Source organism: Sphingomonas sp. DC1600-2 (genome assembly GCF_049897605.1).
Lineage (GTDB): Bacteria > Pseudomonadota > Alphaproteobacteria > Sphingomonadales > Sphingomonadaceae > Sphingomonas.
In genome coordinates this window covers 398320-453438 of the sequence record NZ_JAFCWO010000003.1, presented here as the reverse complement: position 1 = coordinate 453438, position 55119 = coordinate 398320, and the positions used below count along the sequence as shown (strand labels likewise).

Below are 55119 nucleotides of genomic sequence, written 5' to 3'. Positions count from 1 at the left end.
ACGGATCGTTCAGCGTCACGATCACCGCTTCGGACAGCTCCACCGGCGACGGGCCGAGCCGGGTCAGCCAGACCTTCAGCTTGCAGATCGCGTTGCCCGCGCCGCCCGTCGTCCGCGACACCTCCGTCGCCGTTACGCAGACCGTCACCAACAATCAGCCAGCCACGATCGATCTCAGCACTTTGATCACGGGCACCGTCACCGACGTGACGGTCGCTACGCCCCCGCAGCACGGCACCGTGGTGATCCAGCGGACCGGTACAAGCTTCACCGGCGTGTCGATCGCCAACCCCCTGCAACCAGGCGCGGTGGGGCTCGAGCGGAGCGCTGCCGTTGCCACCCCGACCCTGCCCCTGGGCGCGACCGTCGCAGCCCCCCGCTTTGTCGCGGTCTACACCCCGACCCCCGGTTACCAGGGACCTGATCGCTTCACGTTCACCGCGGTCGGGCCCGGCGGCAGCTCGACGTTCGCGACGGTGGACATCACGGTGAAGGGGACCGCACCGGTCGCCGCGAATCTGGTAACGACGACCGACCAGAATCAGCCGGTCACGGTCGATATTTCGAGCGGTGCTGTCGGCGGGCCGTTCACGCAAGCCGCCATCGTCAGTGTGTCGCCAGCCGACTCCGCGACGGCGACCCTCATCGCCGACGGCACGGCCTCCGCGCGGACCTATCGCTTGCAGATCCAGCCCAGCCCCCGCTTCAGCGGAACGACGGTCGTGACCTATACGATCGGCAACACGTTCGGGATGTCGGCGGCGGCCACCGTCACCGTCACCGTGAAGGGTCGCCCCGACCCCTCGGCCGACCCGGTCGTGCGCGGGTTGATCGATGCGCAAGACACCGCGACCCGCGATTTCGCCCGGGCGCAAATCGAGAACTTCGGTCGCCGCAACGAACAGCTCCATGGCGGCGGTGGCAGCACCGGCAACAACCCGATCGGGATCACACTCGGCAGCAGTGATGGCGGCACCTTCCGGCGCCCCGGCCGGTTCGACGGGATCGCCCCCGAAACCGCGCTCAAGATGGAACATGCCAATGAAGTGATGGGAGCCGAAGGCCTGCGCGTTTCCTCAACCGGGACTCTGCAGCCGGGTGCCTCGCCAACGGGCGTGACGGGCGCGATGGGATTACGGACCCCAACCGGTTCCCGCAGTGGCATGGCGACCGGCTCTGCGACGTCCGCCAGCACCGCAGCCGCTGTCGGAGCGGTGGCCGACGAGAGTGGCGACACCGGACCGCGCAAGATCGGGTCGATCGCGATCTGGAGCGGCGGCGCGATCAGTGTCGGGACGCGCGACGCGACGACGCGCCGCACCAAGCTGTCGATCTCGAGCTCGGGCTTGAGCGCGGGTGCCGACCTGAAACTGTCGGACGATCTCACGGTCGGCGCGGGCGGCGGCGGCGGCGAAGAGCGCACGCGGGTCGGCACCGCCGATGCCGGCCATCTGACCGCCGACACCTGGGTCGGGGCCGCTTATGGCAGCTTCAGGCCCACGCCTGGTGCCTTTATCGACGGGGTTTTGGGATATGGCGATCTCTCGTTCAACACACGGCGCGCGGCGCTTGGCGGGTCGCTGGCCGTCGGTCACCGCAACGGGTCGATGCTGTTCGGATCGTTGAGCGCGGGAATCGACCAAAGCACCGGGCGGCTCAGCTATTCGCTCTACGGACGCGCCGAGTATCTCAACGCCAAGCTCAGGGCCTATGCCGAGACCGGAGCCGGGGTCTACAGCCTGACCTTCGATCCTCGCACGCTCGAATCGTTGACCAGCGTTGCCGGCGGCCGGGCGACCCTGCACCTTGGTGCCTTTGCGCCCCGTGCCCGGTTCGAATGGCGTCACGAGTTCAATCAAGCCAGTCCGCAGTTGCTGGACTATGCCGATCTCGGGGGCCCATCGCAGTACAGCATCACCAATAACGACTGGCTGCGGGACGAGGTCCAGTTCGAAATCGGGCTGGGAATCAACCCCGGCGACGGCTGGACCACCGGAATCGACTTGGGTGGAAGGGGCGGCCCCGGCTCGCGATCGATGACGGTGCGCGTATCGGCGACAAAGAAGTTCTAAGCCGCGATCGGCACCGATCCGACGCGCGCTAGATCTTCCCTCGCCATCAGCGGCGCGGCGCGGCATGAGGGGCGGATGATCACGCTCTATCTCGCGCGCGCCGACAATGGCGTCATCGGTGCCGAGGGTGCCTTGCCCTGGCACCTCCCGGCCGATCTCAAGCGTTTCAAGGCGCTGACGATGGGCACGCCGATGGTGATGGGGCGCAAGACCTTCGAGAGCTTCCCGGCCCCCCTGCCCGGTCGTCGCCATATCGTGCTGACGCGCGATCGCGACTGGTCCGCGCCGGGTGCCGAGGTGGCCTATTCGGTCGATGCCGCGTTGGCGTTGGCGGGCGACGGGGACGTCGCGGTAATCGGCGGGGCCGAAATCTTCGCGCTGTTTACCCCTTTGGCGGACCGGGTCGAACTGACCGAGGTTCACTTGATGCCCGCAGGCGACGCGATCGTTCCGGCGTTTGCGGGCTGGCACGAAACCGCGCGCGAAGACCATCCCGCCGAGGGCACGCGCCCGGCCTATAGCTTCGTGACGCTGGACCGGCCCTAATCGCCATCTGCGGGCTTGCCCCCGCCGCCAGCGCGCAGCATATCAAGCGCTGGATCGGACACGGCAAAGGCGTCGATACAAGTCCGGCATGACGGGGAGCGACTTCGATGCGCAGGATCTTGCTGGCCGTACTGGGCCTGGTGCTGGTTGCCGCGCTTGCCTTTTTCACGCTCGCCCCCGGCATCGTCGAACGGTCGATGAACCAGGTGGTCGCGATCCCGCTCAAAATCACGCCGCGCGCCCGCGCGCTGCACGCGACCCTGCAAATCGCCGACATGCACGCCGACACGTTGCTGTGGCAGCGTAGCCTGCTCGACCGGTCGGAGCGCGGGCAAATCGATCTGCCACGCCTGCTGGCTGGCAATTATACGCTGCAAGTGTTCTCCTCGGTGACCAAGACGCCCAAGGGCCAGAATTACGACGCGAACCCGTCCGATACCGACAATATCACCGCGCTCGCCATCGCCGATCTGCAGCCCCCGCGCACCTGGGGATCGCTGCTGCAACGCTCGCTGTGGCACGCACAAAAGCTGGATCGCTACGCGGCTGCGTCAAACGGTCAGTTGCGGGTGATCCGCTCACCTGCCGATCTCGACCGGCTGCTGGCGGATCGCGCGGGCGGGAAAAAGGTGGTCGGCGGGATGCTCTCGATCGAGGGCCTGCAAGATCTTGAGGGCAAGCTGGCCAATCTCGATGTCCTGTATCGCGCCGGTTTCCGTATGGCGGGGCTCGCGCACTTCTTCGACAATGAAGTGGCGGGGTCGATGCACGGCGAGGCCAAAGCCGGGCTTACCCCGCTCGGTCGGCAGGTGGTGCGACGGATGGAGGCGCTCGGCATGGTCGTCGACGTCGCGCATTCCAGCCACGCGACGATTGCCGAAGTGCTGGCGATGGCACAGCGCCCGGTCGTCGCCAGCCATGGCGGCGTGCAGGCGACCTGCAAGGTCAACCGCAACCTGACCGATGACGAGATTCGCGGCATCGCCCGCACCGGCGGCGTGATCGGGATCGGCTATTGGGATGCGGCGATCTGCTCGACACAGCCCGCCGCCGCCGCTGCTGCGATTGCGCATGTGCGCGATGTGGCGGGGATCGATCATGTCGGGCTGGGATCGGACTTCGACGGCGCGGTGACCACGGGCTTTGACGCCAGCCAGTTGGCCGCCGTGACGCAGGCACTGATCGATCACGGCTTCAGCGACGGCGACATCGCCAAGGTGATGGGCGGCAATGTCCTGCGCGTCCTCAAGGCCGGGATCGCCCCTAGCGCAGCCGCAAACCGGGCCGTATAGCGCGCTCATGCAGCGGCTCGACGGCGGCTCGGTGGTTCCCGCAGCCTTGCGCGCGGGGATCGTCGCGCTTGGCAATTTCGATGGATTTCACCTTGGCCACCAGGCGGTGGTCGGTCGCGCGGTGGAACGCGCGCGCGCGGAGGGTCGCCCGGCGCTGGTCGCCACTTTCGATCCGCATCCCGTACGCCATTTCCGTCCCGACACCGCCCCGTTCCGCCTGACCACGCTCGACCAGCGCGAGCGGCTGTTCGCCGAAGCCGGGGCCGATGCGATGATCGTCTTCCAGTTCGATACGGCACTCGCCGCGCTGAGTGCGGTGGAGTTCGTCGGCGACCGGCTGCTCGACACGATCGGCATCGGCGGAGTCGTAACGGGCGAGGACTTCACCTTCGGCAAGGCCAAGAGCGGCACGGTCGCGGTGCTGGCCGATCTCGGCCGCAAGAACGGCTTTTCGGTCGATACCGTCGGCCCGGTCATGCTCGACGGAGAACCCGTCTCCTCGAGCCGAATCCGCGCGCTGCTGGAGGCGGGGGACCCACGTGGCGCGGCACGGCTGCTGACGCGCCCGTTCGCGGTGGCGGGCACGGTGCAGCATGGCGACAAGCTCGGCCGTACGATCGGCTATCCCACCGCCAATCTCGATATGGGCAGCTATTTGCGCCCGGCTTATGGCATCTATGCCGTGCGCGGGCGCTTGCCCGACGGGCGCGTGCTCGATGGCGCAGCCAATCTCGGCATTCGCCCGAGTTTCGATCCCCCCAAGGAATTGCTCGAGCCGTTCTTCTTCGATTTTTCCGAAAATCTCTATGGCCAGACGATCGAGGTCGCCTTGATCGAGTATCTGCGGCCCGAAGCGAAATTCGACACGCTCGACGCGCTCACGGCGCAAATGGAACAGGATTGCGCGCGGGCGAAGGTCATCCTGGCCGAGGAGCCGCGATAAGCGCCGACACCGCAAAAGGGGCCGACATTGCTGCCGACCCCCTGTCGCCTCATCCGAATGCGCTGGACACTGCCCGGGAAGGAAGCGTCCGCGCCATTCAGTCTTGGCGGCTCGCCTCGACCGCGCCCAGAGGACATCGACCGACGCGTTTCGGCGATCTTCGGCCCATCGCCCTCTCCCCGTGAAAGAAGGGGCGCGCGGACCGTCCGTCACCTACATCCTGCCCCTTCGTCGCGGAACGACCGGGCCAGGATATATTTGGAAGGGCGTCTCGTAATCGCCGGTGAAGCGCCTTGCCTGCGCAAAGCGACGCCGCACGATCCTTGCCATCCTTCCGCTGCTGACCGATCGCAGGTTTCCGAGCGGCACCATACCATCTCTCGCAGCATAAGTAGCTGATGTTTCTTCGGTTTCCCGCTTCTTCATCCGCTGCTTACAATCCAGATGCTGTCATGGGCCGCGAGTCGCGCCAAGCCCTGAAATGACCAGGCCACCCTGTGAATACTGTGGATAACGGGGATAATATCGCGCGCGTAAAGCAGGCTGCCTTCGCCCTACATTTACCTGAACACACGGTTATTTCAGGTTCATGAAACTTAAGTACAATCGAGATCGTTACGTTAGCGAGATTGATTCAAAGCAAGTCGCACCTCATGGGAGAAAATCATATGCGTACCTTCATCCTCGCGCTCAGCGCTGCCGCCGTCGCGATTCCTGCCACCATGGTCGTCCCGACCACGCAGGCCGAGGCACGCCGCCACCATTATCAGCCGCGTGAATATCAGGGCCGCGACGGGCGTCGCTATTGCCGCCATTCCGATGGGACCACCGGTCTGATCGTCGGCGGCGTCGGCGGCGCGCTGCTGGGCAATTCGGTCGCTGGCCATGGCGACAAGACCTTGGGCACCGTGCTCGGCGGCGTCGCTGGTGCCTTCGGCGGACGGGCGATTGATCGTGCCAGCACGGCGGACCGTCGCTGCAACTAAGCAACGTCACACGATCACCCTATATCAGGCGCGGACCAGCAACGGTCCGCGCCTTTTTATTGGAGAATGAGCATGACGACACGCAGCGGATCGGCCAGCTATGACGGTTTTGGCAAGGACGGCAAAGGCCATGTCTCCACGCAATCGGGCGTCCTGTCGGACACGCAATATGGCTTCAGCAGCCGTTTCGAAGACGGCATCGGCACAAACCCCGAGGAATTGATCGCTGCGGCGCATGCGAGTTGCTTCACCATGGCACTCAGCTTCGCGCTGGCCGGTGCCGGTTTCAGCGCCGGCAAGCTGGAGACGACCGCGAAGGTGACGCTCGACAAGGATGGCGACGGTTTCTCCATCACCAAATCCGCGCTCGACCTGAAAGCGACCATCGCCGACATTTCGCCCGAGCAATTCGAGGCAATTGCCGCCGGTGCCAAGGCGAATTGCCCGGTGTCGAAAGTTCTCAATGCCGAAATCACGCTAACCCACTCTCTCAACGCGTAATTACGGCAAGAAATTCGACGACGGTCTTTCCTTGCGGGGGCGTGAACGCAGTGTAGTTTTGCGTTCACGCAACCTCGTGCGTGCCGGTGTGTTCTGTCCATGATCCAACACGGATTACCGCAAGGAGCATTTTGCATGCGCACGTTTTTTCTCGCCGCCGCCATGGCCGCGACCGCCCTGTCCGCGCTTCCCGCCACCGCGCAGGACTATCGCGGCGACCGCCAGGACCAGCGCGGCGATCGACCCGATCAACGCGCCGACCCGCGTAATGACGGTCGCGATCACCGCGATGAGGGGCGCGACCGTCGCGATGACGGCCGTGATCGCGGCGACCACCGTCGTGACGACCGTCGGGCCAACTGGCAGCAATATCGCAGCTATGATTACAATCGCTACGAGCCGGGCCAGCGCACCTATTATGCCGACCGTTATTATCGCGATGGCCGCTATTACCAGCCGCGCCGTCTCGGCCGGAACGACCGCATCTATCGCGGCAGCGACAACCGTTATTATTGCCGTCGCAGCGATGGCACCACCGGGCTGATCATCGGCGGCCTGACCGGCGGCCTGCTCGGCAATAGCCTGGCGGGTGGCGGTTCGCGCACGCTCGGCACCTTGCTCGGCGGCGGTGCGGGCGCGCTGCTCGGCCAGTCGATCGATCGCGGCAAGGTCATCTGCCGCTAAAGCCTCTTTGGCGACAAAACGAACGGCCCGGCGCGCCCGCGTCGGGCCGTTTGCCGTTACAGCAAGCCACCACCAAGGATCAGGCGAACCACCGCAACGACGATAACGAAAATATTGAAGTTACGGCCACTCTTATGCCCCGATAAAACACCGATGGCCGCGCCGACCACCGCGATCGGCAGCGCGAGATAATTGGCGATTCCGAAAAACGGCACCAGCCCGACCAACGCCACCGGCAGCGCCAACAGGCCCACCAGAATCGAGAAGAGATTGACGACAAAGCCCATGCGGGGATCATGACGCCCCCCGCTGCCGCGCGCAACCGACGATGGCACCGCGCCGCTATGCCCAACGATTTTTTAACCGAACCCGGTGCAAAAGCGGAGACCGATATTGGAGCTTTCGATCGATGGTCCGCATCCGCCTCCGCATCCTGAGCGCCGTGGCTTTGCCGCTCGCTCTGCTGGCGTGCGGCAAGCGCGATGACGACCGCAATCTCGATTCGCTCGATAACGAACTGGTCGAGGCGGGCTCGGGCAACGCCAATGTCAGCGACCCGGCGATGACCGCGGCGCTGCACGACCAGATCATGGTCGATCCCGCGCTCACCCAACATGCCAATGCGGACAGCGTCCGACCACCGGCACAGCCGTATTCGGGCGGCGTACCGCCAACCGGCATCGCACAGCCGCCGGGCAGAACCCCCGGATCCGCCGGAGCCTCCACCAGCGAAACGATCAAATCCGCCCCTGCGCCGAGCAAGGATTGCCCCGGCTGCACCGCCGCCCGCGAATCACTGACGTTGGGCGCGCTCGCCGCGCGCCAGACGAACCGCCGCACCAGCGCCTGCGCTGGCGCACTGCGCTATTCGGCGAGCTGGGCCGATCGCCTCCCCGCCGATGTCCCGCTGTACCCCGGCGCGCGCGTGACCGAGGCCGCCGGCGCGAACACCGGTGCGTGCGCGCTGCGCGCGGTCAGCTTCTCGACCAATGCGCGGCTGCAAACCGTGGTCGATTGGTATTATACCCGCGTCACCAACACCGGCTTCACCGCCGAACATCAGTCGGACGGGACCCAGCATACGCTGGGCGGCACGCGCGACCGGGATGGCGGGGCCTATGTGCTGTTCCTCACGCCGCGCCGCGATGGCGGCACCGATGTCGATCTGATCGCCAATAACGGCAATTAAGCTGGGTTTCGACGGCGCGATACCCACGCCGCTCGGCCACAAAACCACCCCCTGCGCGGCGGCGTTGGGGAAAAGGTTCATTTTTGTGTCAATCCGCGCTAACGCACCCTCATGTATCATCTTATCCTCGTCATGGCGGGCGGCGCGCTCGGTTCGGCCGCGCGCTTACTCGTCGGGCGCGCCACGCTCGCCGGGTTCGGCCCCAATTTCCCTTATGGCACGCTGACGGTCAATCTGGTCGGCGGGCTGGCGATGGGGGTGCTCGCCGGTATTCTTGCGCGCCACCCAAACAGCGAGGCGTGGCGCTTGCTGCTCGGCGTCGGCGTGCTCGGCGGTTTCACCACCTTCTCGTCCTTCTCGCTCGATACCATCGCGCTGATCGAGCGCGGTAGTATCGGAACGGCGCTCGGCTATGTGCTCGTCTCGGTAATCGGGTCGATTCTCGCCGTGTTCGTCGGCCTCACCGCCGTGCGGGTGGCGGCATGAGCGACGGCCCCACCAAAGCAACCTCCGATGTCCGCCAGTTCACTGTTGGCGTGGACGATGACGGCATCCGGCTCGACCGCTGGTTCAAGCGGCATTTGCCCGACACCAGCTACACCACGGTCGCGAAATGGGCGCGCACCGGCCAACTCCGCGTCGATGGCGCGCGCGCCAAGCCCGGCGATCACGTCGCCACCGGTCAAGCGATCCGGGTACCGCCCGCCGAACCGGTCCGGGTCGATGCCCCGGTCAAGCGCGAACGACCGCCGCTCAGCGATGACGAGATCACCTTTGCGCGAGAGATGGTCATTCATCGCGATGCCCAGGCGATCGTGCTCAACAAGCCGCCCGGCCTCGCCACGCAAGGCGGCACCAAGACGATCGAGCATGTCGATGGCTTGCTCGATGCCTTGCAGGACGATCTGGAGGGCCGCCCCAAGCTGGTCCACCGGCTCGACAAGGACACGAGCGGAGCCCTGCTGATCGCGCGCACCGCGCGTGCCGCCGCCTATTTCTCCAAATCCTTCTCCTCGCGCACTGCACGCAAAACCTATTGGGCGCTGGTCGTCGGCGTGCCCTCGATCGAGGACGGGATGATCGAACTGCCGATCGCCAAGCAGCCCGGTTCTGGCGGCGAGAAGATGCATGTCGATGAAAAGGAAGGCAGCCCGGCGCGGACGCGCTACCGCGTGATCGAAATGGCGGGCACCACCACCGCCTGGCTCGAGCTGATCCCCTATACCGGCCGCACGCACCAGTTGCGCGTACATCTGGCAGCGATCGGCCATCCCATTGTCGGCGACGGCAAATATGGCGGGCAGGCGGCGTTTCTCACCGGCAATATCTCGCGCAAAATGCACCTGCATTCCAGGCGGATTCGCATCGATCACCCCGATGGCGGCGCGATCGACGTCCAGGCCGAATTGCCGACGCACTTCGCCGAAAGCCTCAAGCAATTGGGCTTTGACGAGATGCTGGGCAACACCATGCCGCTCGAATCGCCACCCCCGCCAAGCCGCGCGGTCAAGAAGCAGCAGGCGCGCCAGCACGCCAAGACCGTCCGCAAGGACCGCAAGGGCGAACGGCGGCGTCGGGGCGCGTCGGACTAGTCCACGATGCATCCGAACCGCGCCTTCCGCTTTGCCGATGATGTCTCGATGCTCGATTTCGCGGCCAAGCGAGCCTTTGCGCACATCTTCGTGAGCACGCCCGAGGGGCCTATGGTAGCGCATGCCCCGGTTACGCCCTTCGACGGAGCCTTCCGCTTCCATGTCGCGCGCGGCAATCGGATCGCGCGGCACCTGGATGGCGCGACGCTGCTGCTCAGCATCAGCGCGACCGACGGCTATATCAGCCCGAGCTGGTACGCCGACCCGCAGGGACCACAGCATGTGCCGACATGGAATTATGTCGCGGTCGAGATCGTCGGGACGGCGCGCTTGCTTGATGAGAGGGAACTGACCGCACAGCTCGATACCCTCGCCGCGCTCAACGAGCCGCGTGTTTCGCCCGAGCTGCCATGGACGCGTGGAAAAACCGACCCGGAATATTTCGAGACATTGCTCAAGAGCATCATCGGCGTTGAAGTCGCGGTGGAAACGGTACGTGGCACGACCAAGCTCAGCCAGCACAAATCGAACGAAGACAATGTCGGTGTCATCGCGGGCCTGCGGCGAAGCGGCAATCCGGCGCTCGCAGAAGCGATGACTCGATGAACCGCCTCGCGCTCTTCGATTGTGACGGCACGCTGGTCGACAGTCAGGACAACATCTGCCGTTCGGTCGAGCACGCCTTCGCAGGGGCGAGCCTCACCCCACCGGACCGGTCGGCGATTCGGCGGATCGTCGGGCTGAGCCTGGTCGAGGCGATGCAGCAGTTGCTGCCCGAGGGCGAGGATGCGCTGCACCAGAGCCTCGCCGCCGACTATAAGGCCGCCTTCTTCAAGATGCGCACAGCCGGAGCGATGGCCGAGGAGCCGCTTTACGCCGGGATCGTCGACGTGCTCGATCTGTTGCGTGCAGATGGCTGGCACCTGGGCGTCGCCACCGGCAAATCCGATCGCGGGCTTGCCCATATCCTGGCGCATCACGGCATTGCCGACCGCTTCATCACGCTCCAGACCGCCGACCGCCACCCCTCCAAGCCGCACCCGTCCATGATTGAGACAGCCATGGCCGATTCGGGCGCAACCCCCGAAACAACGGTGATGATCGGCGATACCAGCTATGACATGCTGATGGCACGCGCGGCGGGGGCACGCGCGCTTGGCGTCGCCTGGGGCTATCACCCCGTGGACGAGCTGACGGCTGCGGGCGCGCATGCCATCGCATCGACGGTGGCGGCGCTGCCCCAGCTAGTCACGTTTCAGGAGACACCGCGGTGACCGATCCCGATGCGACCATTCGCAATCGCTATCTTGCGATCACCGCGACGCGGCTCGCCGGGTCGGCCGGAGCCTTGCTCGGTCTAGTGCTGATCGCCCGCGCCGATGCCCCGATTCCCAAGGTTATCGGCACCGCGCTGGTGCTCTCCGCCCTGCTGATGATTGCGATCGTCCCACGCGCGCTGGCGCAACGCTGGCGCACGCCCCCGGCGGAATAGCCTACGCCGGTTCGACATAGCGCACCGCCGCGCTATGGAGACCTCCATGAAACGCTTCTGGACCCACGTCACCCTCGACGACAGCCGCTCCGTCCAGCTCGACGGCAAGCCCGTGCGCACCCCCGGCCGCGTGCCGCTGGCACTGCCGACCGCTGCCCTGGCGGAGGCGGTGGCCGAGGAATGGCGCGCGGTCGAAGGCGAGATCAACCCGCTCGCCATGCCGCTGACCGGCCTCGCCAACGCCGCGATCGACCGGGTCTCGCCCGATCCGGCATTGTTCGCGCGCGGGCTCGCCACTTATGCCGACAGCGACTTGCTCTGTTACCGCGCCGATGCGCCCGAGGATCTGGTCGCGCGCCAGGCGGCGGCATGGGACCCGCTGCTCGATTGGGCGCGCGCGCGCTATGACGTGCAGATCGAGGTCGCCACCGGCATCCTCCACCGCGCGCAGCCCGCCGCGACGCTCCAGCGACTCGGGTCCGCTATCGCCGCACGCGATGCGTTCGCGCTCGCGGCGCTCTCGCCGATCGTCACCATCGGTGGATCGCTGATCGCGGCGCTGGCCCTGGCCGAGGGCGCGGCGAGCGCCGAACAGGTCTGGGACGCGATCACGCTCGACGAAGACTATCAGGCCGAACGTTGGGGCCGCGATCCGCTCGCGGCCGCCGGAATCGAAGCGCGGCGTCGCGATTTCGACGCTGGCGTGCGCTTCTTATTTCTCGGGCAGGCGGCGGATGAAGCCGATCATGCCACGCTGGCGTGAGCGCTTGAGCCGCTCGGCGGTCAGGATGGTCTGCACGCAGTCATAGCAATCGTCGAGATCGTCATTGACCAGCACATAATCATAGCCGTCCCAATGGCTCACTTCGGCCAGCGCACGGTCCATGCGCCGGTCGATCACCTCCTGCGTGTCGGTCGCGCGCTTTTCGAGGCGCTCGCGCAGCGTCTTGAGGCCCGGCGGCAGGATGAACACGCGCACGACGTCACCGCCGGCGAGCTGGAACAATTGCTGCGCGCCCTGCCAATCGATGTCGAACAGAATGTCCTGGCCGTGTTCGAGATCCTTGAACACGGTGTCGCGCGGCGTGCCGTAGCGTTCGTCGAACACGCGCGCCCATTCGAGGAACTGGTCGTCCTCCGCCATGGCGCGGAAGGTTTCCTTGTCGACGAAGTGATAGTCCTTGCCCTCGACCTCGCCCTTGCGCATCGGCCGGGTGGTGTAAGACACTGACATTTTGAGCTTGTTGCGCTCTTCCTTCAGCAGCCGGTTGGCGATCGTCGACTTGCCCGCCCCGGACGGAGAGGACAAGACGAACATCAGTCCGCGGCGTTTGAAGTTCTTGGGTTGAGAAGCGCGATGGTCGACCATGCGCGCCTTTGGCGCGGGCATGGCCGTCCCGTCAAGGCATGGCGTGGCCGATCAACGCTCGGCGGTGCTGGTTCCGAACACCTGATCCTTCACTTTACCGATCCCGCGCAGCACCAGCCAGCCAGTCGCGAAGGTCAAGGCCAGCGGAATCACCGCCTTCACGACATTGGCGGCAATCGCGCCTTCGATCGCACCATCGATGCTGCTGTCATCACCGCTCGCGCCATCGATCGCACTGCCAATCGCCGCACCAATCAGGGTCGTGAAACTCATGTCTAGTCTCCCATTCGCCGCTTGAGCGCGCGACCGGCGATATGGTTCCTGCCCAAACCCCGCGAAGCGGAACACTTCTCCTCCACAAATCGCGCACCCGCGCTACATCCCACCCACTCTCTGCGCCTCTGCGTCCTCCGCGCCTCTGCGCGAACAAAAAAGAAGAATGATTCGCGCAGAGGCGCAGAGGACGCGGAGCAGAAGGAGAGAGAGAATGCCTGCGGCGCTTCAGACCATCGTTTCGGGGCGGACTAAGCGATCGAACGTCTCGGCGTCGACCAGTCCGAGCGCCAGCCCCGCTTCCTTGAGCGTCAGGCCTTCATGGTGCGCGTGCTTGGCGATCTTCGCGGCATTGTCATAGCCGATTTCGGGCGCAAGCGCGGTGACCAACATCAGCGAACGCTCGACCAGTTCGGCGATCCGGTCGCGATTCGGTTCGATCCCCTCGACGCAGCGCTCAGCGAAACTCGCCATGCCGACGCTCAGCAGATCGATCGAGCGCAGCAGCGCCGCGCCGATCATCGGCTTGAACACATTCAGTTCGAGATGCCCCTGTAGCCCCCCGATCGTGATCGCCTGATGATTGCCGATCACTTGCGCCGCCACCATCGTCAGCATTTCGCACTGCGTCGGGTTGACCTTGCCCGGCATGATCGAGCTGCCGGGCTCATTCTCCGGCAAATGCAGTTCGCCCAGCCCCGAACGCGGGCCCGAACCCAGCAAGCGAATATCGTTGGCGATCTTGGTCAGCGCCACCGCCAGCGTATTGAGTGTGCCCGACACGTGCACGATCGGATCGTTCGAGGCGAGCGCCTCGAACTTGTTGGGCATGGTTTCAAAGGCAAGGCCGGTGATCGCCGCCACCTCGGCCGCAAACGCCTCGGCGAAACCGGCGGGCGCATTGAGGCCGGTGCCGACCGCCGTGCCGCCTTGCGCGAGCAACAGCATATTGTGGGTGATCGCCGGTTCGATGCGGTGATAGCAACGGTACAATTGCACCGCGTACCCCGAGAATTCCTGCCCCAGCGTCAGCGGCGTCGCGTCCTGCAAATGCGTGCGACCGATCTTCACAATATCACGCCACGCCTCCGACTTGGCCTTCACCGCGCGGTTGAGCCGGTCGAGCGCGGGCAACAGCCGCTGCGTCGCGGCAAGCGCCGCCGCGATGTGCAGTGCGGTCGGGAAACTGTCATTCGAGGACTGGCTTTTGTTGACGTGATCGTTGGGGTGGACCGGCACCTTGCCGCCGCGCGTGCCGGTCAGCAGCTCATTGGCGCGCCCGGCAATCACTTCGTTGACGTTCATGTTGGACTGGGTGCCGCTGCCCGTCTGCCAGATGACCAACGGGAACTGATCGTCGAATTTGCCCGCCACCACTTCCGCCGCCGCCGTCTCGATCGCGTCGGCAATCTCGGCGGGCAGGCCATGCTGGCGGTTCACCCGTGCCGCCGCCTGTTTGACGATGGCGAGCGCGTGGATGATCGCGATCGGCATGCGCTCGGTCGCAGGAAACGGGAAATTCTCGATCGAACGCTGTGTCTGCGCGCCCCAATAAGCGCTGGCCGGGACTTCGATGGGCCCAAGCGAATCGGTTTCGGTGCGGGTATTCTGAACCATGCCAACTCCGTCATGCCGGGCTTGTCCCGGCATCCACCGGGCTGCAAAGCCGATCGGTTGCGATGTGCGGCACGGTGGACCCCGGGACAAGCCCGGGGTGACGAAAAGGGTCGTATAAAGAGTCGTTTATACGGCCAGCTTACTTCTTCCGCTTGAAATCCACCGCGACGACGTTGGATCCATCCTCGACCGGCTTGATCGTCGGGCCGTCATTCTCCGCTTCGTCATGCGGCTCGGGGCCTTCGGGGCCTTCCGCCGCCTGGAAGCGCAATTCGAAACTGACCGCCGGATCATGAAAGAGGGTAATCGCCGAATAGGGAATCACCAGCTTGGACGGCACCTGGTTGAAGCTAAGGCCGATCGAAAACTTGGTGTCGTCTACCAGCAGATCCCAATAGCGGTTCTGCATCACGATCGTCATTTCATCGGGAAAGCGCTCGATCAGGCGTTGCGGAATGTCCACGCCCGGTGCCTGCGTCTTGAAGGTGATGTAGAAGTGATGCTCGCCCGGCAGGCCGCCATTGCTGGCGACCGACCCCAGCACCCTCCCGACCACGGCACGCAACGCCTCCTGGACGATTTCGTCATAGGGAATCAGACTATCGGGAAGGCCATCGCTCATGCGCCCTTGGGTAGCGGGCTTTGCGTCGTCGTCAAGATTGGGGAGTCAACATAGGCAGCAAGATTGCATGCGGTCGCAAGCGCGTTATGGGGAAAGCATGCGTACCGCCACGATCAGCCGCCACACCAGCGAGACGTCGATCGACGTCACCGTCAACCTCGATGGCACGGGAGCCTATACGGTCTCCACCGGCATCGGCTTCTTCGATCATATGCTCGAACAGCTCAGCCGCCATTCGCTGATCGACATGCATATCAAGACGGTGGGCGATCTGCACATCGACCAGCATCACACGGTCGAGGATACCGGCCTTGCGATTGGCGAAGCCGTGCTGAAGGCGCTGGGCGAAAAGCGCGGCATCCGCCGCTATGCCGATGCGCTGTCGCCGATGGACGAGACGCTCACGCGCGTCGCGATCGATATTTCGGGTCGGCCCTATCTGGTGTGGAAGACCGCCTTCTCGCAGAAGAAGCTGGGCGAGATGGACACCGAAATGTTCGAACATTTCTTCCATTCCTTCGCGCAGACCGCGGGCATCACGCTGCACATCGAGACGCTGTACGGCACCAACAACCACCATATCGCCGAAGCCGCGTTCAAGGGCGTCGCGCGGGCGTTGCGCGAAGCGGTCGAGCTCGACCCGCGCAAGGCAGGCGTGATCCCCAGCACCAAGGGGACGTTGTGACGCTCCCCTTCCGCTTGCGAGTTCTGGGTCAACAGCGCCCCGCGCTGTTGAGGATGTGCCGGGGGCACATCCGACCCGGAACTGGGCTGGGGGAGGGCCTGCCCTTCCGGCCCGCTATCTTGCCATCCCCTCCCCTAACCCCTCCCGCAAGCGGGAGGGGAATGTGACGCTGGCCCTGATCGATTATGGCGCAGGCAACCTGCATTCGGTCGCCAATGCGCTGAAGGCGGCGGGCGCCAGCGACGTGCTGATCACCGCCGATGCCGCCGCCGTCGCGACTGCCGACCGTATCGTCCTCCCCGGAGTCGGCGCGTTCGGCGCGTGCGCGGCGGCACTCCGCGCAGTGCCGGGCATGGTCGAGGCGCTCGAACAGCGCGTGCGAAGCGACGCGGTGCCCTTCCTCGGCATTTGCGTCGGTATGCAATTGATGGCGGATACCGGCGAGGAACTGGGCACGCATGCCGGGCTCGGCTGGATGCGCGGCACCGTCCGCCACCTTACCCCTGCCGACCCTACCGCCAAAGTGCCGCATATGGGCTGGAACGATGTCGTCCCCAGCGTCGCACATCCGCTGATCGTGCCGGGCGAAGCCTATTTCCTGCATTCCTACGCCTTCGAGGGCGACGATGTGATCGCGGGGACCGATCATGCCGGGCCGGTCACCGCCGCCATTGGCCGCGACAACATGCTGGGCGTGCAATTCCACCCCGAAAAGAGCCAGCGTTACGGGCTCGATCTTCTCACGCGATTCTTGAGCTGGAAACCATGAGCCTTATCGTTTTCCCCGCGATCGATCTGAAGGGCGGCCAGGTCGTCCGCCTGGCCGAGGGCGATATGGACCGCGCGACCGTCTATGGCGACGATCCCGCCGCGCAAGCGATGCTGTTTGCGCAAGCTGGCGCGCAGCATCTCCACGTCGTCGATCTCGACGGGGCGTTCGCGGGCGAATCGGTCAATGGCGAGGCGGTGCGCGCGATCGTCGAGCGCTTCCCCGGCCATGTGCAATTGGGCGGCGGCATCCGCGATCGCGCCGGGATCGAGCGCTGGTTCGATCTGGGCGTGTCGCGCGTGGTGATCGGCACCGCGGCGCTCGAAAACCCCGAGCTGGTCCGCGCGGCGGCGCGCGATTTCCCCGGCGGCATCGTCGTCGCGGTCGATGCGCGCGATGGCTTCGTCGCGACCAAGGGCTGGGCGGATGTCTCCACCGTCGAAGTGATCGACATGGCGCGGCGGTTCGAGGATGCGGGCGTTGCCGCGCTGCTCTTCACCGACGTCGGGCGCGACGGCTTGCTGAAAGGCTGCAATGTCGAGGCAACCGTCGATCTGGCGCGCGCGGTGCGTATCCCGGTCATCGCCAGCGGCGGGGTAAAGGGCATCGCCGAGATCCACGTGCTCGCGCTGCACAACCGCGATGGTGTAGAAGGCGTAATTACGGGGCGCGCGCTGTATGACGGGCGGCTCGATCTGGCGGCGGCGCTGGCTGTGGCGGCGGCGGCGTGAGCTTTTACCTCGCAACCGCGCTGGCGCTCGCAGTATGTTTGATTGGTGCCACCCTTACATGGCGCGATTTCAGTCGTGGCACGTCGGTGCATTGGATGGGTGGACAACGGATCGATGTGACCCGCGCAGCTAGTCCGACGCTCTTTTGGGTAGCTATTCTGGGTAGGGTGGCCTTAATCGTTGGACTTATCACTTGGTCAATTTTTCTGCTCCCTCCCCTATGACCGTCCGCGCGCGCGTCATTCCCTGTCTCGACGTCGCCAATGGCCGCGTCGTCAAGGGCGTCAACTTCGTCGAGCTGCGCGATGCGGGTGATCCGGTCGAGCAGGCCCGCGCTTATGATGCGGCGGGGGCGGACGAACTGTGCTTCCTCGACATCACCGCCAGCCATGAGGCGCGCGGCACGATCCTCGACGTGGTGCGGCGCACCGCCGAGGTCTGCTTCATGCCGCTGACGGTCGGCGGCGGGGTGCGCTCGGTCGAGGATGCGCGCGCGCTGCTGCTGGCGGGGGCGGACAAGGTCGCGATCAACAGCGCGGCGGTGGCGCGGCCCGAACTGGTCGCCGATCTCGCCGACCGCTTCGGCAGCCAATGCGTCGTCGCCTCGGTCGATGCGCGGCGCGTCGAGGGCGGCTGGGAAGTGTTCACCCATGGCGGCAGGCGGGCGACCGGCATCGATGCCGTCGCGCACGCACTGCGGCTGGCCGAGCTTGGCGCGGGCGAATTGCTCGTCACTTCGATGGACCGCGACGGCACGCGGCAAGGCTTCGACCTCGCGCTCACGCGCACCATCGCCGATCAGGTGCGCGTGCCGGTGGTCGCCTCGGGCGGGGTCGGCGGCTTGTCCGATCTCGTCGCGGGGATCAGCGAGGGCCATGCCAGCGCAGTGCTCGCCGCCTCGATCTTCCATTTCGGCGAAGCGAGCATTGCCGACGCCCACGCCGCGCTGGCAGCAGCGGGCATCCCGGTACGGCGGCCGGTCGCGTGAAGTTCTCGATTCGCCACCACCCCGGCGAACGCCGGGGCCCAGATGCGCCAGCGTCGGCAAGCTGGGACCGCACCATGATTTCCGAAGTGTCGCGACTGGGCCCCGGCGTACGCCGGGGTGGTGCTGGGGCGCAACTGGCCTGTTCAACAGCGATCCTCGGTCTTCAAGCCGTAACACCCGCCCTCGCCGCTCCGCACAGCGGTGTGCCGAAGGTCCGCACCGGGCCTGAACTCTCGGACATCGCCTTGTTCGTGGTGGCTGCAATCGGCGTGTTCGTGGTGCGCCGCGCTTTGCGCAAACGCTTCCTGAAGCGCCCGCCCAAGGATTGACGCGCGGCGGCACTTGCGCCAGCCGTGGCGCATGGCCCAAGACCCGATCGACCAGCTCGAAGCGACGATCCACGCCCGCAAGGGTGCCGATCCCGCAACCTCCTACACCGCCAAGCTGTTCGCACGCGGCCGCAAGAAGATTGCGCAGAAGGTCGGCGAGGAAGCGGTCGAAACCGTCATCGCCGCTTTGGTCGAGGATAAGGCCGCACTGGTCGGAGAGGCGACCGATCTCGTCTTCCACCTGCTCGTGCTGCTGGCCGAGTGCGACGTCACGCTCGACGACATCCGCGCCGAAATCGCGCGGCGCGAAGGCGTGTCGGGAATCGACGAAAGGGCCGCGCGAAAGGCCTAATGCTCCCCTCCCGCTTGCGGGGTGGCCGCTTCTTTCTCCCCTCGCTTGCGGGAGGGGCCTTCTTTCTCCCCTCCCGCTTGCGGGAGGGGTTGGGGGAGGGCATGAAGCCCACACCGCCGGGAGCCCCAGGAGGAAAGCCCCTCCCCTAACCCCTCCCGCCCGCGGGAGGGGAATTTATGCCCGTCGACGCAACACTGCCCTATGACGACCAGAACGTCTTCGCCAAGATCCTGCGCGGCGAGATTCCCGCGACGCGGCTGTACGAGGACGACTATGCCCTCGCCTTTCCCGACATCAACCCGCAATCCCCGACGCACATCCTGGTTATCCCCAAGGGTGCCTATGTCTCGTGGGATGATTTCAGCGCAAAGGCGTCCGATGCCGAAATCACCGGCTTCGTCCGCGCGGTCGGCAAGGTCGCGCGCGATGCCGGACTGGTCGCCCCCGGATACCGGCTGCTCGCAAATAGCGGCACCGATTCGCACCAGGAAGTGCCGCACCTTCACGTCCATATCTTCGCCGGGCGCGCGCTTGGGCCGTTGCTCGCGCGCTAAGGGGATTGCGCGCGCCCGTTTTGGCTTTAGGCTCGTATAGTAAGCGCGCGTATCGGTGGATCGCGCAGCACACACGTGGGGATCCAACTGCATGATTTTTGACAGGGTGAAATCTCTGGACGCGATTCTCGCGACCGCCGAAAAGAAGGGTCTGCATCGATCGCTGGGCGCGTTCCAGTTGACGATGCTCGGCATCGGCGCGGTGATCGGTACGGGTATCTTCGTGCTCACCTCCGAAGCCGCGCAAAAGGCCGGGCCGGGCATGTTGCTCAGCTTCGTCGTGGCGGGCTTCGTCTGTGCCGTCGCCGCGTTATGCTATTCCGAACTGGCTTCGATGGTGCCGGTCTCGGGCTCCGCTTATACCTACACCTATGCCGTTACCGGCGAATTGCTGGCGTGGATGGTCGGCTGGGCGCTGATCCTCGAATATGCCGTCGGCGCGAGCGCGGTCGCGGTCGGCTGGTCGAACCATTTCGTCGGCTTGCTTACGGGTCTCGGCGTGCACGTGCCCGCCGCGATCAGTAACGCCGACGCTTTGATGGCGCATGTCGCGGTCGCCTTCGGTGCGACGCCCAATGCCGATCTGACCACGGCAATGGCGACAGGCGGCTGGATCAACTTTCCGGCGGTCGTGATCGTCGGCCTGGTGACCTGGCTGCTAGTGATCGGCACCACCGAGAGCGCGCGCGCCAACGCCGTGCTCGTCGCGATCAAGATCACCGCGCTGACCGCGTTCATCATCCTGACCATTCCGGTCCTCAAATCGAGCAATTTCAACCCGCTGATCCCGACCGGCACCGCCGGTGTGTTCGGCGCGGCGGCGTCGATCTTCTTTGCCTATGTCGGCTTCGACGCGGTTTCGACGGCGGCCGAGGAAACCAAAAACCCGCAGCGCAACGTGCCGATCGGCCTGATCGCGTCGCTTGGCGTGTGCACCATCTTCTATCTGCTCGTCGCCACCGGTGCGATCGGTGCGATCGGCGCGCAGCCGGTGATGAGCGGTGGCATTCCGCTGTCGCCGGGCTCGCCGGAGCTTGCTGGCCGCTGCGCCAGCATCGTCGCCAGCGGGGCTCTCGAGCCGCTCGTCTGCTCCAAGGAAGCGCTGGTGCACGTGCTGACGTCGATCGGCTGGCCCGCCATCGGTCGCCTGGTTGGCCTCGCCGCCGTGCTGGCGCTGCCGTCGGTCGTGCTGATGATGATGTTCGGCCAGACCCGCGTATTCTTCACGATGGCGCGTGACGGTCTGCTCCCTGCCAAGCTCGCTTCGGTCCATCCGAAGTTCCGCACCCCGCATGTGGTGACCGTCGTCACCGGCATCGGCGCGGCGCTGGCGTCGGCGGTGCTGCCGGTCGGCAAGCTTGCCGATTATTCCAACTCGGGCACGCTGTTCGCCTTCTTCATGGTGGCGGTGTCGGTTATGGTATTGCGCAAGACCGATCCGTCGCGGCGTCGTCCGTTCCGCACGCCGGCGGTCTACATCATCGCACCGCTGGCGATCATCGGCTGCCTTGGCCTGTATTTCTCGCTGCCGCTCACCGCTATTCTGGTGCTGCCGGGCTGGGGCGCGATCGGGTTGATCGTGTATTTCCTCTACAGCCGTTCGCGCAGCCATGTCGGGCGCGGCATCACCGAGGTGGTGTCGGACGACGATCTGGCACCCTTGCCGCCGGGCTCGATCTGAGCCGGGTCGCACCGCACACGAAAAAGGCCGGGGAGCGATCCCCGGCCTTTTTTATATCTCGCGCACGTCTCCCCTCCCTGAAAGGGAGGGGAGGAAGGTTTCAGCCGAGCTTGCTGGCGATCAGCGCCTTCAGGTCGACCTGCGCACGCGCGCCATAATGCGAGATGATCTCGGCGGCGCAAATCGCGCCCATCTTGAGCGAGGCCTCGATGCTCTTGCCCTGCGCCTGACCGCGCAGGAAACCGGCGGCGAACAGGTCGCCCGCGCCGGTGGTGTCGACCACACGCTCGATCGGCTCGGCGGGGACGCTGACGATCTTGCCGCCCGACACCGCGATCGCGCCATGCTCGCTGCGCGTCACCACCAGCATCGGCACTTCGGCCGAGGCGGCAGCCACCGCCGCGTCGAAATCCTCGGTGCCCATCAAGGCGGTGATCTCCGCTGCATTGGCGAACATGATGTCGATCAGACCATCGGCCATCAGCTTGCGGAAGTCGCCGCCATGGCGCGAGATGCAGAACACGTCGCTCAGCGTGAAGGCGACCTTGCGCCCGGCCTTGCGCGCAACCTCGATCGCGGCGCGCATCGCCTGGCGCGGCTCTTCCGGGTCCCACAAATAGCCTTCGAGATACAGGATCGCGGCGCTGGCGATCAGGTCACGGTCGAGCGCCGCCTCGGGCAGGAATTGCGAGGCACCGAGGAAGGTGTTCATCGTGCGCTGACCATCGGGCGTGACGAAGATCAGGCAGCGTGCCGTCGTCGGTGCGCCTTCGCGCGCTGCGGTGGTGAAATCGATGCCGACCGCGCGAATGTCATGCGCGAAGATGTCGCCCAGTTCATCGTTGGCGACCTGGCCGATAAAGCCACACTTGCCGCCCATCGCGGCGATGCCCGCCACGGTGTTGGCGGCAGACCCGCCGCTCGCCTCGATGCCCGGGCCCATCTTGGCGTAGAGCGCGTCGGCTTCCTCCGGCGAGAACATCAATTGCATCGAGCCCTTGGTCATCGCCGCCTCGGCGAGGAAGGCGTCGTCGGACTGCGACAACACGTCGACGATGGCATTGCCGATCGCGACGACGTCGTAGGTGGGCTCGGTCACAGAGGGTCTCCGGTCAAAAAAGGTTGCTGCGCCGTACCGGGGCCTCGGCCACGACGCAACCGCCCGCCGGTCAGAGGTCGAGCGCCCAGCCGTCGCGGCCCTTGGGGTCGATCGGCCTGGTCGGCACATAACGCTCCGCCCCCGCCGTCAAGCGCAGGATCGACCAGTCGCCGCGCCGGTCGACCGCGTCCAGCGTGCAGCCGCATTCGCCAAACGCCGCGACCACATCGCCGCGCTGCGTCTCCAGCAGCCCCGCCAGCACGATGGTGGCACCCGGGGCCGCGATCGCGGCGATTTCGGGTGCCATCGACACCAACGGGCCTGCCAGAATATTGGCGATCAGCAGATCATACGGCGCACGCGCGGTAATGCTGTCGTCAAGCGCGCCATCGGCAACGATCAAGTCGATCGCCGGAATTGCGTTCAGCTCGGCATTCTCGCGCGTCACCACGATCGCGCGCGGGTCGATGTCGGTCGCGACGATCGTCGCCCCTGGCCACAAATGACGCGCAGCAAACGCCAAAAGCCCCGTCCCCGTCCCGACGTCGATGATGTTGTCGAAACCCCAGTCCGCCATCCCATCGAGCATCGCGAGACATCCCGAGGTGGTCGCATGATGCCCCGTCCCGAACGCCTGCCCTGCCTCGATCAGGAAAGCGCGCCCGCCCGGCGGCGGCGCGACCGGGTACGCGCTGGTGTGGACGACGAAGCGCCCTTCGGCGATCGGCTCCAGCCCCTGCTGGCTGAGCGTCACCCAATCCTCGTCCTCCAGCTTTTCGATCACGGGTGGCGCACCAGCGGCACTCGGCACCAACGCGCAGATCGCGGCGATCGTCTCAGGCGTGGGCTCCGCCTCGAGATAGGCGTCGAGCCGCCAATGTTCGCGGTCATCTTCCTCGATTTCGGTCGTCATCAGCACGACGCCCTCGGCGACATCCTCGGCGGCATCGATCGCCTCGGCTTCGGCGCGGGTGCAGGGCAGGCTCACTTTCCAACTGGTCATGCCAGCCTCCTGCCCATCCCCTTTACCCCGCGCAAGCGGGCATCATATTCTTCTCTGCGTCCTCCGCGCCTCTGCGCGAAAAAAAGAAGATTCTGTTCGCGCAGAGGCGCGGAGGACGCGGAGGAAGTAAGGGCGAGAGAAGTGCGCTGCGCGCCTATTCGTGGCGCAGCGCGTCGATCGGGTTGAGCGAGGCCGCGCGGCGCGCCGGGAAATAGCCGAACACCACACCGATCAACGCCGAAATGCCAAAGGCGATGATGTTGATTTGCGGCACGAACAGGTAATCGACCTTCATCACGCCCGATAGCCCCAGTACCGCCACTTGCGCCACGATCAGCCCGATCACCCCGCCCAGCATCGACAAGGCAATCGCCTCGACCAGAAACTGCATCAGCACCTCATTCGCCACTGCGCCGATCGCGAGGCGGATGCCGATCTCGCGCGTGCGTTCGGTTACCGACACCAGCATGATGTTCATGATGCCGATGCCCCCCACGATCAGGCTGATCGCCGCCACCGTGGTGACGATGCCGGTGAGCAAGGTCGTCGATTGCGTCAGCGTCGCGGAAATCTGCGCGGTGTCGAAGATGTTGAAATCATCGTCCTTGCCGCCGGTGATGTTGCGCCGTTCGCGCAGCAGATTCTCGATCGCGGCCTGCACTGCGGCACTCGAATACGCCTGGTCGACGCCGACCAGCATCAGCTTCAGATCGGTCGAACCGGTAAAACGGCGCTGCACGGTCTTGAGCGGCATGATCACGACATCGTCCTGGTCACCGCCAAAGCCGGCCTGGCCGCGCTTCGACAGCAACCCGATCACATCACACGAAATCCCGCCGATCCGCATCCGCGTACCGAGCGGAGAGCCACCGCGATAAAGATTGTCGTTAACGGTATTGCCGATGATACAAACCGATTTGCCCGCAGCCTCCTCGGTCGGCGAGAAATAGCGGCCCTCGGTCAACGGCCATGGTTGCACCAGGAAATATTCGTTGGTGGTGCCATTGACGGTCGTCGACCAGTTCGCGCCTTCGTAAATTGCGGTCGCGGACGTGCCTGCCTGCGCCGCCACAGCGGTGACCCCGGCGATTTGATCGCGGATCGCGGCCACGTCCTGCGGCTTGAAATCGGGCGGACGCGGCCCGCCGCCGCCACGGCCGAAGCCCTGTCCCGGACGCACTTGCAGGATGTTGGTGCCCAGCGACGAGATCGATTTCTGCACCGCCGCCGTGGTGGCGTTGCCGAGTGTCACCATCGTCACCACCGCCGCCACGCCGATAATGATGCCGAGCGTCGTCAGGAACGACCGCAATTTGTGCCGCGAGATCGAGCGCAGCGCGAGGATGAGCGTGGTGCCGAGCATCAGTCGAACGCCGGAACCTGGCCGGGCGCATGCTGCGTATCGACGCGCTCGACCAGGCCGTCCTTGAAATGCACGATCGTGCGCGCAAACGCCGCCATGTCGGGCTCGTGCGTCACCATAATCACCGTAATCCCGCTGTCGCGGTTGAGCCCGGCGAGCAATTGCATGATCTCGACCGAGCGTTCCGAATCGAGGTTGCCGGTCGGCTCGTCGGCCAGCAACACCGCCGGGCTGGTGACGATCGCACGCGCGATCGCAACGCGCTGCTGCTGCCCGCCCGACAGCTCAGCAGGCGTGTGATCCCACCAGTCGGCCAGCCCGACCTTGTCGAGCGCCGCCATCGCCGCCGCGCGCCGCGCCTTCTTCGCGTCACCGCGATAGAGCAGAGGCAGTTCGACATTCTCCAGCGCGCTGGTGCGTGCGAGCAGATTGAACCCCTGGAACACAAACCCAAGATATTTGCGCCGCAGCAAAGCGCGCTGGTCTCGATCCAGCGTTTCGACATGCACGCCCTTGAACTGGAAGGTCCCGCCGCTCGGCACGTCGAGACAGCCGAGGATGTTCATCGTCGTCGATTTGCCCGATCCGCTCGCCCCCATCACCGCCACGAAATCCCCTTCGGCGATGTCGAGGTCGATGCCCTTCAGCGCCAGGAACGCGGTCGCGCCCTCGCCATAGGTCTTGGTGACGCCGCGCAGGCTGATGATCGGCTGGCCCGCGGCGGGCCCGATCCGTGCGCCGCGCTCGATCGCGACGGGCGCGCTACTGGCCACCGCTCTGCCCGCCATTGCCCTTGCGCTTGCTCGATCCGGGAGCCGTAGCGCCGGTCGCCAATTGCCCGGTGATGACCTTGTCGCCGACCTTGAGGTCACCGCCGATAACTTCGGTCATCGTGCCGTTGCTCTCGCCCGTGGTGATTTGCACCGGCTGCGGCATGCCCGTCGCATCGGCGACATACACTGTCTGCGATCCCCCGCGCTTGACCGTCTCGCCCTTGGTCGAGCCAGCCCCGCCGCGCCGCGGCCCGCGCGGAATCAGGGCACCCGCAATACCGCTGTTCGCGCTGGCTCCCGTCGCCGCCGGCTTGAAGCGCAAGGCGGCATTGGGCACCAGCAACACATCGGTCTTGGCGCTGGTGATGATGTCGGCGGTCGCCGTCATCCCAGGGCGCAATTGCAGGTCGCCATTGGCGACACTGAGCGTTGCGCTGTACGACACCACCTGCCCGGTGGTGGTGGTTGTCGAGGTCGTGGTGGATGTCTGCGCGCTCAGGTTCGACCCGAGATCGACGCGCGTGATCGTGGCGGGAAAGGTCTTGCCGGGAAAGGCATCGACCGTGAAGGTCGCCTTCTGCCCCTGTTTGACCGATCCGACATCGGCCTCATCGATCGCGACCTGCAATTTCATCGCCGACAGATCCTGCGCGATGACGAACAAGGTCGGCGTGCTGAACGATGCGGCAACGGTCTGGCCCGGCTCGATCTGGCGCGCGAGCACCACGCCGTTGACGGGCGAGCGGATCACGGTCTTGAGCAACTGCGTGGCGTTGGACGACAGCGTCGCGCGCGCCGACACCACATTGGCCTCGGCCGCCTTCACATTGGCGATGGCGCGGTCACGATCGGCAAGCCCCTGTTCCAGCTCGGTCTTGGCCGGTACGCGCCCGCCCGACAGGCGGCTGACTTCCTGCAAGCGCGCCAATTGCGCGACCGACTGTGCCAGCGTCGCCTGGTTCTGCGCCACGGTTGCCTGCGCGGCGTTGAGCGCGGCCTGGCTCTGGTTGACGGCATCCTGAAAACGCGAGGGATCGACCAAAGCGAGCGGCTGACCCTGGGTGACCCGGTCATTGACGTCGACCACCACCTTGGTGACCAGGCCCGACAATTCCGAGCCGACCTGCACCTGGTTGGTGGGAGCAAGCTTGCCCGTTGCGGAAACGCTGACCGATAGCGCGCCGCGGGCGACGGTTTCGGTGGCATATTCGGGCTTGGCGCTTCCGGCGAGGCAGCTCTTTAGCGCCAAAAGCAGCAGGATCACGCCAAGCGCGACCGCCCCCCATTTGGCCCAGCGCCGCCACGCAGGAACCGGCTTGGCCCCCAGAAAGGCGTCCAGATCGGGACGAGTGTTGGAGGTGGCGGGATCGGCCATTTATCGTACCTGCGCGGGAGAAGAAGAAGTCGGGAGCGTCGTCGGATCGGCAGCACTGTCCCAGCCGCCGCCGAGCGCGAGATAGAGCTGGACCAGGGCATTGGCGCGATCGGACTGCGCCTGCGACAAGCCGTTGCGCGCCGACAACAGGCTGCTCTCGGCGGTGTTGAGCGTGGTAAAATCGGTCAAACCCGCGCGATACTGGCTGCGCGACAGGATCGCGGTGTTGTTGGCGGCATCGAGCGCGATGGTGAATTCCGCCACGCGACGCTTGGCACTGTCGAGCGCGACCACGGCATTTTCGACATCTTCCAGGCCGGTCAGCACGGTCGACTTATACGCCGCCAGCGCACCGTCTGCGGCGGCTTCGTTGGCGCGGACTTGCGAATGCAGCCGCCCGCCATTGAAGATCGCCTGGGTCAGCCCGGCAAAGGCCTGCCCCGCAATCGTCTGGAACAAATTGCCGATCTTGGACGCATCGGTCGAAAAGCTGCCGCTGATCGCCAGCGCCGGATACAGTTGCGCCTTGGCCACGCCGATCTGCGCGACAGCGGCGGCCAGCGAGCGTTCGGCCGCGCGCACGTCGGGGCGCTGGCGCAGCGTATCGACCGGAATGCCCGTCGCGACCGAATCCGGCCCGGCGGGGATCGGTTTGACCGCTTCCAGCTCGGCTTTCAGCGCGCCCGGTGCCTGCCCCGTCAGCACGCCGAGCCGCGACACCGCCGCGTTGTAATTCTGTTCGAGCGTCGGGATGGTCGCCGCCGTGCTGGCGCGCTGCGAGCGCGCCTGTTCGGCATCGAGCGACGACACCAGCCCCGCTTGCACGCGGAAGCCCGCAATTTCGAGATTGTCGTCCTGCAGCACCAGCGAGCCGCGCGCATTGGCAAGTTGCGCCTGATACAGCCGCGCCAGCATGTAATTGCGCGCGGTTTCCGCCTGGGTCGACAGCAGGACGGTGGCATAATTGAAGCCCGACGCCTGATATTGCGCGCGGCTGGCATCGATGGTCCCGCGGATCTCACCGAACAGCCCGGCCTGATACGACGCGCTTAGCCCGACCGACAGCGTGTCGCCGGAACCGCGCCCGGTGATGATCGTCGCCCCGCCCGGCAAAGTGGTGGTGCCGCCGACAATGCTTTGCGATCGGGTATAGCCCGCCGATCCACTCAGCGTCGGCAACAACTGCGCGCGCGACTGGATCAGCGCTTCGCGTGCCTGGCGCAACCGTGCGACAGCCTGCGCGATATCGAGGTTGTTGACGCGCGCGCGCTCGACGATGCTGGCCAGCAAGGGATCGTCGAAATTGGCCCACCATGTCGTGATGTTGGCCAAGGGCCGCGTGTCGGCGGCCACCGAATACCCATCGGGAACGCCCAGCGCAGCCGGGGTGGCGGGGTGGTAGGCGGGTCCGACCGAACACCCCGCAATCGGCAATGTCAGGGCGAGCAACAGGACGATCGGGGAGCGCATGATCCCTATTTGGCTAATACACCGCGCGCGGTCCACCGAAATTTCGTGACAATCTGTCGCGGAAACTACGTCTTGCGTTACTCCATTTCCAAAATGACCGCGTCGACGGCGAGACTGTCGCCGGTTTTGGCGTTGATCGTCTTGACCGTGCCCGCTTTTTCGGCGCGCAGGATGTTTTCCATCTTCATCGCCTCGACCACCGCAAGCGGCTGGCCCGCTTCGACCTTATCGCCCGCCGCGACATCCAGCCGCATTAACAGGCCCGGCATCGGGCACAGCAGGAATTTCGACAGATCGGGCGGGATCTTCTCGATCAGATGCTGCGCATAGGGCGCGACATGCGCAGGCAGCACGCGCGCGACATGGCTTGCGCCGCGCGTGGTGAGCGTAAAGCCGGTGCGCGTGCGCGCGATCTTCACGGTCAGCGGGGCGTCATCCAGCTCCGCCTCGACCACGCGGTCGCCCGGCGTATATTCGAGCGCGATGTCGAGATCGGCATCGTCGACCGTGATGCCGCTGGTCGAAATCGCCACCAGATGCTCGGTCTCGCCGATCTTGACCGACCAGTCCGACGGCGGCCGCAGCCGCTTGCCGAGTTGCCCGTCGATGCGACGTGCGCGGTCGGCCTCGGCGGTGGCAGCAAAGGCCGCGATCGCGGCGAGCGCTTCGGACAGTTCGGGCGAGGCGGGCGCGCCGTGGAAGCCGTCCGGATATTCCTCGGCGATGAAGCCGGTGGTGATGTTGCCCGAGCGGAAGCGCGGATGCTGCATCAGCGCCGACAGGAAATCGAGATTGTTGCCCGGCCCTTCGATCTCGAACGCGTCGAGCGCTGCGATCTGTTCGTCGATCGCTTCCTCGCGCGTCGGTGCCCAGGTAATCAGCTTGGCGATCATCGGGTCATAGAACATGCTGACCTCGCCCCCTTCGCGCACGCCATCGTCGACGCGGACATACGCTTCTCCCCTCCCCTTCAGGGGAGGGGTCGGGGGAGGGGAAGTCTCGAGCGCCGCCCCTGCGGACAGCCCCTCCCCTAGCCCCTCCCCTGAAGGGGAGGGGGATGTGTACGGCGTGCCCTTGCTCTCAGGCGGATTATACCGCACCAGCCGCCCGATGCTCGGCAGGAACCCGCGATACGGGTCCTCGGCATAGACGCGATTTTCCACCGCCCAGCCGTTCAACTGCACATCGTCCTGCCCGAACCCCAGCGGCTCGCCGGCCGCGACGCGGATCATCAGTTCGACCAGATCGAGCCCGGTCACTGCCTCGGTCACGGGATGCTCGACTTGCAGCCGGGTGTTCATTTCGAGGAAGTAGAAGCCCTCGCCCGTCGTATCCGCGCCCGACACGATCAATTCGACCGTCCCTGCCGAATAATAGCCGACCGCGCGTGCCAGCGCGACCGCCTGCTCGCCCATCGCCTTGCGCATTTTCGGCGTCACGAACGGTGATGGCGCTTCCTCGACCACCTTCTGATGCCGCCGCTGGATCGAGCATTCGCGCTCGCCCAGATAGACGATGTTGCCGTGCTGGTCGCCCATCACCTGGATTTCGATGTGGCGCGGGCTTTCGATGAACTTCTCGATGAACACGCGGTCGTCGCCGAACGACGCCAGCCCCTCGCGCTTGGTCGCCTCGAAGCCTTCGCGCACGTCCTGTTCGCTATAAGCCAGCCGCATCCCCTTGCCGCCGCCGCCCGCGCTCGCCTTCATCATCACCGGATAACCGATATCGCTCGCGATCCGCACCGCGTCCTCGGTATCGGCGATTTCGCCGAGGAAACCGGGGACGACATTGACCCCGGCCTGCTTGGCCAGCTTCTTCGATTCGATCTTGTCGCCCATCGCGGCGATCGCGGCGGGCGGCGGCCCGACAAAGGTGATCCCCGCCTCGGCGCAGGCCTTGGCGAAGCTCTCGCGCTCGGACAGGAAGCCATAGCCCGGATGGATGCAGTCCGCGCCGGTTTCCTTGGCCGCAAGCAGGATCAGGTCGGCGAGCAAATAGCTCTCCCCCGCCGGCGGCGGCCCGAGCCGCACGCTCTCATCCGCCATCAGCACATGCGGGCTGCGCGCATCGGCGTCGGAATAGACCGCGACCGTCGCGATCCCCATCTTCTTGGCGGTGCGCATCACCCGGCAGGCGATTTCACCGCGATTGGCGACCAGGATTTTCTTGAACATTCTACTCTCCCCTCCCGCTTGCGGGAGGGGCCGGGGGAGGGCCGTCCGCAAGGGGTTGATGTCTGGGGGGAGGAAAGTCCCTCCCCTAGCCCCTCCCGCAAGCGGGAGGGGAATTAGGCGGCCGCCACCCGCATCGGCTCTTCACCCGTCATCGGGACGAGCCCGAGCTTCGCCAGCAGCGCGGCGTCCTTGTCGTCCCCGGCATTGCCCGTGGTGAGCAATTTGTCGCCGGTGAAGATCGAATTCGCGCCGCCCAAGAAGCACAAGGCCTGCGTTGCTTCGGACATGCTCTCGCGCCCGGCCGACAGCCGCACCATGCTCATCGGCATGGTGATGCGCGCCACCGCGACGGTGCGGACGAACTCGATATCGTCGATCTTGGCGAGCGGGGTATCGGCCAGCATGTTGCCAAGCACGGTGCCCTTGACCGGCACCAACGCATTGACCGGCACGCTCTCCGGGTGGCGCGGCAAGGTGGCCAGCGCATGGATGAAGCCGACGCGGTCGCCGCGCGTCTCGCCCATGCCGACGATCCCGCCGCAGCACACGTTGATGCCGGCTTCGCGCACATGATCGAGCGTGTCGAGCCGGTCCTGGAAGGTGCGCGTGGTGATGACCTCCGCGTATTTTTCCGGCGAAGTGTCGATATTGTGGTTGTAATAATCGAGCCCCGCCTCGGCGAGCTGCTGCGCCTGGGCGGGCGTCAGCATGCCCAGCGTCATGCAGGTTTCCATGCCCATGCTCGCCACGCCCTGCACCATCTCGATGATCGCGGGCATGTCCTTGTCCTTGGGGTTGCGCCAGGCCGCGCCCATGCAGAAGCGCTGGCTTCCCGCATCACGCGCCTGCGCCGCCGATTGCAGCACCGCGCGCACGTCCATCAGCTTGCTGGCCTTCAGCTCGGTGTCGGCGCTGGCCGACTGGTTGCAATAGCCGCAATCCTCGGGGCAACCGCCGGTCTTGATCGACAGCAGCGTGCAAAGCTGCACCTGCCCCGCCGCATGATGCGTGCGGTGGACGGTCTGCGCGCGGAACATCAGTTCATCGAACGGCAGATCATAGAGCGCAGCGATTTCCGCGCGGGTCCAGTCGTTCCTGACCTCACTCCCCTCCCTGGAAGGGAGGGGTTGGGGGTGGGTCGGCCCGTTGGGCGCGGTCGGCTCTTCATTGAGAGCAACCCACCCCCGGCCCCTCCCTTCCAGGGAGGGGAGATTCAAAGACTCGTTCATTCCACACTTTCCTCAACCGGGGGCATATTATGCCCCAGCAATCTGAGCACTTCGCCCGCCGCCTCGACCAGATTGGTGCCGGGCCCGAAAATCCCCTGCACGCCCGCATCGCGCAGGAACTGGTAATCCTGCGCCGGGATCACCCCGCCCGCGATGACCTTGATGTCGCCGCGCCCCGCGTCGCGCAAATGGCCGATCAGTTCGGGGATCAGCGTCTTGTGCCCCGCCGCGAGTGACGACGCACCCACCACATCGACATCACGCTCGATCGCGAGCTTGGCGGCTTCGGCCGGCGTCTGGAACAGCGGACCCGGCACCACTTCGAAACCGAGATCGCCGAACGCCGACGACACCAGATTGGCACCCCGATCATGCCCATCCTGCCCCATCTTGGCGACCAGCATGCGGGGGCGGCGGCCATTGCGCGTCTCCAGCGAGACGACGCCGTCCTTCAAGCCCTGCCACGCCGCATCAAATGCGTGCGCGCCACCGTAAATGCCCGATACCGGCGTCGGCACGGTGTCATAGCGCCCGAACACATCTTCCATCGCCGAGGAAATCTCGCCCAAAGTCGCCCGCTGGCGGGCGCATTCAACGGCAAGTGCGAGAAGGTTCGATCCTCCCCGGAATGGGGAGGTGGCAGCCGCAGGCTGACGGAGGGGGCTCTCCCCAAGCGACCCGCCCGCCTGTGGCACGCCCCCTCCACCCTTCGCTATATGCTCACGGTCCCCCTCCCCGTGCCGGGGAGGATTTCGCGCACCTTCCCTCAAAGCCTCCAGCGCCGCCTGACACTTCGCCTCATCCCGCCCCGCCTTGGACTTGGCAATCCGCGCGATCTGCGCCTCGCGCACCGCGACGTTGTCGACGTCGAGAATGTCGATCGGGTCCTGCTCGGCCAGCTTATATTTGTTGACGCCGACGATGACGTCCTCGCCCTTGTCGACCCGCGCGGCGCGCGCAGCCGACGCTTCCTCGATCATCGCCTTGGGCCAGCCCGCCGCCACCGCTTGCGCCATGCCGCCCTCGGCCTCGACGCGCTCGATGATCTCCCACGCTTTGTCGACCAGTTCCTCGGTCAGGCTCTCGATATAATAGCTGCCGCCCAGGGGATCGACGACCTTGGTCATCCCCGTCTCTTCCTGCAGCACGATCTGCGTGTTGCGCGCGATCCGTGCCGAGAAATCGGTCGGCAGTGCGATCGCTTCGTCCAGCGCATTGGTGTGGAGGCTCTGCGTCCCCCCCAGCATCGCCGCCATCGCCTCGATCGTGGTGCGGATCACATTGTTATACGGGTCCTGCTCGGTCAGCGACACGCCGCTCGTCTGGCAGTGCGTGCGCAGCATCTTGGAGCGCTCGTCCTTGGCTCCAAGATCGGTCATCACGCGGTGCCACAATTTGCGCGCCGCGCGCAATTTGGCGACCTCCATGAAGAAGTTCATGCCGATCGCGAAGAAGAAGCTCAGCCGCCCGGCGAACGCATCGAGGTCGAGCCCGCTCGCCATCGCCGCCTTGGCATATTCGCGCCCGTCGGCGATCGTGAAGGCCAGTTCCTGCAGCTGCGTCGCCCCCGCTTCCTGCATGTGATAGCCGGAAATCGAGATCGAATTGAACTTCGGCATATATGCCGAGGTGTAGGCGATGATGTCCGAGATGATCCGCATGCTCGGTTCGGGGGGATAGATATAGGTGTTGCGGACCATGAACTCCTTGAGGATGTCGTTCTGGATCGTGCCGTCGAGCTGATCCTGAGAGACCCCCTGCTCCTCACCCGCGACGATGAAGAAAGCGAGGATCGGGATCACCGCGCCGTTCATCGTCATCGAGACCGACATCTTGTCGAGCGGAATGCCGTCGAACAGGATCTTCATGTCGTCGATCGTGTCGATCGCCACGCCCGCTTTGCCGACATCGCCGGTCACGCGCGGATGGTCGCTATCATAGCCGCGATGCGTCGCCAGATCGAACGCGACCGACAGCCCCTTCTGCCCCGCCGCCAGGTTACGCCGGTAGAAAGCGTTGGAGGCTTCCGCAGTCGAGAAACCCGCATATTGCCGGATCGTCCACGGCCGCCCCGCATACATTGACGCGCGCACCCCGCGCGTGAACGGCGCAAAACCCGGCAGACCGGGATCGATCCCGGCCACATCGGCTGCAGTGTAGAGCGGCTTGACGGCGATCCCTTCCGGCGTGTGCCAGGTCAGATCACGCCCCTTCACCTCTTTCGCGGCGAGGGCCTGCCAGTCTTCAAGGGTGGGTTTGTCTGTCATCGGTCCATTCCTCCTCTCCCATCGGGAGAGGATACGAAGGCTTAGCCGCGCAGCGGCTTAGCCGAAGTTGGTGAGGGTGACCCTCACCCTTCCGCCGCCTTACGGCGGCTCCCTCCCTCTCCCAAAGGGAGAGGGAATGCAACTCACGCCCCTTTGAACACCGGCTTGCGCTTTTGCAGGAAGGCGATGCCGCCTTCCATCGAATCCGCACTGCCGCGCACGGTGCGCTGATTCTCGGCTTCCTGCAGCATCGCGGCGGCATAATCGACTTCATAGGCATGGCGGATCTGCCGCCGCATCAGCCCCAAGGCGAGCGTCGGCCCCGCCGCCAGCCGCTCGGCCAAAGCGAACGCCTCGGCATCGAGCACATCGTCGGCGACGACCTTGTGGATCATCCCCCAGTCGAGCGCCTTGGCCGCCGCGATGCGCTCGCCCAGCAGCATCATTTCGGTCGCGCGCGCCCGGCCGATCAGGCGCGGCAGCATCCAGCTTGCGCCGCCATCGGGCACCAGCCCGATATTGACGAACGCCTGCAGGAAATAGGCCGTCTCGGAGCCCACACAGAAATCGGCGGCCAGCGCCAGGCTGCAGCCGATCCCCGCCGCGGGCCCGCGCACCGCGCTGACCACCGGAACGCCCAGATCGGCGATCGCGGCGATCGTCGGGTTATAGGCCTCGGTGAGGGCGGCGAAGGTGGCATTGCCGGGATCGTCGCTGCCCAGCGCCCCGCCCGCGACATCCGCACCCGAGCAAAACCCCCGCCCCGCCGCCGCGATCAGCACCGCGCGCGCACCGTCGAGCGCACCGAGCGCGCTCCGCAATTCCACGAACATTGCAGGCGGCGCGGCATTCAGCCGCTCGGGCCGGTTGAGCGTCAGCACCAGCACATCGCCGCGCCGGTCGGCCTCGATCATCGTATAGCTCATGGCATTCCTCTCCTGTCCCCGGCACAACGCGGTGCCAAGGTATCAATGGGCGTCGGTCGGCGTCTCCATCAGTTCGACCAGCACGCCGCCCATATCCTTGGGGTGGACGAAGACGATCGGCGTGCCATGCGCGCCGATACGCGGCTCGCCCAGAATGGTCGCCCCCTTCGCCTTCAACGCGGCGACGGCGGCATGGATTTCGGGCACTTCGAAACAGACATGATGCTGCCCGCCCGCCGGGTTCTTGCGCAGAAAGCCCGCAATTGGCGAACTTTCATCATAGGGCTCGATCAGTTCGATCTGCGTGTTGGGCGTGTCGATGAAACAGACCTTCACGCCCTGCGCCGGCAAATCGAAGGGTTCGCCAATCCGGGTCGCACCCAGCACGTCGCGATACAGCGCGATCGAACGTTCGATCGACGGCGTCGCCACGCCGACATGGTTGAGCCGTCCGAGCGTGAAGGCCGTCATCGGCAAATGCCTTTTGCGGGCGCAGGCAGGGTCATTGATCGTCCCCCGGCTCAGGGTTGGCTGGCGGAGTAGCGGCGGTTGCCGCCACGCGCGGCGGGGCCTTGCCGAATTCATAGCCGCAGGCCGACAGCACTTGTCGGATCGGCGCTTCGCCCGGACCGACGAACTGCGCCTCGACCACCTTTTCCTCAGGGTCGATCACGCGAACGCGGATCGATTTGCCGTGCGCGATCATGACGGACAGGTTGCTGACGACCGCATCGTTGCTGATGAAGGCACCGCTGCCGGGGAATTGCCAGTTGGTGCCAAGCCAGCCGCCATCATCGACATTGATCGATACCGGGCGCGGCAAAGCTGCCGAAAAGCCGGGCTTGGGGATGAACTGGATCGAAACGATCTTTTCGTTGGTCACGTCACAGCGCACGACCAGCCGCGCCTTGGCGTCGGTCGACCAGGCCGAACTCGAGGTCGATGTATTTGCGCCGTTGACGTGCGTTTGAATCGCCCACGGCGCTGCGGTGGGTGCGGGCGCTGCCGCCTGGAGCAGGAGCAGCGCGAGCATCACTGCGCCACCACGCTTTCGGGCAGATCCTTGCCGAACACCCGCTGATAATATTCCGCCACCAGACTGCGCTCCGTTTCGTCGCATTTGTTGAGGAAGGACAGGCGGAAGGCGAAACCGACATCGCCGAAGATCAGCGTGTTCTGCGCCCAGGTGATGACGGTACGCGGGCTCATCACCGTCGAAATGTCGCCATTGATGAAGCCGCGGCGCGTCAGGTCCGCCACGCGCACCATATTCTCGACTTGGCGTTTGCCCTCGGGGTGATCATATTCGCCCGATTTGGCGAGCACGATCCGCGCCTCGACGGCGGCAGGCAGATAGTTGAGCGTGACGACGATGTTCCAGCGGTCCATCTGGCCCTGGTTGATCTGCTGCGTGCCGTGATACAGGCCCGACGTATCGCCCAGCCCCACCGTATTGGCGGTGGCGAACAGGCGGAAATAGGGGTTGGGGCGGATCACGCGGTTCTGGTCGAGCAGCGTCAACTTGCCCTCGGTTTCCAGCACGCGCTGGATCACGAACATCACGTCGGGGCGGCCCGCATCATATTCGTCGAACACCAAGGCGGTCGGCGTCTGCAACGCCCAGGGCAACAGCCCCTCGCGGAACTCGGTGACTTGCTGGCCGTCCTTCAGCACGATCGCATCGCGCCCGATCAAGTCGATGCGGCTGATATGCGCGTCGAGGTTGATGCGGATGCACGGCCAGTTCAGCCGCGCCGCGACCTGTTCGATATGCGTCGATTTGCCGGTGCCGTGATAGCCCTGCACCATCACGCGGCGGTTGTGCGCAAAGCCTGCGCAAATCGCGAGCGTGGTGTCCTTGTCGAACACATAGGTCGGGTCGAGATCGGGCACGCGCTCATCGGCTTCGCTGAACGCGGGGACCTGCATATCCGAATCGATCCCGAACAGATCGCGGACCTTCTTCATCTGGTCGGGCGCGTCGAGGATCGTAGTCTCGCGGCTGTCGGGCTGAGTGTTCGGAATCGTGGTCATTGCTGAATGCTCTGCAAGGTGGTTGCCCCCTCCCTAGCCCTTCGTATCGCGCGAAGTCGAGACGTGAGTTTCATGCAATTTTGGGCGGCAGTTCGAACACAGTGCAGAAGCGTGCGGCGAGCGCGGCATCGCCGCTGACCGCCAGCCGCCCCCACGACACCACCTCCGCCAACGGCGTCGTGCCGAACAGCGCGGGCAGAAAGGCGTTGGGCTCGCCTTCAAACACCGCATCGGGATCGGCGACGTCGCCGCGGCTGACCGTCAGCGCGCCATCGGCGATGCGGGCACCATAACGCTCCTTGCCGAGCACGAAACCGAACGCCCCGGCAAAGCCGCCCGCCCGCTCGGGATGAAACATCATGCGCAGCGCCAGCATCAGCGCCACGCGCGAAAAGGGCAGCGACGGGTCATGCGCGGGCGACCGCAACGCCCAGCGCCCCAGCGCCATCACGATCGGCTCGGCTTCATACCCCCACGGCGTCAGCGCATAGACCTGGACATTGGCGGGCGACGGCAGCGTCGCGCGCGCGAGAATCCCTGCCGCCTCCAGCCCCTGCAACCGCTGCGTCAGCACGTTGGCGCTCAGGCCCGGCAAACCGCCGCGAATTTCGCTGAAACGTCGCGGCCCCAGCAGCAATTCGCGGATGACCAGCAGCGACCAGCGCTCCCCCACGAACTCCAGCGCCAGCGCGGTTCCACACGCATCGTCATACCAGCGCTTCGTCGCAACCGGAGGGGTTTTGGTCACTTTTTCTAACTTCATGGTTGTTTTAAGTAACCTGAAGATGCATCAAATACAAACAGCGAGTCGCAAAAGGAGAGGTGCGCCGTGGCCAACGCCGTCTTTATCAATTTGCCCGTTGCCAACGTCGCTGCGTCCATCGCCTTTTACGAAGCGATCGGCTGCACCAGGAACGAGCAGTTCTCCAACGCCTCCGGTGCCGCGATGACGTGGTCGGATTCGGTCAACTTCATGCTGCTCGCCCACGATCTGTACAGCAGCTTCACCCCCAAACGGATCATCGATGCGCACGCGACCAGCGGCGCGCTGTTCGCGCTGGCGCTCGATTCGCGCGAGGCGGTGGATGCGTTTGCGGCGCGCGCGCTGGCGGCGGGCGGGCGCGAGGCGCACGGCGCGGAGGACGAAGGCTTTATGTATTCACGCGGGATCGAGGATCCCGACGGCCACGGCCTCGGCCCGTTCTGGATGGATGCCAACGCCGCGCCCGCTGCGCAGCCGCAGGCGGAAACGGCCGGCTGACCCGATCAATCCCGCCACCCACCCTCGAACGATCAGGAGAGGACGCATGTATATCGACGGCTTCGTGATCCCCGTGCCGACCGAGCGCAAGGCCGAGTTCCTCGACCATGCGCGCCTGGTCGACGCGATGTTCCTGGAACTCGGCGCGACGCGCATCGTCGAGGGCTGGGGCGACGACGTTCCGGCGGGTCAACACACCGATTTCGCACGCGCCGTCGCCGCGACGGCGGAGGAAACGGTGGCGTTTTCGTGGATCGAATGGCCCGACCGGGTGACGCGCGATGCGGCAATGGAAAAGATGCGCAGCGACCCCCGGATGGCGGACACGCCGATCCCGTTCGACGGCAGGCGCATGATCTTCGGCGGGTTCGACCCCGTCCTCGACCTCACGGCCTGACCTTAACGCGAGAGGAGCGCCCCATGACCAACCCACACGGCACCCCGATCTGGTACGAGTTGCAAAGCATCGACCCGCCCGCGTCGAAAGCGTTCTACGATCACGTCATCGGCTGGTCGATCGGCGAGCCGACTCCCGAAATGGATTACCGCATGATCGAAACCGGGCACGGCGCGGTCGGCGGGGTGATGCGGCTGACGCCCGAGATGGCGGCAGGCGGGGCCAGGCCCGGCTGGCTGTTCTATCTTGGCGTAGACGATGCCGATGCGACTGCCGATGCGATCAAGGCCGCAGGCGGAACGGTGCATATGGGCCCATGGACCATGCCGGGGGTCGGCCGCATGGCGGTGGTCGCCGATCCGCAGGGCATCCCCTTCTACATCATGCGCGGCGACAGCGACGCATCGAGCACCGCTTATGAGCGCACCGGCATGGGCAAGTGCAACTGGAACGAGCTGATCACTCCCGATCAGGACGCCGGCGACGCCTTTTACCGCAGCGTGTTCGGCTGGAACTATCCCGACGTCATGCCGATGGGGCCGATGGGCGAATATCGCTTCATCGCGGTCGGCAACCTGACCTTCGGTGCGACGATGCGGCATGACGGCTCGGGCCCGCCGCCCGGCTGGCGCTTCTATTTCCGCGCGCCCGACATCGAGGCGGCAGCCGCCAAGGTGACCGAGGCGGGCGGCAGCGTGACGATGGGGCCGATCGAGGTCCCCGGCGGCGACCGCATCATCGTGGCGAGCGATCCGCACGGCGTCGTCTTCGGCGTGGTCGGCCCGGGTGACGCTGCCGTCGCGGAGCATTGAGCGTTCAGGCGAACGCCGCCGCGCTCTTTAGCTGGGTGTAGGCCGCGATCACGTCCTGCAGCTTGCTCTCGAAACTGCGGTCGCCGCCATTGCGATCGGGGTGATATTTGCGCACCAATTCGGCATAGCGTTCGCGCAAACCGCGCCGGTCGACATCGGGGGCGAGCCCCAGCACCTTGAGCGAGCGCCGGTCGACCTCCGACAAAGGCCGCCCGTCCTTCCGCTCTGGCTCCATCTTGCGCCGGAAACGCGCGCCGATCGCGTCGAGCGGATCGCTGAAATCGGACCATTTCGGCGGCACGTCCCCGCCCGAATGCGCGAAGGCGCGCGTCTCGCGCTCCCATCCGGCGAACGGGCGCTGTTGCGCGTGGATTTCCTCGGGGCTCATACCGTTGAAGAAATTGTAGCGCGCGTTGAACGCGCGGACATGGTCGAGGCAGAACCAGCGATAGCCACGCGGGCCATCCGCACCGAAACGCGGTCCATCGCCCGCCGGCGCGCGAAATTCACCGGCTTCGTCGCAGCCCGGTTCCTCGCACACGCGCCCGCTTCCCTCCACGCGTCCGTGGAAGCGCGGGGCGGGCCGCTCTCTCGCGCCATCTTTCTTGTCGTCGTCGCGGGCCACGCGGCTCCCTCAAATGCAAAAGCGGTCTATATAGGCGCGATGACAGACCCTGCCACCGCCCCCCATCCGATTCCGCGCCCGATCGTCGATGAGATTCGCGATCGCCTCGTCGCAGCCCTCTCCCCGACCGCGCTCGATGTCTCCAACGACAGTGCGCAGCATGCCGGGCATCTCGGTGACGACGGCACCGGCGAATCGCACTTTACCGTCACGGTCGAATCCGGGGCCTTTGTCGGTCTGTCGCGCGTTGGGCGACAGCGTTTGGTCAATCAGGCGCTGGCGGACCTGCTGCGGGGCCGCATTCACGCCCTCGCGATCCGCGCCCGGGCTCCGGGAGAATAAGCGATGCGCTACGGTCTGTGGTATTGGCCCGGAATCCAGGGCCGTGGCGAATTCATCAGATTGCCGCTGGAGGCAGCGGGGATCGCCTATGTCGAATGCGGCCGCGTCGAGGGTGAGGACGCGCTGGTCGCCAACATGGCCAAACATGCCACCAAGCGCGGCCCCTTCGCGCCGCCCTATCTTGAACTCGACGGCATGGTGATCGCGCAGGTCGCCAACATCCTGCTTTTTCTCGGCGACCATCATCAGGTCGGCGCATCGCGCATTGCCGACCGGTTGTGGCTCAACCAGTTGCAATTGACGATCGCCGACATGGTCACCGAGGTCCACAGCGTCCACCACCCGATCGCCGGGTCACTGACCTATGAGGCGCAGAAGGACACTGCGCTCGCGGTAGCCAGGGTGTTCCGCGAGGAGCGCATGCCCAAATTCCTCGATCACTTCGAGCAGGCGGCCAATAGCGGCTCGGGCGAATGGCTAATCGACCATCACTGGACCTATGCCGACACGTCGCTGTTCCAGTTGGTCGAGGGGCTGCGCTATATGTTCCCCAAGCGGATGGCCGCGCTCGAGCCCGCTTATCCCGGCCTGATCCGCATCCACGATCTCGTCGCCGATCTGCCCGGCATCCGCGCCTATCTGAAGAGCGAACGCCGCCTGCCCTTCTCGCAGAACGGCATCTTCCGCCATTATCCCGAGCTCGACGCTGCATGACCCGCACCCCCCGCCCCGCCGCGCGCATCGTGTTGCTCGATCCGGCGGGGCGCGTCCTCTTGTTCCGTTTCGACCCAGATGACCGCCCGCCTTTCTGGTGCACGCCCGGCGGCGCACTCGATCCGGGCGAAGACTATCCCGCCGCCGCCCGACGCGAATTGCTGGAGGAAACCGGCTTCGATCTCGATCCCGGCCCCGAAATCCTACGCCGCGTGGTCGATTTTCTGACGATCGAAGGCGTGCCCGTCACCGCCGACGAACGCTATTTCCTCGTCCGCGCGCCGCACGACCGGATCGAGACGCACGGCCACACCGCGCTCGAGCAGCGCGTGATGACGCGCTGGCGCTGGTTCACCCGCGCGGAACTGACGCAAGCGACCGAGCCCTATTTCCCGAGCGACCTGCTCGCCCTTCTCGCCGATCTGGAGGCACAGCCATGACCAATGACGATCTGATCCTGCAGACGATCACCCCCTCGACCCACGATCTCGGCGGCTTCAAGGTGCATCGCACCTTGCCGTCGCGACCGCGCACGATGGTCGGCCCGTTCATCTTCTTCGACCAGATGGGCCCCGCACGGCTGGAGGTCGGCACCGGCATCGACGTGCGCCCGCACCCGCACATCAATCTGGCGACGGTCACCTATCTGTTCGCAGGCGCGCTCGGCCACCGCGATTCGATCGGCAGCGACGTGGTGATCGAGCCCGGCGCGGTCAATCTGATGACGGCAGGGCACGGCATCGTCCATTCCGAACGCTCGCCCAGCGCCGAGCGCGCGGTCGGCCCCGAATTGTCGGGCATCCAGACCTGGCTTGCCTTGCCCGAAGCGGATGAAGAGCGCGATCCCGCCTTCGAGCATGTCGCCAAGGCCGATCTGCCGACGGTCGAGACGCCGGGGGCCCGTGCGCGCGTGGTGATGGGCAGCCTATGGGGGCAGAGCGCGCCGACCACCACTTATGCCAGCACGATCTATGCCGACATCGTGCTCGATGCAGGCGGCGCGGTGCCGATCGATGCAGAGGCCGACGAGCGCGCCATCTACATCGCGATTGGCGAAGCGACGCTCGACGGCATGACGCTGGAGCCGATGACGCTCTATGTGCTCAAACCCGGCGTCGCCGCGACGCTGCGCTCCGCCATCGGTGCGCGCGCGATGCTATGCGGCGGCGAGGCGTTCACCACCCCGCGCCACGTCTGGTGGAATTTCGTCTCCTCCAACCGCGACCGCATCGAAGAAGCCAAGCGCGCCTGGACCGCAGGCGAATTCCCCAAGGTGCCCGGCGACGACAAGGAATGGATCCCGATCCCCGGCGTGCCGAAGACCGTGAGTTATCCTTAAATCTACTCCCCTCCCGCTTGCGGGAGGGGTCGGGGGAGGGCATGTTGAATCGAACGCGCGGTGAGAGAAGGTCAGGCCCTCCCCTAACCCCTCCCGCAAGCGGGAGGGGAATTTCAATGCCCACCTTCACCCTTACCCCCATCCCCCTCCCGACCGGCGTAACGCTCGACGTCGCCACCGCCGGCGACCCGGCGCACCCGCCGATCATCCTGCTCCACGGCTTCCCCGAATCGCACCGCACCTGGCGGCACGTCATCCCGCAGCTCAGCGCCGATCATTTCGTCATCGCGCCCGACCAGCGCGGTTTCGCGCGCTCGTCCAAGCCAGCAAATGTGTCCGATTATACCCCCGACAAGATGGTCGCCGACTTGCTCGCGCTCGCCGATCATTTCGGCCTCACCACCTTCACGCTGGTGGGCCATGATTGGGGCGGCGCGATCGCGTGGATGGCGGCGCTGCAAAACCCTAAGCGCATCACGCGGCTGGTGATCGTCAACGCGCCGCACCCGTTCGTCTTTCAGCGCACGCTGTTCGACGACATGGCGCAGCGCGCGGCGAGCCAATATATCCGCGCCTTCCGCAACCCCGATTTCGAAAAGCACGTTGCCGGTATCGGCCTGTCGGCGTTCTTCGACGGCAGCTTTTCGGCGCATACCGATCTCGCCAAGCTGGCCGAGGAAAAGCCCATCTATCTCGACCAATGGGGCCAGCGCGGCGCGCTCACCGCCATGCTCAACTGGTATCGCGCCAGCCCGATTATCGTCCCGGCAATGGACGAAACGCCCGAGCGCCCGGCCTTTCTCGACGCGCCGTTTCCCCCGATCCAGCAGCCGACGCTGGTGGTGTGGGGCCTCAAGGACGCCGCCCTCCTACCAAGCCAGCTCGAAGGTCTCGACGCGCTCGTCCCCGACCTGACGCTGGTCAAGGTCGATGCCGGGCATTTCGTCCCCTGGGAAAACCCCGACGCGATCGTCGCGGCAATCCGGGAGTGGGAGCGCCCCTGATCCTCAAACCCGCACCCGCGCCGCCTCGGGCAACGCGACCGAAGGCGACGCATCGCCCGCCTCCCCGCGCGTATCGATCCACGTCCCATGCGCATGCGCCGTCGCAACCGTGGTCCACGCGCCATCCCCCGGCCACGACCGCGCCCGCACCACCTGATGCCCCAGCGCCCGATCGGGCTCCATCATCACCCAGCCGAGCGGCCGCTCCGCGCTCGCCCGCGCGCCCGCCGCTTTCATCGCAGCGCGGATACGCTCGGCCACCGGCTCGGGCAGATATTGCCACACCACCGAATGCATCAGCACCCGCGTCACGCCCGCTTCCTGCGGCTCGGCCAGCCGCGCCTCGACCCAGTCGGCGGCATCGGCCCGCACCAGATCGACCCCGCGTTCGACCTGCATCGCGATCGCCGCGCGCACCCGCACCAGCCGTTCGGGCGTCTCGGGCCAGACATAGGCTGCCAGCCGCGCCGCCACCGTGGGATCGGTCGCATCGAGCGGCTGGACGTCGCACCCGCGCACCGACACGATCTCCAGCGGCACCACCGGCGCGGGCGGCCCGCTCCACACCGGCGTGATCGTCACCGGCGAGTCGCCAGGCCCATAAAAGGTCCCGCCCAGATCGAAGCGATAGCGGTCGATCAGCAAATTCAGCCCCGCGCTCGACCCGATCTCGAGCAGCTCGATCCTCGGCCCGTGCCGCCGTGCGATCTCGATCAGCCCCAGCAGCAACGCCGCCGATCGCCCCGGCTCATTGGTCTGCGGCGGCCCGTCGAGCCACGGCAGCAGCGCCGCTTCGTGTTCGGCCAGCACCCGCTCCAGCGTGGCGATAATCTCGGCCTGTTCGGTCACGCGTCCCGCAAAGACCGCCGCCAGCCCGTCATCCCTGCCCGCCTGCACCAGCGCATGCAGCCCGCCAAAAAAGCGCAGCGGCAACGCATCGCGCGTCGGCTCGCCCGGCCAATCGAGGATGCGCGCGCCCATCGCGGTGTCGCGCGTCAGCCCCGCCGCCACCGCCGCGCACATCCGGCCATAAATCGGCGCGGCATTGGCGTCGCAATAATGCTGCTGAATCAGGAACGCCCCGCGATTATTCTGCTCGCTCGCCATCTGCCATCTCCGTTTGCATATCCGTTCGTTTCGAGCGTCGTCGAGAAACCGGGCCTGGCGCGGCGCTGCTGTTTCTCGACTGCGCTCGAAACGAACGGGGGGGGTATCGTCGGCCCCGTTGTTGCGCCCACCCCCGCCCGCAAGTAAAGCCCGGCGGATATGGCCGATCCCATCATCATCGCCGTGCCCAAGGGCCGCATCCTCGCCGAGGCTGTTCCGCTGCTCGAACGCGCCGGAATCGTTCCCGAAGCCGCCTTTCGCGACGAGGATTCGCGCGCCTTGCGCTTCTCGACCAACAATCCCGGCATCGACTTGATCCGCGTCCGCGCGTTCGACGTCGCCACCTTCGTCGCACACGGTGCCGCGCAGCTTGGCATCGTCGGGTCGGACGTGCTGGCGGAATTCGATTATTCGGAGCTTTATGCCCCGGTCGATCTCGGCATCGGCCATTGCCGCCTGTCGGTCGCCGAGCCCGCCGCAATGGCCGCGCAGGACGATCCGCGCGGCTGGAGCCATGTCCGCGTCGCCACCAAATATCCGCACGTCACCGAAGCGCATTTCGCCGCGCGTGGCGTCTCGGCGGAATGCGTCAAGCTGAACGGCGCGATGGAACTCGCCCCCCTGCTCGGCCTCGCCCCGCGCATCGTCGATCTGGTGTCATCGGGCCGCACGCTGAAAGAAAACGGCCTGGTCGAGGTCGAAGTGATTTGCGAAGTCACCAGCCGCCTGATCGTCAACCGCGCCGCCTTCAAAACACGCGGGCAAGTGGTGCCGCTGGTCGAGGCGTTCCGCCGGGCGGTTGCACAGGAGATGGCGGCGTGAACACTTGTCACCCTCACCCTTCCGTCGCTTCGCTCCTCCCTCCCTCTCCCAATGGGAGAGGGAAGGGGCCCGCGCGGCAAAGCCGCGTGGGAAGGGTGAGGGTGACCAACCAATGATCCGCCTCACCACCACATCCCCCACCTTCGCCGCAGACTTCACCGCTTTGGTCAACGCCCGCCGCGAAGCCGATGCCGATGTCGCGCGCGACGTAACCGCCATCATCGCGCGCGTCCGTGACGAAGGCGACGCGGCGGTGCGCGCCTACACCCAAAGCTTCGACCGCCACGATCTCGACGCCACCGGCTGGCAGATCGACCGCGAAGAATGGCGCGCCGCCTATGACGGCCTCGCCCCCGATCTGCGCGCCGCGCTCGATCTCGCGGCGGAGCGCATCGCCACCTATCACGAGAAGCAGAAGCCGCAGGGCAGCGACCTGACCGACGCGCACGGCATCCGCACCGGTGCGCGCTGGAATGCGATCGAAAATGCCGGGATCTACATTCCCGGCGGCCGCGCGGCCTATCCCAGCTCGGTGCTGATGAACGCCATCCCCGCCAAGGTCGCGGGCGTCGATCGCGTCGTCATGGTCACCCCCACCCCCGATGGCGAGATCAACCCGCTGGTGCTCGCCGCCGCGCACATTGCCGGCGTCGATGAAGTGTGGCGCATCGGCGGCGCGCAAGCCGTCGCCGCGCTTGCTTATGGCACCGACCGCATCGCGCCGGTCGACGTCATCACCGGCCCCGGCAACGCCTGGGTCGCCGAGGCCAAGCGCCAACTCTACGGCGTGGTCGGCATCGACATGGTGGCGGGTCCCTCGGAAATCGTCGTCGTCGCCGATGGGGCGAACCGCGCCGACTGGATCGCCGCCGACCTGCTCAGCCAGAGCGAGCATGACCCGACCAGCCAGTCGATCCTGTTCACCGATGACGCCGCCTTTGCCGATGCCGTCGCGGCCGAGGTCGACGCCCAGATCGCCACGCTCGCAACATCCAAGGTCGCGCGCGCGGCATGGGACGCGAACGGCGCGATCATCCTGGTGCGCGACCTCGACGAAGCGCTGCCACTGGTCGACCGCCTCGCGCCCGAACATCTCGAACTGGCGTGCGACGATCCGCAGCCGCTGTTCGACCGCGTCCGCCATGCCGGATCGGTGTTCCTCGGCCGCCACACGCCGGAAGCGATCGGCGATTATGTCGCCGGCCCCAACCACGTCCTCCCCACCGGCCGCCGCGCCCGCTTCGCCAGCGGCCTGTCGGTGCTCGATTTCATGAAGCGCACCAGCTTCCTGCACTTGGACCCCAAGGGTCTGGCGGCGATCGGCCCGGCGGCGGTCGCGCTCGCCGAAGCCGAAGGCCTCCCCGCCCACGCAAGATCGGTGGCGCTACGGCTGAAATAACCTCACCGTCACCCCGGGCTCGTCCCGCGGTCCACCGCGCCGCATAGTCGGCAAACGATCGTCACGGACGACGGTGGACCCCGGGACAAGCCCGGGGTGACGGTCTGCGCGGCTGGTCCGGTGCCCCCCAAAAACACCCAACTTCCCGTTCCCCGCTTTTTCGCTTAAAGGCCGCGCAATGTCTTCCCACGCCACCCCCCGTACCGCCGCCCGCTCCAAAGCACGCGCCGCCGCCCGTCTCGCCGCCGTCCAGGCGCTGTATCAGCATGATATGGAAGCAACGCCGATCGCGCAGTTGCTGAGCGAATTCCACAATCACCGCCTCGGCGCGACGATCGAGGATGCCGAATATGCCGAGGCCGAAGTCGGTTTCTTCGACGATGTCGTAAAGGGCACCGAGGCGCGCCTCGGCGAGATCGACACCGCCATTGCCGGAAAGCTTGCCAAGGGCTGGAACCTCGCCCGGCTCGACAAGGCGATGCGCGCGATCCTGCGGGCGGGCACCTATGAATTGCTGGCGCGCGCGGACGTGCCGGTCGGCACCGTCATCACCGAATATGTCGATGTAGCGCACGCTTTCTTCGACAAGCGCGAGGCGGGTTTCGTCAACGGCCTGCTCGACGCCATCGCCAAGGACGTCCGCGCATAAAGATGGCGGAGGTCATCAACCTCCGCCGCGCCCGCAAGGCGCACACCCGCAAAGCGGCAGAAGCCACCGCCTCGATCAACCGCGCCGCCTTCGGGCGGAGCAAAGCCGAACGCGAGGCGGCGGCGGCTGAGGCCGCGCGGCTGGAGCGCGGGCTGGACGGGGCGAAGCGGGGGGAGTGAGGGGGGGCGATTGTCCGCTCTCGTTCAATGACGGCAGATCATTTGCCCGAACGACTTGCCCAAGAGGCGACATTCATTCAGCTTCGCTAGATGACTGACCTGTCCCCTCCCCGGTTGCGATGGCTTCACCGCATCGGATATCTGTGCACGTTGCTGGTCGCGGCTGAACTTGCATGGGCTGGGATACTTATCGGAACGTCGTGGTGGCGCGATCGAGAGCGACGTGCCGAAAGTCGCGCTCATTCGCGCATTCATACCGGCACTTTGCTGTCGAACCTGGCTGCGATTGATCCCAGTAGCGGTGCAATCTCTCGGTTAGGTGCGGTCGCTCCGCTCACCACGCTCGGTCCAGACTCTGTTCGCCTAGGCGTCAACCCCGCCCTCGAAAATTATGCCTATGCGCTGGCGATGCGCAGTCGCGGGCCGACGACGGATGGAATGGTGGTCGTATTTTATCGGCGAGAAGACGGCACGGAGGAAAGGACGGTCTACCGCTTTCAAGCGCCAACTGCGGACTACAGGCAGGTCATGGCGCAATTCGATGCAATCACCGATGCGTATCCCGGAGGGGACCGGCTATGCACCGACGGCGTACAATACGCATTTGAGCGCCGTCTGGGACCGCGAACGACGTCCGGCACGAGCGTAAGCAGTTGCGACCTTATTTATGAGCGTGCTGCTGATGTGCTGATTGAATTTGCTCGTCGATTTGCTCCGCTCCCAAAGTTGCTACGTTAGCTGGAGCGTTCGCTTTTCGCCTTTCGACACCGAAAACGGCCAGACCGCAAACCACCCCCCGCAGACATCCGCCCCCACCCCCGCTAAACCGTCCCACATGACCGAAGCCGATTTCCTCGCCGCCTTGCGCGCACTACCGCTGCATCCCGGCGCGCTGGGCCTCAGCGACGATGCCGCGCGGCTCGGGCGGCTGGTGCTGACCAGCGATACGCTGGTCGAGGGCGTGCATTATCTCGCCAGCGATCCGGCCGGGGATGTCGCGTGGAAGCTGGTCGCCACCAACCTGTCCGATCTCGCCGCCAAGGGTGCGGTGCCGGTCGGGGTGATGCTGAATTATCCGTTGCGTGCTTCGCAGCCGCCGCCCCCGCGCTCAACCCGTCACCCCGGGCTTGTCCCGGGGTCCACCGCGCCGCAAGACCAACCGCCGCAGGACACGCCGCACCGTGGACCCCGGAACAAGTCCGGGGTGACGGGGACGGGAACTGCGGAAGCGACCATGGGCGATGCCGAAAACTGGGACGCCAGCTTCCTCACCGGCCTCGCCGAGGCGCTCACCCGCTTCGCCGCGCCGATCCTCGGCGGCGACACCGTCTCGCTCCCGCCGCACGCCCCGCGCGTGCTCACGCTCACCGCGCTCGGCGACAGCGCGCACGCCCCCAGCCGCAGCGGCGCGCGCGCAGGCGATGCGCTGTACGTCACCGGTACGATCGGCGATGCCGGGGCCGGGCTCGCCATTGCGCGCCGGGAAAGCGGCCCCGCCGATCTGCTCGCCGCCTATCGCCGCCCGCAGCCGCGCCTCGCCGAGGGGCAAGCGCTCGCGCCGCTGGTCAGCGCGATGATGGACGTGTCGGACGGCCTGCTGATCGACGCGCACCGCATGGCCCAGGCGAGCGGCCTCGCCGTCACCATCGACCTCGCCACCGTGCCGCTCTCCGACTCGTACCGCGCCTTCGTCGGCGACACGCTGCCCGCGCGCCTAACCGCCGCCACTGCAGGCGACGATTATCAATTGCTGTTCGCGCTTGCCCCAGACCAGCCCCTTCCCGTCCCCGCCACCCGCATCGGGAGCTTCTCGCGCGGGGAAGGCATCACCCTCACCGACGCGGGCGCGCCGGTCGAACTGCCGCCCCGGCTCGGCTTTCAGCACGGGTAGCAACCGCCGCTTGCCAAGCCATCCCCCGGCGCTAGTCTGGCGGCCAAGCGTGGGGGCGCAAGGAGAGTCTGTCCGGGCGACCATCCCACCGGAAACCATGGGAAAGGATACGCATGACGATCGTCTATGCCGCCATCATCTGTGGGCTGATCGCCGTCGCCTACGGCATCATCACCAGCGCCCAAGTCCTCCGCGCACCGCCCGGCACCGAAAAGATGCAGGACATCGCCGCCGCCATTCAGGAAGGCGCGAAAGCCTATCTCGGCCGCCAGTACCGCACCATCGCCATTGTCGGGGTGATCGTGCTCGCTTTGGTGTGGGTGTTCCTCGACGGAATGCGCACCCCCATCTCCGCCGTCAGCTTTGCGCTCGGCGCGGTGCTGTCGGGCGTGGCGGGCTATGTCGGCATGAACATTTCGGTGCGCGCCAATGTCCGCACGGCGGAGGCCGCGCGCACATCGCTGCAAGGCGGGCTGACGATGGCGTTCCGCTCGGGCGCGGTCACCGGCTTGCTGGTGGCGGGGCTCGGCCTGCTCGCGATCTCGGGCACCTTCTGGTATCTGGCGGGCACGAACGGCAGCGCGGCGGGCGCGCCCGTCGTGGTCAAGGCGCTCACCGCCTTGGCCTTCGGCGCCTCGCTCATCTCAATCTTCGCGCGTCTGGGCGGCGGCATCTTCACCAAGGCCGCCGATGTCGGCGCCGATCTGGTCGGCAAGGTGGAAGCCGGCATCCCCGAGGACGACCCCCGCAACCCCGCCACCATTGCGGACAATGTCGGCGACAATGTCGGCGATTGCGCCGGCATGGCCGCCGATCTGTTCGAAACCTATGTGGTCACGATCGGCGTGACGATGATCTCGGTCGCGCTCGCGCTCAAAAATGCCGATCATCTGCTGCAGGTTATGACGCTGCCGCTCATCGTCGGCGGGGTGTGCATCCTCACCTCGATTATCGGCACCTTCTTCGTGCGGCTGGGCAGTAGCGGCTCGATCATGGGCGCGCTGTACAAGGGCTTCTGGGTCAGCGTGGGCCTGTCGATCCCCGCCATCTATTTCGCCACGCAATATACGCTGGGCGACATGAACACGCCGCTCGGCGGCAACGCCTTTCTCGGCGATGTCGGCGCGTTCACCGGCATGAAATTGTTCGGCGCGATGATGATCGGCCTCGCCGTCACCGGGCTGCTGGTGTGGATCACCGAATATTATACCGGCACCAATTTCCGCCCGGTGCGCAGCATCGCCAAGGCATCGGAAACCGGCCACGGCACCAACGTCATTCAGGGCCTGGCGATCAGCCTGGAATCGACCGCTTTGCCCACGCTCGTCATCGTCATCGCGGTGATCGCCGCCTATCAGCTTGCGGGCGTGATCGGCATCGCCTTTGCCGCCACCGCCATGCTGGCACAGGCCGGGATGGTGGTCGCGCTCGATGCCTATGGCCCGGTCACCGACAATGCCGGCGGCATCGCCGAAATGGCGGGCCTGCCCGATGACGTGCGCCACCGCACCGATGCTCTGGACGCGGTCGGCAACACCACCAAGGCGGTGACCAAGGGCTATGCGATCGGCTCGGCCGCGCTCGCAGCACTCGTGCTGTTCAACGCCTACACCTCGGACTTGGGCCGCGATTTCCCCGATCTCACGGTCAATTTCCAGCTCTCCAACCCCTATGTCATCGTCGGGCTGCTGCTCGGCGCACTGCTCCCCTATCTGTTCGGCGCGATGGGGATGACCGCGGTCGGCCGCGCGGCGGGCGCGGTGGTGGAAGAAGTCCGCGCGCAGTTCCGCGACAATCCCGGCATCATGGCAGGCACCAGCCGCCCCGATTATGCCCGCACCGTCGATCTCGTCACCAAGGCCGCGATCCGGGAAATGATCATCCCGTCGCTGCTGCCCGTACTCTCCCCGATCCTGGTCTATTTCGTCATCACTAGCGTGGCGGGCCAGGCCGAGGGCTTTGCCGCCTTGGGCGCGATGCTGCTGGGCGTGATCGTCTCGGGCCTGTTCGTCGCGATTTCGATGACGTCGGGCGGCGGCGCGTGGGACAATGCCAAGAAATATATCGAGGACGGCCATCACGGCGGCAAGGGCAGCGAAGCGCATAAGGCCGCCGTCACCGGCGACACGGTAGGCGATCCGTATAAGGACACGGCAGGCCCGGCGGTGAACCCGATGATCAAGATCACCAATATCGTCGCGCTGCTGTTGCTCGCGGCCTTGGCGGCGGCAGGATAAGGTTCACGGCGCGGCGGCGGCACTTCATCCGCCGCCGCGCCGCGCGACATTCCATCGATCAGGTCGGTCGGTAGGCAGCGACGCTCTGCATGGCCCCGCTCACCAGGCAATTCGCCACGCAGATCAGCACATGGCCGTCTTTCTCGGGCGGATGTCCGCTATACACCTCGAGCACCGCGCGCTTGCCAACGGCGGGGCTGGCACCAATCTGCAAGGTCATCACATTATTGGGTGCCTGCGCCATCAGCCCGGAGAGCGGGCCGTAAATGCCCTCCTCCTGCTGCACGACGGTTTGCAGATAGCTAAGCGGCTGGTTGCCGTCGCACGCTTTTTGAACAATCGACATTAGCAGGGCCCTCCGACCGCAACCTTGAAACGTTGGCAAAAGGTCTCGAGTTTCTCCGTCGTCCGCGCTGCATCGAGCAGGTTCAGCGCATTGAGGAGCGGATCGGCGTCGCTCGGCTCCCCGCCCGACACGCGCTGCAGCAGCCCCAGCTGTGCCGCCGTTGCTGCTTTCAGGAGAATAGCGATCTTTTCCCGGCGGTCCTGCAAATCCTGTGCAACCGGCGCGACGATCTGGATCGCCTTGATGTCTGCATTTGCCTGGGTCGCCTGCACCCCCGCGTGATTGGAAATCTCGGTGATGGCACCGGGAAGCGTGCCAGCAAAGGCGTAGTCATCGATGTCGTTGAGCGCGCGAAACAGCGAATATGCGGCGACATCCTGCGATTCGCCCTCGCGGATGCGGGCCAGCACTTCGCGCCGTTTCGCCACCATCTGCGCCAGCATCGCGGGCATGGTCATGTTGTACAGCGCCTGCTTCTCGAACGAGGCGCGCGCCCCCAGTACGCCGGCCGAGGCCGCCGACAGCGCCTTCGACGCCGCGCTCACCGAGCCGACCCCGTTCAGCGCAAGCGCGATCCAGTCGGTTCCGACACCGAAGCCGACCCCTTCTTTGTAAAGATTGCGCTCATATTCGCCAAAACGCAGGTCGATCGCGCGCAGCCGGGCGTCGATGATATCGTTGCGGCACGCCTTCTTGGCCTGGCAGGAGTCATAGGCGGTGACCTTTGCTGCCAGCAGATACGGCGCAATTTCGGCATTGACTTGCGTAGTATCGAACGCCGAATTTGGAAATCCGCTCACGGTCGCGCACCCGGCAAGCGACATGGCAAATCCCCCGACGGCCACTCTTCGCAAAACATCACCCATCCCGCGCGCGATGATATTGATCGGAACTAATGGATCACCTGGCACCTCCACCCCCTCTCCATATCGTTTATTAGAAAGCAAACTCAAACTGACACAGTGTGCTGTTATTATCAATAAAATGATGTTTTCTACAGTCGAGTTATATTTCAGATATTTATGTGCCATCTCGTGTCAGGCACGCTGCAACCATGCCTGCGGAGTCTTTGGATCGGCATGGCAGGTACAAAGAAACGGCACCGCACTCGCACATTTTGTGACGGGTGGTCGTTTTCACACAATAATCGCGTTTTTTCTTTTCATCCCCCTTGTCAGCGCGCGCGTCGGCAATAAAGCTCGGCTGCATCCTGGGGGAGGAAAATCACCGTGATACTATACCGTTACTGGCAGGCGCTGGCGATCATGACTGCGGTATCCGCCGGTGTCGTCCACGCGCAGGGGCCCGCGCCGGTTGCCGCCCCCACCGCCGCCACCGCGCCGCTCCCCGCCGAAGCCTTTGCCAGGCTCCCCTTTCTGCAAAACCCCGAACTCTCGCCCGATGGCACGCGCGTCGCGGTCAAGATGGCGATCAAGGGCGAGCAACGCTTCGCCATCGTCCCGCTCGACGACACCAGCAAGCTGGTGATGATCAGCCCCGGCCCCAACGATCTCAACAGCTGGGCCTGGGTCAATAATGACTGGCTCGTCGCCACGATCGGTGCCACCGCCCCGGTCGAGGGGGATAGCTGGTATCTGCGCCGCACGATCGGCATCAGCGCCGATGGCAAGAAGATCAACGTGCTCGGCAAGGATCTCGCCGCGCAAGGGGCCGACGACATCCTGTGGATCGCGCGCGATGGCAGCCCGCACATCCGCCTCGCCCTGCAAACCTCGATCTATCGCGATACCGCAGGGTTCTGGCCCGAAGTGCGCGATTTCGATGTCACCAACGGCCACAGCGTGCAGGTGCAGCCGCCGCGCGAAACCGTCATGGACTGGTATGCCGATGGCACCGGCACGGTGCGCTCGGGACTTGCCTATGACGATGACACGCGCTCCTACCGCTTGCTCTACCGCGACAGCGCCGCCCAGCCCTTCCGCACGCTCGTCAAGACGAAGGGCAAGGATGCCGATCTCGGCAACACCCCCGCCATGTTCCTGCCCGAACCCGGCAAGGCGCTGTCGATCAGCGATGCCGATGACGTGACCGCGCTCTATCCGCTCGATCTGGCAACGCTCAAGACCGGGGCGAAACTGTTCGGCGTGCCCGGTTATGATATTGACAGCATCATCAGCGACGAGAGCGGCACGCGCCTCGTTGGCGTGCAATATACCGACACGCGCCCGCGCGTGCACTGGATCGATCCCGCGCTCGCCGACATCCAGACCAAGCTCGATGCGGCCGTCGGCACCCGCACCGCGCGGATCGTGTCGTGGAGCAAGGATTTCCAGGTGCTGATCGTCCATGTCGGCGGCCCCGATCGCCCCGGTGCCTATTACATCTTCCGCCAGGCCGAAGGCGTGATGCACATGATGGGGACGCGCTCGGGCTGAAGGCCTATGCCCCGGTGCGCACGATCAAATACAAGGCGCGCGACGGGCTCGAAATCTCCGCCGTGCTCACTTTGCCGCCCGGCAAGGAAGCAAAGAACCTGCCGCTGATCCTGCTGCCGCATGGCGGCCCGTTCGCGCGCGATGACGAAAGCTGGGACTGGTGGACGCAATTCCTCGCCAGCCGCGGCTATGCCGTGCTGCAACCCAATTATCGCGGCTCCTCGGGCTATGGCACCGCCTTTACCAAAAAGGGGCGCGGACAATGGGGCCTCGCCATGCAGGACGATTTGACCGACGCGGTCAAATGGGCGGCAGACAGCGGCCTGGCCGATGCCAAGCGCGTCTGCATCGTCGGCGGCTCCTATGGCGGCTATGCCGCGTTCCGCGGGGCGCAGCGCGATGGCGCGGTGTATCGCTGCGCGGTGTCCTTTGCCGGGGTGTCGGATATGCCGGCGATGCTGCGCTATGACGGCAGCTTCCTCAATGGCGGACGCAACAAGGATTATCTGCGCGACCAGGCCCCCGATCTGAAGGCGGTCTCCCCCATTTACGGCGCGGCGCAATTCTCGATGCCGATCCTGATCATGCACGGCAAGAAGGACACCGTCGTGCCCGT

General features: G+C 65.7%; 62 protein-coding genes (2 of these 62 cut by a window edge). 39 read left to right on the top strand and 23 right to left on the bottom strand.

Translation table 11 applies throughout. The features are described 5' to 3' along the window. The 7 genes from ACP7BL_RS08905 to ACP7BL_RS08875 all read left to right on the top strand — a co-directional run. A protein-coding gene (locus tag ACP7BL_RS08905) for a beta strand repeat-containing protein (protein ID WP_426258241.1) crosses the window boundary here: on the top strand, positions 1-2072 show its end. The gene continues 2824 nt to the left of window position 1, outside the view; 2072 of the gene's 4896 nt are visible here — the last part of the coding sequence; its start codon lies off the left edge, out of view; its stop codon occupies positions 2070-2072. A gap of 75 nt (positions 2073-2147) precedes the next feature. Further along, entirely contained in the window at positions 2148-2618 is a 471-nt protein-coding gene (locus ACP7BL_RS08900) for a dihydrofolate reductase (RefSeq protein WP_033963098.1), read from the top strand. A gap of 107 nt (positions 2619-2725) precedes the next feature. Continuing rightward, entirely contained in the window at positions 2726-3910 is a 1185-nt protein-coding gene (locus tag ACP7BL_RS08895; RefSeq protein ID WP_033963099.1) for a dipeptidase, read from the top strand. Between the two features lie 7 nt (positions 3911-3917). Then, the gene (locus ACP7BL_RS08890; RefSeq protein ID WP_126848909.1) at positions 3918-4853 is read left to right on the top strand and encodes a bifunctional riboflavin kinase/FAD synthetase; all 936 of its coding nucleotides are present in this window, start codon (positions 3918-3920) and stop codon (positions 4851-4853) included. A gap of 668 nt (positions 4854-5521) precedes the next feature. Further along, positions 5522-5839, top strand: coding sequence for a glycine zipper 2TM domain-containing protein (locus ACP7BL_RS08885; RefSeq protein ID WP_033963191.1), 318 nt, complete (start codon positions 5522-5524; stop codon positions 5837-5839). Positions 5840-5911: 72 nt separating this feature from the next. After that, complete coding sequence (locus ACP7BL_RS08880) at positions 5912-6340, top strand: OsmC family protein (RefSeq protein ID WP_033963195.1); 429 nt, start codon at positions 5912-5914, stop codon at positions 6338-6340. A gap of 135 nt (positions 6341-6475) precedes the next feature. Next, a complete protein-coding gene (locus tag ACP7BL_RS08875) occupies positions 6476-7024 on the top strand; it encodes a glycine zipper 2TM domain-containing protein (protein WP_033963101.1) in 549 nt (182 codons plus the stop codon). 56 nt (positions 7025-7080) lie between these two features. Here the strand turns inward: ACP7BL_RS08875 and ACP7BL_RS08870 are convergent, their stop codons facing one another. Further along, a complete protein-coding gene (locus ACP7BL_RS08870; RefSeq protein WP_033963103.1) occupies positions 7081-7311 on the bottom strand; it encodes a hypothetical protein in 231 nt (76 codons plus the stop codon). 122 nt (positions 7312-7433) lie between these two features. On the opposite strand from ACP7BL_RS08870, the gene ACP7BL_RS08865 reads away from it, so the two are divergent. The 7 genes from ACP7BL_RS08865 to ACP7BL_RS08835 all read left to right on the top strand — a co-directional run bounded on the left by ACP7BL_RS08865 (position 7434) and on the right by ACP7BL_RS08835 (position 12060). After that, positions 7434-8213 carry a hypothetical protein gene (locus ACP7BL_RS08865; protein WP_033963106.1) on the top strand — a complete coding sequence of 260 codons (780 nt, stop codon included), beginning with the start codon at positions 7434-7436 and terminating at the stop codon, positions 8211-8213. Between the two features lie 111 nt (positions 8214-8324). After that, entirely contained in the window at positions 8325-8699 is a 375-nt protein-coding gene (gene crcB, locus ACP7BL_RS08860; protein ID WP_033963108.1) for a fluoride efflux transporter CrcB, read from the top strand. Beyond that, positions 8696-9805 (top strand): RluA family pseudouridine synthase, encoded by a 1110-nt coding sequence (locus ACP7BL_RS08855; protein WP_426258127.1) that lies wholly within the window; start codon positions 8696-8698, stop codon positions 9803-9805. The genes crcB and ACP7BL_RS08855 overlap by 4 nt, the downstream gene beginning before the upstream one ends. A 6-nt stretch (positions 9806-9811) precedes the next feature. Further along, a complete protein-coding gene (locus ACP7BL_RS08850; RefSeq protein WP_426258126.1) occupies positions 9812-10411 on the top strand; it encodes an FMN-binding negative transcriptional regulator in 600 nt (199 codons plus the stop codon). Further along, a complete protein-coding gene (locus ACP7BL_RS08845; RefSeq protein ID WP_426258125.1) occupies positions 10408-11079 on the top strand; it encodes an HAD-IA family hydrolase in 672 nt (223 codons plus the stop codon). Before ACP7BL_RS08850 ends, ACP7BL_RS08845 begins: the two co-directional genes overlap by 4 nt. After that, positions 11076-11297 (top strand): hypothetical protein, encoded by a 222-nt coding sequence (locus tag ACP7BL_RS08840; RefSeq protein WP_426258124.1) that lies wholly within the window; start codon positions 11076-11078, stop codon positions 11295-11297. Before ACP7BL_RS08845 ends, ACP7BL_RS08840 begins: the two co-directional genes overlap by 4 nt. 46 nt (positions 11298-11343) lie before the next feature. Beyond that, complete coding sequence (locus ACP7BL_RS08835) at positions 11344-12060, top strand: ATP12 family protein (RefSeq protein WP_426258123.1); 717 nt, start codon at positions 11344-11346, stop codon at positions 12058-12060. Here the strand turns inward: ACP7BL_RS08835 and gmk are convergent. From gmk to ACP7BL_RS08815, 4 genes are all read right to left on the bottom strand, one after another. Beyond that, a complete protein-coding gene (gmk, locus tag ACP7BL_RS08830; RefSeq protein WP_426258240.1) occupies positions 12010-12666 on the bottom strand; it encodes a guanylate kinase in 657 nt (218 codons plus the stop codon). The two genes, ACP7BL_RS08835 and gmk, sit on opposite strands and share 51 nt — an antisense overlap. Before the next feature lie 51 nt (positions 12667-12717). Further along, positions 12718-12939 carry a hypothetical protein gene (locus ACP7BL_RS08825; RefSeq protein ID WP_010407351.1) on the bottom strand — a complete coding sequence of 74 codons (222 nt, stop codon included), beginning with the start codon at positions 12937-12939 and terminating at the stop codon, positions 12718-12720. Between the two features lie 228 nt (positions 12940-13167). Beyond that, positions 13168-14556: a class II fumarate hydratase gene (gene fumC, locus ACP7BL_RS08820; RefSeq protein ID WP_426258122.1), complete on the bottom strand. Its 1389-nt coding sequence runs from the start codon at positions 14554-14556 to the stop codon at positions 13168-13170. A gap of 139 nt (positions 14557-14695) precedes the next feature. Continuing rightward, a complete protein-coding gene (locus ACP7BL_RS08815; protein WP_033963122.1) occupies positions 14696-15178 on the bottom strand; it encodes an SspB family protein in 483 nt (160 codons plus the stop codon). Positions 15179-15275: 97 nt separating this feature from the next. On the opposite strand from ACP7BL_RS08815, the gene hisB reads away from it, so the two are divergent. The 8 genes from hisB to ACP7BL_RS08775 all read left to right on the top strand — a co-directional run bounded on the left by hisB (position 15276) and on the right by ACP7BL_RS08775 (position 21267). Then, entirely contained in the window at positions 15276-15863 is a 588-nt protein-coding gene (gene hisB, locus ACP7BL_RS08810) for an imidazoleglycerol-phosphate dehydratase HisB (protein WP_010407347.1), read from the top strand. Positions 15864-16026: 163 nt separating this feature from the next. Further along, on the top strand, positions 16027-16632 hold the full coding sequence (gene hisH, locus ACP7BL_RS08805) for an imidazole glycerol phosphate synthase subunit HisH (RefSeq protein ID WP_137903234.1): 606 nt from the start codon (positions 16027-16029) through the stop codon (positions 16630-16632). Further along, positions 16629-17363 (top strand): 1-(5-phosphoribosyl)-5-[(5-phosphoribosylamino)methylideneamino]imidazole-4-carboxamide isomerase, encoded by a 735-nt coding sequence (gene hisA, locus ACP7BL_RS08800; RefSeq protein ID WP_341204660.1) that lies wholly within the window; start codon positions 16629-16631, stop codon positions 17361-17363. Before hisH ends, hisA begins: the two co-directional genes overlap by 4 nt. A 220-nt stretch (positions 17364-17583) precedes the next feature. Further along, the gene (gene hisF / locus ACP7BL_RS08795) at positions 17584-18351 is read left to right on the top strand and encodes an imidazole glycerol phosphate synthase subunit HisF (protein WP_426258121.1); all 768 of its coding nucleotides are present in this window, start codon (positions 17584-17586) and stop codon (positions 18349-18351) included. Next, positions 18348-18680 carry a hypothetical protein gene (locus ACP7BL_RS08790; RefSeq protein ID WP_426258120.1) on the top strand — a complete coding sequence of 111 codons (333 nt, stop codon included), beginning with the start codon at positions 18348-18350 and terminating at the stop codon, positions 18678-18680. The genes hisF and ACP7BL_RS08790 overlap by 4 nt, the downstream gene beginning before the upstream one ends. A gap of 31 nt (positions 18681-18711) precedes the next feature. Then, positions 18712-19032 carry a phosphoribosyl-ATP diphosphatase gene (locus ACP7BL_RS08785; RefSeq protein WP_426258119.1) on the top strand — a complete coding sequence of 107 codons (321 nt, stop codon included), beginning with the start codon at positions 18712-18714 and terminating at the stop codon, positions 19030-19032. Positions 19033-19208: 176 nt separating this feature from the next. Next, the gene (locus ACP7BL_RS08780) at positions 19209-19586 is read left to right on the top strand and encodes a histidine triad nucleotide-binding protein (protein WP_341204656.1); all 378 of its coding nucleotides are present in this window, start codon (positions 19209-19211) and stop codon (positions 19584-19586) included. Between the two features lie 91 nt (positions 19587-19677). After that, positions 19678-21267: an amino acid permease gene (locus ACP7BL_RS08775; RefSeq protein ID WP_426258118.1), complete on the top strand. Its 1590-nt coding sequence runs from the start codon at positions 19678-19680 to the stop codon at positions 21265-21267. Between the two features lie 100 nt (positions 21268-21367). On the opposite strand, the gene ACP7BL_RS08770 is transcribed toward ACP7BL_RS08775, so the two are convergent. From ACP7BL_RS08770 to ACP7BL_RS08705, 14 genes are all read right to left on the bottom strand, one after another. Beyond that, positions 21368-22366: an adenosine kinase gene (locus ACP7BL_RS08770; RefSeq protein WP_426258117.1), complete on the bottom strand. Its 999-nt coding sequence runs from the start codon at positions 22364-22366 to the stop codon at positions 21368-21370. Positions 22367-22436: 70 nt separating this feature from the next. Beyond that, positions 22437-23369, bottom strand: a complete 933-nt coding sequence (locus tag ACP7BL_RS08765; RefSeq protein WP_426258116.1) for a 50S ribosomal protein L11 methyltransferase — start codon at positions 23367-23369, stop codon at positions 22437-22439. A gap of 154 nt (positions 23370-23523) precedes the next feature. Next, positions 23524-24732, bottom strand: a complete 1209-nt coding sequence (locus tag ACP7BL_RS08760) for an ABC transporter permease (RefSeq protein ID WP_426258115.1) — start codon at positions 24730-24732, stop codon at positions 23524-23526. After that, positions 24732-25520, bottom strand: coding sequence for an ABC transporter ATP-binding protein (locus ACP7BL_RS08755; protein WP_231565285.1), 789 nt, complete (start codon positions 25518-25520; stop codon positions 24732-24734). The genes ACP7BL_RS08760 and ACP7BL_RS08755 overlap by 1 nt, the downstream gene beginning before the upstream one ends. After that, complete coding sequence (locus tag ACP7BL_RS08750; RefSeq protein WP_426258114.1) at positions 25495-26880, bottom strand: efflux RND transporter periplasmic adaptor subunit; 1386 nt, start codon at positions 26878-26880, stop codon at positions 25495-25497. The genes ACP7BL_RS08755 and ACP7BL_RS08750 overlap by 26 nt, the downstream gene beginning before the upstream one ends. Continuing rightward, complete coding sequence (locus ACP7BL_RS08745; RefSeq protein ID WP_426258113.1) at positions 26881-28350, bottom strand: efflux transporter outer membrane subunit; 1470 nt, start codon at positions 28348-28350, stop codon at positions 26881-26883. Between the two features lie 77 nt (positions 28351-28427). After that, the gene (locus ACP7BL_RS08740) at positions 28428-30527 is read right to left on the bottom strand and encodes a biotin carboxylase N-terminal domain-containing protein (protein ID WP_426258112.1); all 2100 of its coding nucleotides are present in this window, start codon (positions 30525-30527) and stop codon (positions 28428-28430) included. Between the two features lie 113 nt (positions 30528-30640). Continuing rightward, positions 30641-31756, bottom strand: coding sequence for a biotin synthase BioB (bioB, locus tag ACP7BL_RS08735; RefSeq protein WP_426258111.1), 1116 nt, complete (start codon positions 31754-31756; stop codon positions 30641-30643). After that, a complete protein-coding gene (gene scpA, locus ACP7BL_RS08730) occupies positions 31753-34023 on the bottom strand; it encodes a methylmalonyl-CoA mutase (protein WP_426258110.1) in 2271 nt (756 codons plus the stop codon). Before scpA ends, bioB begins: the two co-directional genes overlap by 4 nt. 143 nt (positions 34024-34166) lie before the next feature. Further along, positions 34167-34949 carry an enoyl-CoA hydratase-related protein gene (locus ACP7BL_RS08725; RefSeq protein WP_426258109.1) on the bottom strand — a complete coding sequence of 261 codons (783 nt, stop codon included), beginning with the start codon at positions 34947-34949 and terminating at the stop codon, positions 34167-34169. 42 nt (positions 34950-34991) lie between these two features. After that, entirely contained in the window at positions 34992-35420 is a 429-nt protein-coding gene (mce, locus tag ACP7BL_RS08720) for a methylmalonyl-CoA epimerase (protein WP_426258108.1), read from the bottom strand. Between the two features lie 31 nt (positions 35421-35451). Further along, the gene (locus ACP7BL_RS08715) at positions 35452-35982 is read right to left on the bottom strand and encodes a hypothetical protein (protein ID WP_126848887.1); all 531 of its coding nucleotides are present in this window, start codon (positions 35980-35982) and stop codon (positions 35452-35454) included. Continuing rightward, entirely contained in the window at positions 35982-36983 is a 1002-nt protein-coding gene (gene cobS / locus ACP7BL_RS08710; RefSeq protein WP_126848886.1) for a cobaltochelatase subunit CobS, read from the bottom strand. Before cobS ends, ACP7BL_RS08715 begins: the two co-directional genes overlap by 1 nt. A 70-nt stretch (positions 36984-37053) precedes the next feature. Then, entirely contained in the window at positions 37054-37731 is a 678-nt protein-coding gene (locus ACP7BL_RS08705) for a winged helix-turn-helix transcriptional regulator (RefSeq protein ID WP_426258107.1), read from the bottom strand. 81 nt (positions 37732-37812) lie between these two features. On the opposite strand from ACP7BL_RS08705, the gene ACP7BL_RS08700 reads away from it, so the two are divergent. Genes ACP7BL_RS08700 through ACP7BL_RS08690 form a run of 3 tightly spaced genes read left to right on the top strand, consistent with a single transcriptional unit; the run spans position 37813 to position 39453 of the window. After that, positions 37813-38244, top strand: coding sequence for a VOC family protein (locus tag ACP7BL_RS08700; RefSeq protein ID WP_288045853.1), 432 nt, complete (start codon positions 37813-37815; stop codon positions 38242-38244). 46 nt (positions 38245-38290) lie between these two features. Then, positions 38291-38641: a DUF1428 domain-containing protein gene (locus ACP7BL_RS08695; protein ID WP_033967136.1), complete on the top strand. Its 351-nt coding sequence runs from the start codon at positions 38291-38293 to the stop codon at positions 38639-38641. Between the two features lie 23 nt (positions 38642-38664). After that, a complete protein-coding gene (locus tag ACP7BL_RS08690) occupies positions 38665-39453 on the top strand; it encodes a VOC family protein (protein WP_426258106.1) in 789 nt (262 codons plus the stop codon). Between the two features lie 4 nt (positions 39454-39457). Here ACP7BL_RS08690 and ACP7BL_RS08685 read toward each other — a convergent pair whose 3' ends face one another. Continuing rightward, entirely contained in the window at positions 39458-40078 is a 621-nt protein-coding gene (locus ACP7BL_RS08685) for a J domain-containing protein (RefSeq protein ID WP_126848882.1), read from the bottom strand. A gap of 39 nt (positions 40079-40117) precedes the next feature. Here ACP7BL_RS08685 and ACP7BL_RS08680 point away from each other — a divergent pair, with 39 nt between their 5' ends. The 5 genes from ACP7BL_RS08680 to ACP7BL_RS08660 all read left to right on the top strand — a co-directional run bounded on the left by ACP7BL_RS08680 (position 40118) and on the right by ACP7BL_RS08660 (position 43477). Beyond that, a complete protein-coding gene (locus ACP7BL_RS08680) occupies positions 40118-40420 on the top strand; it encodes a BolA family protein (protein ID WP_426258105.1) in 303 nt (100 codons plus the stop codon). Positions 40421-40423: 3 nt separating this feature from the next. Then, complete coding sequence (locus tag ACP7BL_RS08675; protein WP_126848881.1) at positions 40424-41134, top strand: glutathione S-transferase; 711 nt, start codon at positions 40424-40426, stop codon at positions 41132-41134. Next, a complete protein-coding gene (locus ACP7BL_RS08670; protein WP_137903225.1) occupies positions 41131-41574 on the top strand; it encodes an NUDIX hydrolase in 444 nt (147 codons plus the stop codon). Before ACP7BL_RS08675 ends, ACP7BL_RS08670 begins: the two co-directional genes overlap by 4 nt. Continuing rightward, positions 41571-42473, top strand: a complete 903-nt coding sequence (locus ACP7BL_RS08665) for a pirin family protein (protein ID WP_426258104.1) — start codon at positions 41571-41573, stop codon at positions 42471-42473. Before ACP7BL_RS08670 ends, ACP7BL_RS08665 begins: the two co-directional genes overlap by 4 nt. A gap of 116 nt (positions 42474-42589) precedes the next feature. Continuing rightward, entirely contained in the window at positions 42590-43477 is an 888-nt protein-coding gene (locus ACP7BL_RS08660) for an alpha/beta fold hydrolase (protein ID WP_426258103.1), read from the top strand. A 3-nt stretch (positions 43478-43480) separates the two neighbouring features. On the opposite strand, the gene ACP7BL_RS08655 is transcribed toward ACP7BL_RS08660, so the two are convergent. Continuing rightward, positions 43481-44584 (bottom strand): DUF2332 domain-containing protein, encoded by a 1104-nt coding sequence (locus ACP7BL_RS08655; protein ID WP_426258102.1) that lies wholly within the window; start codon positions 44582-44584, stop codon positions 43481-43483. Positions 44585-44743: 159 nt separating this feature from the next. Here ACP7BL_RS08655 and hisG point away from each other — a divergent pair, with 159 nt between their 5' ends. The 7 genes from hisG to ACP7BL_RS08620 all read left to right on the top strand — a co-directional run bounded on the left by hisG (position 44744) and on the right by ACP7BL_RS08620 (position 51761). Continuing rightward, on the top strand, positions 44744-45406 hold the full coding sequence (gene hisG, locus ACP7BL_RS08650) for an ATP phosphoribosyltransferase (RefSeq protein WP_288043903.1): 663 nt from the start codon (positions 44744-44746) through the stop codon (positions 45404-45406). Between the two features lie 112 nt (positions 45407-45518). After that, entirely contained in the window at positions 45519-46805 is a 1287-nt protein-coding gene (hisD, locus tag ACP7BL_RS08645) for a histidinol dehydrogenase (RefSeq protein WP_137903220.1), read from the top strand. 178 nt (positions 46806-46983) lie between these two features. Then, positions 46984-47454 (top strand): transcription antitermination factor NusB, encoded by a 471-nt coding sequence (gene nusB, locus ACP7BL_RS08640; protein WP_033967425.1) that lies wholly within the window; start codon positions 46984-46986, stop codon positions 47452-47454. A 2-nt stretch (positions 47455-47456) separates the two neighbouring features. Beyond that, complete coding sequence (locus ACP7BL_RS08635; protein ID WP_426258101.1) at positions 47457-47633, top strand: DUF4169 family protein; 177 nt, start codon at positions 47457-47459, stop codon at positions 47631-47633. 90 nt (positions 47634-47723) lie between these two features. Then, on the top strand, positions 47724-48371 hold the full coding sequence (locus tag ACP7BL_RS08630) for a hypothetical protein (protein WP_426258100.1): 648 nt from the start codon (positions 47724-47726) through the stop codon (positions 48369-48371). Between the two features lie 97 nt (positions 48372-48468). Next, positions 48469-49524 (top strand): thiamine-phosphate kinase, encoded by a 1056-nt coding sequence (locus ACP7BL_RS08625; protein WP_426258099.1) that lies wholly within the window; start codon positions 48469-48471, stop codon positions 49522-49524. 113 nt (positions 49525-49637) lie between these two features. Further along, positions 49638-51761 carry a sodium-translocating pyrophosphatase gene (locus ACP7BL_RS08620; RefSeq protein ID WP_426258098.1) on the top strand — a complete coding sequence of 708 codons (2124 nt, stop codon included), beginning with the start codon at positions 49638-49640 and terminating at the stop codon, positions 51759-51761. A 58-nt stretch (positions 51762-51819) separates the two neighbouring features. Here ACP7BL_RS08620 and ACP7BL_RS08615 read toward each other — a convergent pair whose 3' ends face one another. Both ACP7BL_RS08615 and ACP7BL_RS08610 read right to left on the bottom strand, forming a co-directional pair. Beyond that, on the bottom strand, positions 51820-52107 hold the full coding sequence (locus ACP7BL_RS08615; protein ID WP_033965256.1) for a hypothetical protein: 288 nt from the start codon (positions 52105-52107) through the stop codon (positions 51820-51822). Then, positions 52107-53138 (bottom strand): hypothetical protein, encoded by a 1032-nt coding sequence (locus tag ACP7BL_RS08610; protein WP_426258097.1) that lies wholly within the window; start codon positions 53136-53138, stop codon positions 52107-52109. The genes ACP7BL_RS08615 and ACP7BL_RS08610 overlap by 1 nt, the downstream gene beginning before the upstream one ends. Positions 53139-53336: 198 nt before the next feature. Here ACP7BL_RS08610 and ACP7BL_RS08605 point away from each other — a divergent pair, with 198 nt between their 5' ends. Further along, entirely contained in the window at positions 53337-54503 is a 1167-nt protein-coding gene (locus ACP7BL_RS08605; protein ID WP_426258096.1) for a hypothetical protein, read from the top strand. Between the two features lie 14 nt (positions 54504-54517). Beyond that, positions 54518-55119, top strand: partial view of an alpha/beta hydrolase family protein gene (locus ACP7BL_RS08600; RefSeq protein ID WP_426258095.1) — the 5' portion only. The gene runs 160 nt beyond the window's last position; only the first 602 of its 762 coding nucleotides appear in the window; the start codon lies at positions 54518-54520; its stop codon lies off the right edge, out of view.

Bases quoted from the DNA above. Each gene is read 5' to 3' on its own strand.
- hisA (WP_341204660.1), top strand. From the start codon at position 16,629: ATGAGCCTTATCGTTTTCCCCGCGATCGATCTGAAGGGCGGCCAGGTC.
- ACP7BL_RS08780 (WP_341204656.1), top strand. From the start codon at position 19,209: ATGCCCGTCGACGCAACACTGCCCTATGACGACCAGAACGTCTTCGCC.
- fumC (WP_426258122.1), bottom strand. From the start codon at position 14,556: ATGGTTCAGAATACCCGCACCGAAACCGATTCGCTTGGGCCCATCGAA.
- crcB (WP_033963108.1), top strand. From the start codon at position 8,325: ATGTATCATCTTATCCTCGTCATGGCGGGCGGCGCGCTCGGTTCGGCC.
- ACP7BL_RS08715 (WP_126848887.1), bottom strand. From the start codon at position 35,982: ATGCTCGCGCTGCTCCTGCTCCAGGCGGCAGCGCCCGCACCCACCGCA.
- ACP7BL_RS08835 (WP_426258123.1), top strand. From the start codon at position 11,344: ATGAAACGCTTCTGGACCCACGTCACCCTCGACGACAGCCGCTCCGTC.
- ACP7BL_RS08655 (WP_426258102.1), bottom strand. From the start codon at position 44,584: ATGGCGAGCGAGCAGAATAATCGCGGGGCGTTCCTGATTCAGCAGCAT.
- ACP7BL_RS08630 (WP_426258100.1), top strand. From the start codon at position 47,724: ATGACTGACCTGTCCCCTCCCCGGTTGCGATGGCTTCACCGCATCGGA.
- ACP7BL_RS08615 (WP_033965256.1), bottom strand. From the start codon at position 52,107: ATGTCGATTGTTCAAAAAGCGTGCGACGGCAACCAGCCGCTTAGCTAT.
- ACP7BL_RS08865 (WP_033963106.1), top strand. From the start codon at position 7,434: ATGGTCCGCATCCGCCTCCGCATCCTGAGCGCCGTGGCTTTGCCGCTC.
- ACP7BL_RS08755 (WP_231565285.1), bottom strand. From the start codon at position 25,520: ATGGCGGGCAGAGCGGTGGCCAGTAGCGCGCCCGTCGCGATCGAGCGC.
- ACP7BL_RS08750 (WP_426258114.1), bottom strand. From the start codon at position 26,880: ATGGCCGATCCCGCCACCTCCAACACTCGTCCCGATCTGGACGCCTTT.
- ACP7BL_RS08885 (WP_033963191.1), top strand. From the start codon at position 5,522: ATGCGTACCTTCATCCTCGCGCTCAGCGCTGCCGCCGTCGCGATTCCT.
- hisG (WP_288043903.1), top strand. From the start codon at position 44,744: ATGGCCGATCCCATCATCATCGCCGTGCCCAAGGGCCGCATCCTCGCC.
- ACP7BL_RS08625 (WP_426258099.1), top strand. From the start codon at position 48,469: ATGACCGAAGCCGATTTCCTCGCCGCCTTGCGCGCACTACCGCTGCAT.
- ACP7BL_RS08775 (WP_426258118.1), top strand. From the start codon at position 19,678: ATGATTTTTGACAGGGTGAAATCTCTGGACGCGATTCTCGCGACCGCC.
- hisB (WP_010407347.1), top strand. From the start codon at position 15,276: ATGCGTACCGCCACGATCAGCCGCCACACCAGCGAGACGTCGATCGAC.
- ACP7BL_RS08890 (WP_126848909.1), top strand. From the start codon at position 3,918: ATGCAGCGGCTCGACGGCGGCTCGGTGGTTCCCGCAGCCTTGCGCGCG.
- ACP7BL_RS08695 (WP_033967136.1), top strand. From the start codon at position 38,291: ATGTATATCGACGGCTTCGTGATCCCCGTGCCGACCGAGCGCAAGGCC.
- ACP7BL_RS08740 (WP_426258112.1), bottom strand. From the start codon at position 30,527: ATGTTCAAGAAAATCCTGGTCGCCAATCGCGGTGAAATCGCCTGCCGG.
- ACP7BL_RS08660 (WP_426258103.1), top strand. From the start codon at position 42,590: ATGCCCACCTTCACCCTTACCCCCATCCCCCTCCCGACCGGCGTAACG.
- ACP7BL_RS08670 (WP_137903225.1), top strand. From the start codon at position 41,131: ATGACCCGCACCCCCCGCCCCGCCGCGCGCATCGTGTTGCTCGATCCG.
- hisF (WP_426258121.1), top strand. From the start codon at position 17,584: ATGACCGTCCGCGCGCGCGTCATTCCCTGTCTCGACGTCGCCAATGGC.
- ACP7BL_RS08760 (WP_426258115.1), bottom strand. From the start codon at position 24,732: ATGCTCGGCACCACGCTCATCCTCGCGCTGCGCTCGATCTCGCGGCAC.
- ACP7BL_RS08895 (WP_033963099.1), top strand. From the start codon at position 2,726: ATGCGCAGGATCTTGCTGGCCGTACTGGGCCTGGTGCTGGTTGCCGCG.
- ACP7BL_RS08855 (WP_426258127.1), top strand. From the start codon at position 8,696: ATGAGCGACGGCCCCACCAAAGCAACCTCCGATGTCCGCCAGTTCACT.
- ACP7BL_RS08870 (WP_033963103.1), bottom strand. From the start codon at position 7,311: ATGGGCTTTGTCGTCAATCTCTTCTCGATTCTGGTGGGCCTGTTGGCG.
- ACP7BL_RS08680 (WP_426258105.1), top strand. From the start codon at position 40,118: ATGACAGACCCTGCCACCGCCCCCCATCCGATTCCGCGCCCGATCGTC.
- ACP7BL_RS08825 (WP_010407351.1), bottom strand. From the start codon at position 12,939: ATGAGTTTCACGACCCTGATTGGTGCGGCGATTGGCAGTGCGATCGAT.
- ACP7BL_RS08665 (WP_426258104.1), top strand. From the start codon at position 41,571: ATGACCAATGACGATCTGATCCTGCAGACGATCACCCCCTCGACCCAC.
- ACP7BL_RS08635 (WP_426258101.1), top strand. From the start codon at position 47,457: ATGGCGGAGGTCATCAACCTCCGCCGCGCCCGCAAGGCGCACACCCGC.
- ACP7BL_RS08745 (WP_426258113.1), bottom strand. From the start codon at position 28,350: ATGCGCTCCCCGATCGTCCTGTTGCTCGCCCTGACATTGCCGATTGCG.
- ACP7BL_RS08690 (WP_426258106.1), top strand. From the start codon at position 38,665: ATGACCAACCCACACGGCACCCCGATCTGGTACGAGTTGCAAAGCATC.
- ACP7BL_RS08850 (WP_426258126.1), top strand. From the start codon at position 9,812: ATGCATCCGAACCGCGCCTTCCGCTTTGCCGATGATGTCTCGATGCTC.
- ACP7BL_RS08875 (WP_033963101.1), top strand. From the start codon at position 6,476: ATGCGCACGTTTTTTCTCGCCGCCGCCATGGCCGCGACCGCCCTGTCC.
- ACP7BL_RS08725 (WP_426258109.1), bottom strand. From the start codon at position 34,949: ATGAGCTATACGATGATCGAGGCCGACCGGCGCGGCGATGTGCTGGTG.
- gmk (WP_426258240.1), bottom strand. From the start codon at position 12,666: ATGGTCGACCATCGCGCTTCTCAACCCAAGAACTTCAAACGCCGCGGA.
- ACP7BL_RS08610 (WP_426258097.1), bottom strand. From the start codon at position 53,138: ATGGCACATAAATATCTGAAATATAACTCGACTGTAGAAAACATCATT.
- ACP7BL_RS08675 (WP_126848881.1), top strand. From the start codon at position 40,424: ATGCGCTACGGTCTGTGGTATTGGCCCGGAATCCAGGGCCGTGGCGAA.
- nusB (WP_033967425.1), top strand. From the start codon at position 46,984: ATGTCTTCCCACGCCACCCCCCGTACCGCCGCCCGCTCCAAAGCACGC.
- scpA (WP_426258110.1), bottom strand. From the start codon at position 34,023: ATGACAGACAAACCCACCCTTGAAGACTGGCAGGCCCTCGCCGCGAAA.
- ACP7BL_RS08845 (WP_426258125.1), top strand. From the start codon at position 10,408: ATGAACCGCCTCGCGCTCTTCGATTGTGACGGCACGCTGGTCGACAGT.
- ACP7BL_RS08785 (WP_426258119.1), top strand. From the start codon at position 18,712: ATGGCCCAAGACCCGATCGACCAGCTCGAAGCGACGATCCACGCCCGC.
- ACP7BL_RS08815 (WP_033963122.1), bottom strand. From the start codon at position 15,178: ATGAGCGATGGCCTTCCCGATAGTCTGATTCCCTATGACGAAATCGTC.
- ACP7BL_RS08765 (WP_426258116.1), bottom strand. From the start codon at position 23,369: ATGACCAGTTGGAAAGTGAGCCTGCCCTGCACCCGCGCCGAAGCCGAG.
- cobS (WP_126848886.1), bottom strand. From the start codon at position 36,983: ATGACCACGATTCCGAACACTCAGCCCGACAGCCGCGAGACTACGATC.
- bioB (WP_426258111.1), bottom strand. From the start codon at position 31,756: ATGAACGAGTCTTTGAATCTCCCCTCCCTGGAAGGGAGGGGCCGGGGG.
- mce (WP_426258108.1), bottom strand. From the start codon at position 35,420: ATGACGGCCTTCACGCTCGGACGGCTCAACCATGTCGGCGTGGCGACG.
- ACP7BL_RS08880 (WP_033963195.1), top strand. From the start codon at position 5,912: ATGACGACACGCAGCGGATCGGCCAGCTATGACGGTTTTGGCAAGGAC.
- ACP7BL_RS08900 (WP_033963098.1), top strand. From the start codon at position 2,148: ATGATCACGCTCTATCTCGCGCGCGCCGACAATGGCGTCATCGGTGCC.
- hisD (WP_137903220.1), top strand. From the start codon at position 45,519: ATGATCCGCCTCACCACCACATCCCCCACCTTCGCCGCAGACTTCACC.
- ACP7BL_RS08620 (WP_426258098.1), top strand. From the start codon at position 49,638: ATGACGATCGTCTATGCCGCCATCATCTGTGGGCTGATCGCCGTCGCC.